General features: G+C 74.9%; 42 protein-coding genes (1 of these 42 only partly in view). 21 read left to right on the top strand and 21 right to left on the bottom strand.

Annotated features, from left to right (window positions below; genetic code table 11):
* Positions 1-512, top strand: partial view of an NAD(P)/FAD-dependent oxidoreductase gene (locus tag ACIGW4_RS07515; protein ID WP_399579000.1) — the 3' end only. It extends 883 nt beyond the left edge of the window; only the last 512 of its 1,395 coding nucleotides appear in the window; its start codon lies off the left edge, out of view; the stop codon is at positions 510-512.
* Between the two features lie 51 nt (positions 513-563).
* Here the strand turns inward: ACIGW4_RS07515 and ACIGW4_RS07510 are convergent, their stop codons facing one another.
* The 3 genes from ACIGW4_RS07510 to ACIGW4_RS07500 all read right to left on the bottom strand — a co-directional run bounded on the left by ACIGW4_RS07510 (position 564) and on the right by ACIGW4_RS07500 (position 5,292).
* Positions 564-2,162 carry an alpha/beta fold hydrolase gene (locus ACIGW4_RS07510; RefSeq protein WP_399578997.1) on the bottom strand — a complete coding sequence of 533 codons (1,599 nt, stop codon included), beginning with the start codon at positions 2,160-2,162 and terminating at the stop codon, positions 564-566.
* A 12-nt stretch (positions 2,163-2,174) separates the two neighbouring features.
* On the bottom strand, positions 2,175-3,800 hold the full coding sequence (locus tag ACIGW4_RS07505) for an alpha/beta fold hydrolase (RefSeq protein WP_398713305.1): 1,626 nt from the start codon (positions 3,798-3,800) through the stop codon (positions 2,175-2,177).
* A 151-nt stretch (positions 3,801-3,951) separates the two neighbouring features.
* Positions 3,952-5,292 carry a DUF2252 domain-containing protein gene (locus ACIGW4_RS07500; RefSeq protein ID WP_123458506.1) on the bottom strand — a complete coding sequence of 447 codons (1,341 nt, stop codon included), beginning with the start codon at positions 5,290-5,292 and terminating at the stop codon, positions 3,952-3,954.
* Between the two features lie 183 nt (positions 5,293-5,475).
* Here ACIGW4_RS07500 and ACIGW4_RS07495 point away from each other — a divergent pair, with 183 nt between their 5' ends.
* Positions 5,476-6,252, top strand: coding sequence for a GntR family transcriptional regulator (locus ACIGW4_RS07495; RefSeq protein ID WP_123458507.1), 777 nt, complete (start codon positions 5,476-5,478; stop codon positions 6,250-6,252).
* An 88-nt stretch (positions 6,253-6,340) separates the two neighbouring features.
* Here ACIGW4_RS07495 and ACIGW4_RS07490 read toward each other — a convergent pair whose 3' ends face one another.
* Positions 6,341-7,870 carry an amino acid permease gene (locus ACIGW4_RS07490; RefSeq protein ID WP_185094879.1) on the bottom strand — a complete coding sequence of 510 codons (1,530 nt, stop codon included), beginning with the start codon at positions 7,868-7,870 and terminating at the stop codon, positions 6,341-6,343.
* A 60-nt stretch (positions 7,871-7,930) separates the two neighbouring features.
* Positions 7,931-8,905 carry a hypothetical protein gene (locus ACIGW4_RS07485; protein ID WP_359590699.1) on the bottom strand — a complete coding sequence of 325 codons (975 nt, stop codon included), beginning with the start codon at positions 8,903-8,905 and terminating at the stop codon, positions 7,931-7,933.
* Between the two features lie 302 nt (positions 8,906-9,207).
* On the opposite strand from ACIGW4_RS07485, the gene ACIGW4_RS07480 reads away from it, so the two are divergent.
* The 5 genes from ACIGW4_RS07480 (at position 9,208) to ACIGW4_RS07460 (ending at position 14,252) form a co-directional block, all read left to right on the top strand.
* The gene (locus ACIGW4_RS07480) at positions 9,208-10,797 is read left to right on the top strand and encodes an FGGY family carbohydrate kinase (protein WP_399579114.1); all 1,590 of its coding nucleotides are present in this window, start codon (positions 9,208-9,210) and stop codon (positions 10,795-10,797) included.
* Positions 10,794-12,203: an FAD-dependent oxidoreductase gene (locus ACIGW4_RS07475; RefSeq protein ID WP_399578993.1), complete on the top strand. Its 1,410-nt coding sequence runs from the start codon at positions 10,794-10,796 to the stop codon at positions 12,201-12,203. Before ACIGW4_RS07480 ends, ACIGW4_RS07475 begins: the two co-directional genes overlap by 4 nt.
* Positions 12,200-13,411: an FAD-dependent oxidoreductase gene (locus ACIGW4_RS07470; protein WP_398713300.1), complete on the top strand. Its 1,212-nt coding sequence runs from the start codon at positions 12,200-12,202 to the stop codon at positions 13,409-13,411. The genes ACIGW4_RS07475 and ACIGW4_RS07470 overlap by 4 nt, the downstream gene beginning before the upstream one ends.
* Positions 13,412-13,467: 56 nt before the next feature.
* Positions 13,468-13,944, top strand: coding sequence for an NUDIX domain-containing protein (locus ACIGW4_RS07465; protein WP_359590704.1), 477 nt, complete (start codon positions 13,468-13,470; stop codon positions 13,942-13,944).
* Between the two features lie 62 nt (positions 13,945-14,006).
* Positions 14,007-14,252, top strand: a complete 246-nt coding sequence (locus tag ACIGW4_RS07460; RefSeq protein ID WP_123458512.1) for a hypothetical protein — start codon at positions 14,007-14,009, stop codon at positions 14,250-14,252.
* 81 nt (positions 14,253-14,333) lie between these two features.
* Here the strand turns inward: ACIGW4_RS07460 and ACIGW4_RS07455 are convergent, their stop codons facing one another.
* Complete coding sequence (locus ACIGW4_RS07455) at positions 14,334-15,560, bottom strand: cytochrome P450 (RefSeq protein ID WP_399578991.1); 1,227 nt, start codon at positions 15,558-15,560, stop codon at positions 14,334-14,336.
* Positions 15,561-16,415: 855 nt separating this feature from the next.
* Between ACIGW4_RS07455 and ACIGW4_RS07450 the strand changes: the two genes are divergently transcribed.
* Positions 16,416-17,657 carry a D-alanyl-D-alanine carboxypeptidase family protein gene (locus ACIGW4_RS07450; RefSeq protein WP_399578988.1) on the top strand — a complete coding sequence of 414 codons (1,242 nt, stop codon included), beginning with the start codon at positions 16,416-16,418 and terminating at the stop codon, positions 17,655-17,657.
* A gap of 278 nt (positions 17,658-17,935) precedes the next feature.
* Here the strand turns inward: ACIGW4_RS07450 and ACIGW4_RS07445 are convergent, their stop codons facing one another.
* Together ACIGW4_RS07445 and ACIGW4_RS07440 are read right to left on the bottom strand one after the other, a co-directional pair.
* Positions 17,936-20,323 (bottom strand): ATP-binding cassette domain-containing protein, encoded by a 2,388-nt coding sequence (locus ACIGW4_RS07445; protein WP_399579111.1) that lies wholly within the window; start codon positions 20,321-20,323, stop codon positions 17,936-17,938.
* 19 nt (positions 20,324-20,342) lie between these two features.
* The gene (locus tag ACIGW4_RS07440) at positions 20,343-20,582 is read right to left on the bottom strand and encodes a DUF5133 domain-containing protein (protein ID WP_093877469.1); all 240 of its coding nucleotides are present in this window, start codon (positions 20,580-20,582) and stop codon (positions 20,343-20,345) included.
* 143 nt (positions 20,583-20,725) lie between these two features.
* On the opposite strand from ACIGW4_RS07440, the gene ACIGW4_RS07435 reads away from it, so the two are divergent.
* Complete coding sequence (locus ACIGW4_RS07435; protein ID WP_398713293.1) at positions 20,726-21,763, top strand: NAD-dependent epimerase/dehydratase family protein; 1,038 nt, start codon at positions 20,726-20,728, stop codon at positions 21,761-21,763.
* 23 nt (positions 21,764-21,786) lie between these two features.
* Here ACIGW4_RS07435 and ACIGW4_RS07430 read toward each other — a convergent pair whose 3' ends face one another.
* The gene (locus ACIGW4_RS07430) at positions 21,787-22,650 is read right to left on the bottom strand and encodes a glutathione S-transferase C-terminal domain-containing protein (RefSeq protein WP_399578987.1); all 864 of its coding nucleotides are present in this window, start codon (positions 22,648-22,650) and stop codon (positions 21,787-21,789) included.
* 509 nt (positions 22,651-23,159) lie between these two features.
* On the opposite strand from ACIGW4_RS07430, the gene ACIGW4_RS07425 reads away from it, so the two are divergent.
* The 4 genes from ACIGW4_RS07425 (at position 23,160) to ACIGW4_RS07410 (ending at position 26,951) form a co-directional block, all read left to right on the top strand.
* Positions 23,160-23,615, top strand: coding sequence for an Rrf2 family transcriptional regulator (locus ACIGW4_RS07425; protein ID WP_123458518.1), 456 nt, complete (start codon positions 23,160-23,162; stop codon positions 23,613-23,615).
* 159 nt (positions 23,616-23,774) lie between these two features.
* Entirely contained in the window at positions 23,775-25,115 is a 1,341-nt protein-coding gene (locus ACIGW4_RS07420) for an acyl-CoA dehydrogenase (RefSeq protein ID WP_399578984.1), read from the top strand.
* A 139-nt stretch (positions 25,116-25,254) separates the two neighbouring features.
* Positions 25,255-26,127: a universal stress protein gene (locus ACIGW4_RS07415; protein ID WP_123458520.1), complete on the top strand. Its 873-nt coding sequence runs from the start codon at positions 25,255-25,257 to the stop codon at positions 26,125-26,127.
* Between the two features lie 137 nt (positions 26,128-26,264).
* Positions 26,265-26,951: a CAP domain-containing protein gene (locus ACIGW4_RS07410; protein ID WP_399578982.1), complete on the top strand. Its 687-nt coding sequence runs from the start codon at positions 26,265-26,267 to the stop codon at positions 26,949-26,951.
* Between the two features lie 104 nt (positions 26,952-27,055).
* Here ACIGW4_RS07410 and ACIGW4_RS07405 read toward each other — a convergent pair whose 3' ends face one another.
* The 6 genes from ACIGW4_RS07405 to ACIGW4_RS07380 form a co-directional block, all read right to left on the bottom strand.
* Positions 27,056-28,540 carry a sigma-70 family RNA polymerase sigma factor gene (locus tag ACIGW4_RS07405; protein WP_399578981.1) on the bottom strand — a complete coding sequence of 495 codons (1,485 nt, stop codon included), beginning with the start codon at positions 28,538-28,540 and terminating at the stop codon, positions 27,056-27,058.
* 86 nt (positions 28,541-28,626) lie between these two features.
* A complete protein-coding gene (locus ACIGW4_RS07400) occupies positions 28,627-28,917 on the bottom strand; it encodes a hypothetical protein (protein WP_123458523.1) in 291 nt (96 codons plus the stop codon).
* Positions 28,918-29,013: 96 nt separating this feature from the next.
* Positions 29,014-31,239: an NADP-dependent isocitrate dehydrogenase gene (locus tag ACIGW4_RS07395; RefSeq protein ID WP_123458524.1), complete on the bottom strand. Its 2,226-nt coding sequence runs from the start codon at positions 31,237-31,239 to the stop codon at positions 29,014-29,016.
* 43 nt (positions 31,240-31,282) lie between these two features.
* A complete protein-coding gene (locus ACIGW4_RS07390; RefSeq protein WP_399578977.1) occupies positions 31,283-32,356 on the bottom strand; it encodes a phosphatase PAP2 family protein in 1,074 nt (357 codons plus the stop codon).
* Positions 32,357-32,450: 94 nt separating this feature from the next.
* A complete protein-coding gene (locus tag ACIGW4_RS07385) occupies positions 32,451-32,744 on the bottom strand; it encodes a hypothetical protein (RefSeq protein ID WP_399578975.1) in 294 nt (97 codons plus the stop codon).
* 45 nt (positions 32,745-32,789) lie between these two features.
* Positions 32,790-34,637 (bottom strand): glycoside hydrolase family 15 protein, encoded by a 1,848-nt coding sequence (locus tag ACIGW4_RS07380; protein ID WP_359590716.1) that lies wholly within the window; start codon positions 34,635-34,637, stop codon positions 32,790-32,792.
* 219 nt (positions 34,638-34,856) lie between these two features.
* On the opposite strand from ACIGW4_RS07380, the gene ACIGW4_RS07375 reads away from it, so the two are divergent.
* From ACIGW4_RS07375 to ACIGW4_RS07360, 4 genes are all read left to right on the top strand, one after another.
* Positions 34,857-35,648 (top strand): glycosyltransferase family 2 protein, encoded by a 792-nt coding sequence (locus tag ACIGW4_RS07375; RefSeq protein WP_399578973.1) that lies wholly within the window; start codon positions 34,857-34,859, stop codon positions 35,646-35,648.
* 803 nt (positions 35,649-36,451) lie between these two features.
* The gene (locus ACIGW4_RS07370; protein WP_399578971.1) at positions 36,452-38,296 is read left to right on the top strand and encodes a glycosyltransferase; all 1,845 of its coding nucleotides are present in this window, start codon (positions 36,452-36,454) and stop codon (positions 38,294-38,296) included.
* Positions 38,278-39,150, top strand: coding sequence for a PIG-L deacetylase family protein (locus ACIGW4_RS07365; RefSeq protein WP_398713275.1), 873 nt, complete (start codon positions 38,278-38,280; stop codon positions 39,148-39,150). Before ACIGW4_RS07370 ends, ACIGW4_RS07365 begins: the two co-directional genes overlap by 19 nt.
* A gap of 48 nt (positions 39,151-39,198) precedes the next feature.
* Positions 39,199-40,290 carry a glycosyltransferase family 4 protein gene (locus tag ACIGW4_RS07360; RefSeq protein ID WP_123458531.1) on the top strand — a complete coding sequence of 364 codons (1,092 nt, stop codon included), beginning with the start codon at positions 39,199-39,201 and terminating at the stop codon, positions 40,288-40,290.
* Positions 40,291-40,346: 56 nt separating this feature from the next.
* Here the strand turns inward: ACIGW4_RS07360 and ACIGW4_RS07355 are convergent, their stop codons facing one another.
* From ACIGW4_RS07355 to ACIGW4_RS07335, 5 genes are all read right to left on the bottom strand, one after another.
* Positions 40,347-41,117 carry a class I SAM-dependent methyltransferase gene (locus ACIGW4_RS07355; RefSeq protein ID WP_399578969.1) on the bottom strand — a complete coding sequence of 257 codons (771 nt, stop codon included), beginning with the start codon at positions 41,115-41,117 and terminating at the stop codon, positions 40,347-40,349.
* A complete protein-coding gene (locus ACIGW4_RS07350) occupies positions 41,117-45,610 on the bottom strand; it encodes an aminotransferase class I/II-fold pyridoxal phosphate-dependent enzyme (protein ID WP_399578965.1) in 4,494 nt (1,497 codons plus the stop codon). Before ACIGW4_RS07350 ends, ACIGW4_RS07355 begins: the two co-directional genes overlap by 1 nt.
* Positions 45,611-45,857: 247 nt before the next feature.
* Positions 45,858-46,892: a LacI family DNA-binding transcriptional regulator gene (locus ACIGW4_RS07345; RefSeq protein ID WP_123458533.1), complete on the bottom strand. Its 1,035-nt coding sequence runs from the start codon at positions 46,890-46,892 to the stop codon at positions 45,858-45,860.
* Positions 46,893-46,998: 106 nt separating this feature from the next.
* The gene (locus ACIGW4_RS07340; protein ID WP_123458534.1) at positions 46,999-47,328 is read right to left on the bottom strand and encodes a putative quinol monooxygenase; all 330 of its coding nucleotides are present in this window, start codon (positions 47,326-47,328) and stop codon (positions 46,999-47,001) included.
* Between the two features lie 45 nt (positions 47,329-47,373).
* Positions 47,374-48,162, bottom strand: coding sequence for an IclR family transcriptional regulator (locus ACIGW4_RS07335; protein ID WP_398713270.1), 789 nt, complete (start codon positions 48,160-48,162; stop codon positions 47,374-47,376).
* 881 nt (positions 48,163-49,043) lie between these two features.
* Here ACIGW4_RS07335 and ACIGW4_RS07330 point away from each other — a divergent pair.
* The 3 genes from ACIGW4_RS07330 (at position 49,044) to ACIGW4_RS07320 (ending at position 52,697) form a co-directional block, all read left to right on the top strand.
* The gene (locus ACIGW4_RS07330; RefSeq protein ID WP_398713268.1) at positions 49,044-50,810 is read left to right on the top strand and encodes a VanW family protein; all 1,767 of its coding nucleotides are present in this window, start codon (positions 49,044-49,046) and stop codon (positions 50,808-50,810) included.
* Between the two features lie 107 nt (positions 50,811-50,917).
* Complete coding sequence (locus tag ACIGW4_RS07325) at positions 50,918-51,949, top strand: serine hydrolase (RefSeq protein ID WP_123458537.1); 1,032 nt, start codon at positions 50,918-50,920, stop codon at positions 51,947-51,949.
* Between the two features lie 106 nt (positions 51,950-52,055).
* Positions 52,056-52,697, top strand: coding sequence for a GNAT family N-acetyltransferase (locus ACIGW4_RS07320; protein ID WP_398713266.1), 642 nt, complete (start codon positions 52,056-52,058; stop codon positions 52,695-52,697).
* 56 nt (positions 52,698-52,753) lie between these two features.
* Here the strand turns inward: ACIGW4_RS07320 and ACIGW4_RS07315 are convergent, their stop codons facing one another.
* On the bottom strand, positions 52,754-55,954 hold the full coding sequence (locus tag ACIGW4_RS07315) for an AfsR/SARP family transcriptional regulator (protein WP_399578961.1): 3,201 nt from the start codon (positions 55,952-55,954) through the stop codon (positions 52,754-52,756).
* 138 nt (positions 55,955-56,092) lie between these two features.
* Here ACIGW4_RS07315 and ACIGW4_RS07310 point away from each other — a divergent pair, with 138 nt between their 5' ends.
* Entirely contained in the window at positions 56,093-57,538 is a 1,446-nt protein-coding gene (locus tag ACIGW4_RS07310) for a glyceraldehyde-3-phosphate dehydrogenase (protein WP_123458539.1), read from the top strand.
* Positions 57,539-57,671: the final 133 nt, after the last annotated feature.

Here is a 57,671-nt window from a genome sequence, read left to right as displayed (position 1 = left end):
CGGTGTACGGCTTCCGCAAGACCGCCAACATCCGGCGCCGGTACGACCGTCCGGGCCGCCGTCCGGCCGGTTTCCTCGCCACCGGCGACGCGCTCTGCGCCTTCAACCCGGTCTACGGACAGGGCATGGCGGTGGCGGCGATCTCCGCCGTCGCCCTGCGCCGGGCCCTCGCCGACCCGAAGCGCACCCCGACCACCCGGCGGGTGCAGCGCGCCCTCCTCGACGCCTCCCGGCAGGCGTGGGACGTCTCGACGGGCGCCGACAAGAAGATGCCCGGTGCCGTCGGCGGCGCGGACGCCCCCGGCGCGGTGGACAAGGCGGTCGGCTGGTACATGGGCCGGTTGCAGGAGCGGGCGGCGGGCGACCCGGTCGTCGGCGCGGCCTTCCGCAAGGCGATCACCCTCACCGCCCCGATGACGGTCCTGTTCGCCCCTGCCGTGGCACGGGCGGTGCTCTTCGGCCCGGTCCACGCGACGCCGGCCGAACCGCCGCTGCGCCGTACGGACGGCTGACGGCGCGGGGGGGGCGGCGGTGGCAGGACCACCGCCGCCCCTCGCCCCGGTTCACGTGCCGATCTCGAACACGGGCGGCCTGAGGCCCGCGAGACAGCCGGTGTCCGGCGCGGTCGGGCGGTCGAAGAAGGAGACGGTCATCGTCTGCGCGCACTTCGAGGCGGCGAAGACCACGTGGGCGACGTAGGGCACCGTGACGACGGTGGACCGGCTCAGCGTGCGGCCGACGTAGGCCCCGTTGCTCGGCGCGGTCTGGGCGTCGAAGCCGCCGGACAGGACGAGGGTCGGGATGTCGCTGTACGTCCTGTCCCTGACGGAGGGGTCCGCCGGGGGGACGTCCCAGGCACGGCAGTCGTCGTGGAGCCAGGCGAGCTGCGGGGCGTTGGCGAGGAGCGAGCGGGGGAACGAGGGGAACGCGCGCCGCCCTCCCCGGATGATGTCCTCCTGGCTCTCGTACGGGGTCCACTCCCTGCAGAAGACGCCGTAGACGAGCCCGTGGGAGGTCCGCCCCAGGGCCGCCGGGCTGTACTTGCCGCCCGCCAGCTGCTCGGCGATCCGCCGCGGGTTGCCGTGCGCCAGTTCGTCGATGGAGCGGGGCACGCCCTCCGCCAGGTGGGAGGCGGAGGTCAGCCAGTTCACGAGGGTCCCGCCGTCGATCACCACCTTCACCGGAGCCGGCCGGCCGGGCACCGGGACGGTGGTGGTGACCGGGCGGGCTTCGAGGGCGACGACGAGGCGCTCGAAGGTGGTCTTCAGGTGCGGATAGCGGGTGTTGCAGGCGGGCTGGTCCGCGCAGGCCTCGAAGATGCCGTCGAAGCCCTCGCGCGCGGCCTTCCAGGTCACGGCCCCGCCGGCCAGGGACGGCGGCAGGACGCCGTCGATGCCGACCGACCGGATGCCCTCCGGGTGCAGCCGCATGTACTGGAGGGCCAGATCGGTGCCGTACGAGATGCCGAACACGTTCCACTGCCGGATGCCGAGCGCCTTGCGCAGGTCCGCGAGGTCGGCGGCACTCTCCGTGTCGTCGTAGGCGCTGGGGTCGGCCCCGCGCGCCACCACCCGGTCGCGGCACTCCCGCGTCTCCCGGACGTGGAGGCGGCCGGTGGAGGGGGCGTCGGAGACCAGGCCGAGGGCGCGCGCGTTGAACCGGTCGACGTTGACGCAGGTGAGCTCCGGGGCGGCCGAGTAGGTGCCCCGCTGGGACATGAAGATCAGGTCCCGGTCGCGGTTCAGGCCGCCGTCGAGCGCCATCGGGATCTCGGAGACCGCGTCGTCGCCGGGTCCGCCGGCGAGCCAGACGATCGGGTCGCCGGGGTGCCTCTTCGTGGCCGCGGGGATGATCGCCACGGCGAGGGTGATCCTGCGGCCCCGGCCCTCGCCGTGCCCGTGGCGCTTCTCGGGGACGGTGAGCGTTCCGCAGTGGGCGTCCTTCAGGGCGGGGATCGGGTCCGCGGTCCTCGGGCAGGGTCCCGGCTCGAAGCGGGCGTGACCCGCCGTCCGGGCGAGCGTGCCGAGCGGCGCGGCCGGGTCGGACCCGGCGTGGGCGGGCGCCGCGGCGAGGCCTGCGGCGAGGACACCGGCGGTGACCCCGGCCAGCGCGGCCGGGAGCCGTCGCGCGGTGCGCCGGTGGGGTGGTCGAGGGGACGTCATGGGGTCTCCGTGTCAGGGGGTGAGGGTGAACGGCGGGGGCCGGAGTCCTGCCACGCAGCCGGTGTCGGGCGCGGTCGGACGGGCGAGGAAGGAGGCGAGGACGCTCGCCGCGCAGGGCGACTGGGGCACCACCCAGTGGCCGATGCCGGGGATCCGTACGGAGGTCGAGCCGGGCAGCGTGGCGGCCGCGACGTGGGCCCAGCTCGCGCCGGTCTTCGCGTCGAAGGTTCCGGAGAGGAGGAGCGTCGGGATCCTGCTGAAGGTGGCCACCCGTTGGATCGCGGTGCGGTCGGGGACGTTCCAGGTCCGGCACACGTCGTGCTCGAAGGGCAGCTGCGGCGGCTGCGCCAGGACCGGGTCCGGCCAGCCGGGGAAGTTCCGGCGCCCTGCCTCCAGCACGTCGTGCTCCGAGTGGCCGGGGGCCCATTCGGCGCAGGCCACCGACTGGGTGAGGCCGTGGGCGAACGCGCCGACGGCGGTCCCCACGTCGACGGCGCGGGCCCGTGCGAAGCGCTCGGGGTTTCCGTGGGCGAGTTCGTCGAGCGCGGCGGGGACGTCGACGGCCTTGACGGTGTTGGCGACGAGGATGTTGACCAGCGCGCCCCCGTCGAGGTCGACCTCGACCGGGGCCCCGCCCCCCGGCGGCTCGGCCATGAGCGTGAGGGGGTGCGCCTCCAGGCGGCGGACCTGCTGGTCGAGCGTGCGGCGGAGGTGCGGGTAGCGGCTCTTGCAGCGGGGCTGGGCCTCGCACGCCGCGAAGATCTCGCCGATCCCCTCGGCGGCGCTGTCCCAGGTCCAGGGCAGGTTCACCACCTTGGGGGGTGCGATCGAGTCGATCGCCACCGAGCGGATCCCCTGGGGGTGCAGACGCATGGAGGTGAGGGCGAGATCGGTGCCGTACGAGTACCCGTAGACGTTCCACCGGCCGATGCCCAGCGCCTTGCGCAGGTCGGCGAAGTCCGCCGCGTTCTCGGTGGTGTTGTAGGCACTCAGGTCGATTCCGGCGGCCGTCAGCCGCTGCCGGCACTCCTTCGCCGCCCGCACCAGCAGCCGGCCGGTCGAGGGGGCGTCGTAGCGCAGCCCCACGGCCTTCACGTTGAAGCGGTCGATCTCCGGGCAGGCGAGGTTCGGCTGCGAGTGCCGCGCGCCGCGCTGGGCCATGACGATCAGGTCGTTGTTCCGGTTCACCCCGGAGCCGATGAGGAAGGGGATGCTGTCGAAGGCGTCGCCGCCGGGCCCCCCTTCCATGAAGACGACCGGCTCGGCGGCCGGCCGGGGGGAGGTGGCCGGGATGATCGCGACGGCCAGCCGGACGGTCCGGCTCCGGCCGTGGCGGGAGCGGTTCTCGGGCACCTCCAGGAAGCCGCACCGGCCGGGAACCGGATCGGGCGTCTGCGGGCAGGCGGCGGGCACGAACCGCGCCGGGCCTCCGGGACGGGGCTCCTGGACGGGTGGTGACACCGGGCTGCCCGGTGTCGAACCGCGCCCCGTTCCGGGGGCGTTCGCCGCGGTCGGCCCGGCCGCGCCCAGAAGGGTGAGTCCGGCCGCCACGAGCGCGAGACCGGTGCGCGCGCCTCGGGAGCGCCGTCGGCCGTACGGGCGCCGGGCGCGCGCTCGTACGGTGTCCTGTTCCGTCATGTGATCGGGTCTTTCTGTGGACCACGGTCGCCCCGACCGGGGCGACACGGCGCGGCTCGGCCCGCCGCGGCGTGGTCCGGGCGGGCGCTGTGGTCCACAGCCTGCGGTCGGGGCGGGAGCCCCACCACTCGTGGACTCCACTCGGAGCAGTTCAGGCGCCCGGGGCCGCCGTCACCATGCCCGCGGCGATGGCCGCGCCGAGCGCCGCGTAGTCGTCGGCGTTCTGCCGGGCGTAGGAGAGCGCGAAGTCGGCCACGGCGCGGTCGAAGACGTCCGAGCTTCCCAGGTAGGCGGCGATGGCGATGCGGTCGCCCGAGCGGGCGTGGGCGCGGGCCAGGGCCCGGCCGCAGAGCCGCGCGTAGTCCCGCAGGGTGGCCGGGGACATGGTCTCCACCTCGGCGGAGCCCTTCATGTCGCGCAGTTGCCGCCAGTAGAAGTGGCGTTGCTCGGGTCCGGTCATCCAGCCGAGGAAGATGTCGCTCGCCGCCTGGGTCAGCCGTTGGCCGCAGACGACGCGGCGGCCCTGGTGGGGGTAGGCGGTGGGCGTCAGGTACGGCTCCAGGACGGAGCGGCCGGCCTCCTTGATCTGGAGGACGAGCGGGTCGCTGTCGTCGCGTCCTTCGAGGAGGAGGACGAAGCAGCGGGTGCCGACGCTGCCGACTCCGACGACCTTCCGGGCCGCGTCGAGGAAGTGGTAGCGGTCGAGGAGGACGCGGCGCTCCTCGGCGAGGGAGCTGCGGTAGTCGCTGAAGATCTTGCCGAGGGTGATCCGGTCGATGTCCGCGACGCGTTCGAGGAGCGGCGGGTCGTCGATGATGCGCCGGTTGCCCTCGGAGTCCTTCTCGGTGAGCTTTTCGAGGGCCTGGAGGCTGGTGCGCCGACGGGCGCCGGCGAGCCGTTTCGTGAGGCGGGCGCGGTCCTCGCCGCGCACCACGCGGAGGATGTCGTCGGCGGATATCCGCTCGTACCAGACGTCGAGCTCGCCGAGGCCGGCCAGGCGGCGCATCGTCGTGCGGTACGACTCCACGGCGACGAGCGCGGCGCGGTGGGCCTTGGGCTTGGCGCTGCCGTTCTGGAGGGCGGCGACGGTGACGCTGGCGGCGAGCCTCTTCACGTCCCACTCGAAGGGGCCGGGGAGGGTCTCGTCGAAGTCGTTCACGTCGAAGAGGAGCGTCCGTTCGGGTGAGGCGTAGACCCCGAAGTTGAGCAGGTGGGCGTCGCCGCACAGCTGGACGGTGAGCCCGGTGTGGCGGTCGGCGCCGAGGTCGGCGGCCATGACGGCGGCGGCTCCGCGCAGGAAGGCGAAGGGGGAGGCCGCCATCCTGCCGTAGCGGAGGGGGACGAGGTCGGGGAGCCGGTCCAGGGACTGGCGTTCCAGGACGTCGAGCGGGTCGGGACGCTGTGAGCTGGGTATCCAGCGGCCGTGTGAGGCGCGGGGGACGCGCTTGCGGGCCGCCTTGCCCCGAGCGGTCCGCTCCGACGGTGTCGTCATCCGGCCTCACCCGCCTTCTCCCGACGCCAGGTGACCGGCCTGTCACCTGGAACCTCATTACAAGGCGCCTCGCTCGTTTCGGCCACTCTGCCGGACCGCCCTGGCAAAATGGTTTAGACCAATGATAGGAATTGATCACCCACACGGCCCATGCCGTCACGCTGAGCAAAGAGAGGGTTGATCATGGTCGAGCCCCATTCCGAGGCGGTGGCGGAGACCTCCGGCGCAGCGGAGACGCCGCTCTATCTCCGGGTCGCCGCCGCCCTGCGCGAGGACCTCGCCCGGCGGCGCATCTCCCCCGGCAGCCGGCTCCCGTCGGAACGGACGCTGTCCCAGCGCCACCACGTCAACCGGCAGACCGTCCGCAGCGCGCTTCGACTCCTCAGGGACGAAGGGCTCGTGGTCACCGACCGGCGCGGCACCTTCGCCGCCGCCGACGGGGCCGGTCCCGAGCCGGCCTCCCCCGTCCTCGCGGCCCGCCGTCCGACGTTCCCCGGCGGACCGCGGGCGGCCGAGGCGCTCGTCCGGGCCTCGCTCGTCTGGGAGCCGCCGCCCGCCGCCCTGGCCTCACGGCTCCTGCTCACCCCCGGAGAACCGACCCTCGTCCACCGGCACACGGTCCTCGGACCGCACGGGGCGGCGCTCCAGCGGGCGGTGTCGTGGTTCTCCCGGCCGGCCCTCGCCGAGATCCCCCAGCTCTCCCGGTACCGCCGGGGCAGGGACTGCCGCCAACAGCCCGATCTGCGGCTCCTCTACCACTGGATGCACCAGGCGGGGCTGCGGATCACCCACCGCGAGTCGGTCGGCGTCCCGCCCGGTCCGGGCACGACGACGGCCGGCGGCGCGGCGCGGCTGCTCGTCCACCGGGTCGTCAGCGACCAGCACGGACACGCCCTGGAGATCACGGACATCGACTTCTCGGCCCGGTCGGCCGCCTGGACCTACGAGTTCAGCGCCTGACCCGGGGGCGCCCCGCCCCGTCCGGGGTGCGCGGACGGGGGCGCGCCCGATCGCATCGGACGCGCCCCCGGAGGGCCGGGCTCCGCCGTCAGACGATGCCCTCGGCGATCTCGGCCTCCTCGCGGGCTGTTCCGTACGCGGTCGGCGTGCCGTACGAACGGCGGGCGACGTACCACCAGACGCTGGCGAGGACCAGGACGACGACGAGCGCGATCGCGGCGTAGTTCATGGTGTCGACGTTCACCGGGGACTTCTGCGGCAGGCAGAAGAGGACGGTCACGAACGCCACCCAGACGACGGCGATCCAGCCGATGGGCCTGCTCCAGCGGCCGAGGCTCCACGGGCCGGGGACGAAGCGGTTCCCGGCGCGCAGCCGCAGGTAGATGGGGATGGCGTACGCGGGGGTGATGCCGATGACGTTGATCGCGGTGACGGCGCCGTAGGCCGTGGCCGAGTACAGCGAGGGGACGGCGAGCAGCGCGGCCACGACGACCGCGAGCCAGACGGCGGGGACGGGCGTCTGGGTGCTGCCGCTGACCTTGCGCCAGAGCGCCGAGCCGGGAAGGGCGTTGTCGCGGCTGAAGGCGAAGACCATGCGGCTGGCGGCGGCCACCTCGGCGTTGCCGCAGAAGAGCTGGGCGACGATCACGACGAGCAGCAGGGCGGCGGCGCCGCCGGAACCGAGCGCGTCCAGGAAGATCTGGGCGGGCGGGACGCCGGTGGCGCTGTTCTGGGTGGCCGCGTAGTCCTGGATCGCGAAGGTGAGTCCGGCGAGGAGCGCGAAGCCGGCGAGCCAGGAGACCCAGATGGCCCGGACGATGCCCTTGGCGGCGGTGACGGAGGCGTTGGAGGTCTCCTCGGACAGGTGGGCCGAGGCGTCGTAGCCGGAGAAGGTGTACTGGGCGAGGAGCAGGCCGATCGCGGCGACGTAGAACGGGTTGGCCCAGCCGGTGTCGTTGACGAACTCGGTGAAGACGAACTCGACGGACTGGTGCCGGTCGGGGACGAAGGCGAGGGCCCCGACGATGACCGCGACGCCGATCAGGTGCCACCAGACGCTGACCGAGTTGAGGACGCTGACGAGGCGGACGCCGAAGAGGTTGAGTCCGGCGTGGAGCAGCAGGATGGCGAGGAAGATGAGGAAGGTGGAGCCCGGGGTGGGCACGAAGCCCCACTGGAGGTTGAGGAAGGCCCCGGTGAAGAGGGCCGCGCCGTAGTCGATGCCGGCGATGGCGCCGAGCAGACCGAGCAGGTTCAGCCAGCCGGTGTACCAGCCCCAGCGGCGTCCGCCGAGCCGGTCGGCCATGTAGTAGAGGGCGCCGGAGGTGGGATAGGCGCTGGTGACCTCGGCGAGGGCGAGACCCACGCACAGGACGAAGAGGCCGACGCCGGCCCAGCCCCACAGCATGACGGAGGGGCCGCCGGTGCCCAGGCCGAAGCCGTAGAGGGTCATGCAGCCGGAGAGGACGGAGATGACGGAGAAGCTGATCGCGAAGTTGCCGAAGCCGTCCATGCGGCGGGCGAGGACGGGCTGGTAGCCGAGCTCTCTGAGTCTCGCCTCCTCGTCCTGGGCCGGTGGTGGCTTGCGTATCGCGTCGACGGGGGCGGTGCGGGACATGGGACCTCCGGGGGACGGGGGGAGCGGGGGCGGGGGTGGAAGCGGGGGCGCGGGGGCGCGTCAGTCGCTGAGACAGCGGGCGCGGGCGCGCAGGAAGACCTCCTCGGCGAGGGCCCGGTCGTCCGGGTGGGCGGTGCGATAGGCCCACGGGAGGGTCGTGTAGTACGGACCGAGGGCCTGGAAGACCCGGGCCGCGTCGGCGAAGCGGAGGGCGCCGAAGAGGGCGTGCGCCAGGTGGTTGAGGTCGAGCAGCGAGGCCTCCTCCGTGGCGCAGAAGAGGAACCAGGTGTCGAGGGCGCGCTGGGCGTCGCGGACGGCGTCCTCGGCGACCCAGTGGAGGTCGAGGGCGCGCTCGTGACCGCGCTCGCGCCGGTAGCGCTCGACGCGGACGTAGAGCGGGAGGGCGTGCAGGGCGGAGCCCACGGGTGCCGAACTCGCTGCCCAATAGGAGTAGTTGACGGCCTCGGAGAGGGGCCCCGCCTGTCGGGCGTAGACGAACTGCAGCATGCGGTGGTGGGCCTCGCGGTTGTGCGGGTCCCGCTTCTCCACCTCGGCGAGCAGGCCCCAGGGGCCGGGCGGCAGCATGGGCGCCGGCGGGGTCAGCCGGTGCTCGGCCATGCGCTGGCGGCCGTCGAGGACGGCGAGGGCGATCAGGCCGATCCAGGGCACGGGGTCGCCGGGCGAGCGGTCGGAGGCTTCGCGGCAGGCGGTCAGGGCCTCCTGCCAGAGCTCCCGGGTCCGGGGGTGGCCGGCCCGATGGGCGCGGACGGCGCGCTCGACGGCGACCCGGCTGTGCATCACGGCGGCGGCGAGGCTCTCGGGCTGCTCGGCGCGCCAGGCGGGGACGACGTCGCTGCCCGCGGCGACGGCGGCGAGGACCTGGGTGCGCCGGGTCCAGGCCTCCCAGTCGGAGGTCTCGTCGAGGAGACGGGCCATCGACACCCAGCGGCCGGTGCGCAGGTCCTGGACGGCGTTGCGCAGGGCGTGGTCGTGGCCGGCGGGGTGGTAGACGGGGCGGAATCCGTGTCCGGCCATCAGGGGGTGGGGGGTGGTGTGGATGACATGGGTCCTCGGTGGATGGAGGGGGTGGTCAGTCCCCCGGCGGGCGTCCCGGCCGTTGATCGGCGATCACTATAGAGGGCTCTGGACTCGACCGGTCCACTTTCTTTTGCGACAGTAATTATTCAGCCAGCGACCGAAATTGATTTTCTGTCAGGTACGGCGGGCGACCTGACGCGCTCGACCGCCGTCCCTTGACGAAGGGCGCCGACGACGGCACTCTGACCCCTTTCGGTGACCGGATGATCACCGAGCGGTTCGAGCGAGGGAGCAGCGGGATGACGGGCGGAGCGGTACTCGCCGTCGACCAGGGCACGTCGGGTACGAAGGCCCTCGTCCTCTGCCCCGAGCGCGGGGTCGTCGGCACCGGGACGGCACCCGTCCGGCCCCGCCACCTCCCCGGCGGCCTGGTCGAGGTCGACCCCCGTGAGCTGTACGACTCCGTGGTCGCCGCCGGGCGGGCGGCGCTCGCCGAGGCGGACGTCCCGGTCGTCGCCGTGGGCCTCGCCAACCAGGGCGAGACCGTGCTCGCCTGGGACCCCGCCACCGGGGAACCGCTCACCGACGCCCTCGTCTGGCAGGACCGCAGGGCCGCCTCGGTCTGCGCCGGTCTCGACGACCGTGCCGAGGAGCTGCGCCGCCTCACCGGCCTTCCGGTCGACCCCTATTTCGCCGCGCCCAAGATGGCCTGGATCCGCCGCCACGCCACCGGCGCCGGCGTGGTCACCACCAGCGACGCCTGGCTCGTCCACCGGCTCACGGGCGCCTTCGTCACGGACGCGGCGACCGCAGGACGGACCGGCCTCCTCGACCTCGACACGGTCGCCTGGTCGGAGACCGCCCTCGACCTGTACGGACTCGGCGGCGAGGCGCTCCCCCGGGTCGTGGACTGCGACACCCCCGTCGGCACCACGACCGCGTTCGGCCCCGCGCTGCCGCTCACCGGCCTCCTGGTGGACCAGCAGGCGGCGCTGCTCACCCAGAGCGCGGACGACCCCGCCGCCGCCAAGTGCACCTACGGCACCGGCGCCTTCCTCCTCGCCCGGACCGGCCCCGAACCCCGGCGCACCACCTCCGGACTGGTGTCCTGCGTGGCCTGGCGACTCGGCGGACGCGTCACGCACTGCCTCGACGGACAGGTGTACACGGTCGCCTCGGCCGTGCGCTGGCTCACGGACCTGGGCGTGATCTCCGGCGCCGCGGAGCTCGACGCGGTCGGCGGCGGCGTCCCGGACACCGGCGGCGTCACCTTCGTCCCGGCCTTCGCGGGGCTCGCCGCGCCCTGGTGGCGGGGGGACGTGCGCGGCTCGCTCACCGGCCTCGGCCTGGACACCGGGCCGGGCCATCTGGTGCGCGCCCTGTGCGAGGGCATCGCCGCCCAGGTCGTGGAGCTCGCCGCGGCCGCCGCCTCGGACCGGGGCGCGCCGCTGACCTCGCTGCGCGCCGACGGCGGTCTGACCCGGTCGGCGCTGCTCATGCAGACCCAGGCCGATCTGCTGCAACTCCCCGTCGAGGTCTCCTCGTTGCCCGACGCCACGGCGCTCGGGGTCGGCGCGGTCGCCCGGCTCGGACACCAGCCGGGGCTCACGCTCCGCGAGGCCGTGCCGGAATGGAAGCCCTCGGCCGTGTACGAGCCGCGGATCTCGGGCGACGAGGCGGAAGCGCGCCTCGCGCGCTTCCGCGCGGAGGTGGCGGCGCTGGTGGAGCGATCGGGGGGCGCGGGTTCCGCGGTCGACGGTGCGGGCGGGACGGGTTCCGCCATCGGCGGTGCCGGTGCCGGTGCTGGTGCTGGTGCTGGTCCTGGTGCTGGTGCTGGCATCGGTGGCACGGCCGGTGCGGGTGACGGCGTCGGCGGCGGAGCCGTATGAGCGTGACGCGGACCGGGCCGCTGCCCACCGGCGAGGCCGCGGAGTACGACGTGGTGGTCGTCGGCGCGGGCGTCGTCGGTTCCGCGATCGCCCGGACCCTGGCCCGCCATCCGCTGCGGATCGCCCTCGTGGAGGCCGCGAACGACGTCGGCGACGGCACCTCGAAGGCCAACACCGCCATTCTGCACACCGGTTTCGACGCGGCACCCGGCACCCTGGAGGCCCGGCTGGTGCGCGAAGGGCACCGCCTGCTCGGCGCGTACGCCCGGGAGGCGGGCATCCCGGTGGAGCCGCTGGGGGCGCTGCTCGTCGCCTGGGACGAGGAGCAGCGGGCGGCGCTCCCCCGGCTCGCGGAGAAGGCGCAGCGCAACGGCCACCGCACCACCCGGCTGCTCACGGCCGGTGAACTCGCCGCCCGGGAGCCGCATTTGGGGCCCGGCGCCCTGGGCGCCCTGGAAGTTCCGGGCGAGTCCGTGATCTGCCCGTGGACGACCACCCTCGCGTACGCCACGCAGGCCGTCCGCTCCGGGGTGGACCTGCATCTGAACTGCCGGGTGGAGAAGGTGCGTCCGGGCGATCCGTACCACCGGCTCGTCACCCGGCGCGGAGTGCTGCGGACCCGGCTCCTCGTGAACGCCTGCGGTCTCCACGCCGACGCGTTCGACGCGCTGGTCGGCCGGGAGGACTTCACCGTCACCCCGCGCCGGGGCCAGCTGCTCGTCTTCGACAAGTTCGCCCGCGACCTGGTCCGGCACATCCTGCTGCCGGTGCCCGGCCCGCTCGGCAAGGGCGTGCTCGTCTCGCCGACGGTGTACGGGAACGTCATGCTCGGGCCCACCGCCGAGGACCTGGACGACAAGACCGCCACGGGCACGACGGCGGAGGGCCTCGCCGGGCTGCGCGAGCAGGGCGGCCGGATCCTCCCCGCGCTCCTCGACGAGGAGGTCACCGCCGTCTACGCGGGGCTGCGGGCCGCCACCGGACAGGAGGACTACCGGATCGCCGCCCACCCCGGGCTGCGGTACGTGACGGTGGGCGGGATCCGTTCCACCGGGCTCACCGCCTCCCTGGCCATCGCCGAGCACGTGCTCGGCCTCCTCGCGGACTGCGGCCTCGATCCGGGGCCGGCCCGTCCGCTCGCCCCGGTCCGGATGCCGAACCTCGGCGAGGCCTTCCCCCGCCCGTACCGGGACGCCGGACTCATCGCCCGGGACCCGGAGTTCGGGACGGTCGTCTGCCACTGCGAGCGGGTCACCCGGGGCGAGATCCGGGCCGCGCTCGCCTCGACGATCCCACCCGGCGGCCTCGACGGACTGCGCCGCAGGACCCGCGCCCGGGGCGGCCGCTGCCAGGGCCACCACTGCGGCGCGGAGGTGCGGGCGCTGTTCGAGGAGGGGGCGTCGTGACCCGTACGCGTACGGTCGACGTTCTCGTCGTGGGCGCGGGGCCCGCCGGGCTGGCCGCCGCCGCGCGGCTCGCGGCGGCGGGCGCGGGTCGCGTCGAGGTCCTGGAGCGGGAGGCCACGGCCGGCGGGGCGCCGCGCCACTGCTCCCGGCCGGGGTTCGGCGCGGACGCCCGGGGGCGCGCCCTGGACGGCCCGGCGTACGCGCGGCGCGCGGTGCGGGAGGCGCTGCGGGCGGGGGCGACGGTCCGCACCGGCGTCTCGGCCACCGGCTGGGCCGGGCCCCTCGCCCTGGACGTCACCGCCCCGACCGGCCTCGAACGCGTCCGGGCGGGCGCGGTGGTCCTCGCCACCGGGGCCCGCGAACGGCCCCGCAGCGCCCGGCTCGTCCCGGGCACGCGGCCCGCGGGGGTGCTGACCACGGGCGAGCTCCAGCGGACGGTCGCGCGGTTCGGGCCGCGCCCGGAGCACATCGGGCGCCGGGCCGTCGTCGTCGGCGGCGACCCGGTGGCCCGGGGCGCGGCGCGCACGCTGCGCGCGGCCGGGGTGGAGGTGGCGGCCGTCGTCGCCGAACACCCGTGCCCCGCCGTCGCGTTCGCGGGAGTGCCGGTCCTCGTCGGCGCGGTCGTGACGGAGCTCCTCGGACGCGGCCGGCTGACGGGGGTCGCGGTGCGGGGCGGGGACGGACGGGCCACCGTGCTGCGGTGCGACACGGTGGTCTTCACCGGCGACTGGATCCCGGACCACGAACTCGTCCGCGCCCGCGGGCTGCCGCTCGCGCCCGGCACCCGGGGCCCCGTGACCGACCAGGGCTTCCGCACCGCCGAGCCCGGCGTCTTCGCCGTCGGCAACCTCCTGCGCGGGGTGGAGCCGGCGCTCGTGGCCGCCGCCGAGGGGCGCGCGGTGGCCGGGGCGGTGCTCGAACGGCTCGGCGGCCGCCCCTGGCCCGCCGCCGGGGTGCCCGTGACGGCGGCGGGCCCGCTGCGCTGGGTGACGCCCGGCCTGCTGGGCCCGGCGGCCGCCCCCCTGCTCGTGCGGCCGGAGCGGCGGCTCGCCCGCCCGGTCCTGACCGTCGCCCAGGACGGCGTCCCGCTGCGGCGGGAGCGACTGGGCGGAACGCTCGTGCCGTGGCGTTCGGTGCGGCTCGGGCCCCGGTGGACGAGCGGCGTGGACCTCGCGGGCGGCCCGGTGACGGTCGGCGCGGAGGAGTAGGGACGGGACCGCGCGGGGGGCTGCGGCGGCCGGGTCCTTCGGCCACACTGGGGCGCATGCCGGACAAGCGCAGCGCGGGTCTCCTGGTCTACCGCCGTACGGCGGGCGGGGGCGTCGAGGTCCTCATCGGTCACATGGGCGGGCCCTTCTGGTCGTCCCGCGAGGAGTCGGCCTGGTCGATCCCCAAGGGGGAGTACGAGCCCGACGAGACGCCCGAGGCGGCGGCCCGCCGCGAGTTCCAGGAGGAGCTGGGGCTCCCGGCCCCCGACGGCGAGTGGTTCGCCCTCGGCGAGGCCCGCCAGCGGAACGGGAAGCTCGTCACCGTATGGGCCGTCGAGGGAGACCTCGACCCGGCCGAGGTGGTGCCGGGGACCTTCGTCATGGAGTGGCCGCCCCGGTCGGGGATCCGGGAGGCGTTCCCGGAGATCGACCGGGTGGGCTGGTTCGCGCCGGAGGCCGCCGCTCCGCTGCTCGTCTCCGGGCAGCGGGTGTTCCTGGAGCGGCTGGCGGCACACCTCGGCGGACGGGCCTGAGGCCGATTGTCAGACCCGTGCGAGAGGGTGGTGAGCGCCGAACTGTCGAGAGGGAGCCCGACATGACCACGATCACCCCCAGCGAGCGCGCGGCCGCCCAGGCGTACCTGCGGCTGCTCGAGTCCACGCAGGCCGTGCTGACCGATCCGCAGCTCGCTCCGTACGCGGGAGTGATGCTCACCCACCCGATGGCGGAGGCCGACGAGGCGCTCCGCGCCGCCGGTCTCGCCGGGAACGAGGACCGGCTGCTGCGCCTCGTCTCCTCCCTGCGGGCCTCCCCCACGAACGCCTGGGGGCGGACCGGCTGAGGGCGGACCGGTGGTTGAGGACGGGGGTGGCCGAGAACGGGGGTGGCTGCTGAGGGCGGGGGCGGCCGAGGACCGGGGCGGTCAGGCGCCGGGGCGGACGGGGAGGGTCCGGACGCTGTTGCCGACGAAGCCGGAGTGGCGGGTCAGCTCGGCCTCCGGGACCGCCAGGTCCAGGTCGGGGAAGCGGGTGAAGAGCACCTCCAGGGCGATCGCCGCCTCCATCCGGGCCAGCGGGGCGCCCAGGCAGTAGTGGGGGCCGTGGCCGAGCGAGAGGTGCTTCACCGTCCCGGCGCGGGTGATGTCGAAGCGGTCGGCGTCCGGGCCGTGCACCTTCGTGTCGCGGCCCGCCGCCGAGTATCCGGCGAGGACGGGGGTGCCCCGCGGGATGAGGGTGCCGTCCACGGTGAGGTCACGGGTGGGGTAGCGGAACGGGAAGTAGCTGACCGGGCTGTCCCAGCGGAGGGTCTCCTCCACCACGTCGGCCCAGTCGGCGCGGCCGTCGAGCACGAGGGCGAGCTGCTCGCGGTGGGCGCAGAGCGCGCGGACCGCGTTGGTGACGAGGTTCAGGGTGGTCTCGTGGCCCGCGATGATCATCAGGAGCAGCGTGCCGATGAGCTCGGGCTGACTGAGCCGGTCGCCGTCCTCGTCCCGGGCGGCGATGAGGGCGCTGGTGAGGTCGTCGCCGGGCGCGGCGGCCTTGGCGGCGGCGATGGCGCCCAGGAGCTCGACGAGTTCGCGGTTGGCGGCGACGGCCCGCGCGGGCTCGGTGTCGGTGGCGACGACCAGGCTGGAGAGGTGGTGCAGGCGGTCCTGGTGGGCCGGGTCGACGCCGAGGAGTTCGCAGATGACGCCGAGCGGCAGGGGCAGCGCGTAGTGGCGGCGCAGATCGGCGACGCCGTCGCCGGCGCGGGCGGCCTCCGCCAGCCCGTCGAGGAGTCCGGCGGTGACGGTCTCGACGCGGGGGCGGAGCTCCTCGACCCGGCGGGCGGTGAAGGCGCTGCTGACGAGGGTGCGCAGCCGGCGGTGGTCGGCTCCGTCTGCGGTGGTCATGCCGGGCACGGTGGCGAAGGTCCGCAGCGGCCAGCCGTCGGGTATGCGGCCCTCGGTGAGGGCGGTGAAGTGCTGGGGCCCCTTGGCGACGTCGGGGTGGGAGAGGAAGTCACGCAGCGCGTCGTGGCCGAGCACCACCATGCCCTCGATCTCGCCAGGAAGCACGACGGGGGCGACGGCGCCTGCGGCGAGCAGCCGGGCGTTCGGCGCGTGCGGGCAGCCGCCGGTGGGGTCCGGGCGGTACGGCGGGGTGTTCAAGGGAGGAACTCCTGACTGCGGGGCCGACTCGGCACGTGCGGGGTCAGATCCTACGGTCAACCCCACGCTTTCCGTACGGACTTGTCCACCGCTCCCCACCGACGCGACGCCCCTTTCGCGGGCCCCCGCCGGTGCGGCACCCCTCACGCCCCGTCGCGGGCGCGCCCGCCGGTGCGGCACCCACCCCCGTGGCGGGCGCCCGCCCGCTGAACGGCGCCCACCGCGCCCCCGTCGCGGGCTGCGCCCGCTGGACCGGTGCCCCGCCGCCCCCCGTTGTGGGCAGTCGTTCCGCAGGGCGGAACGGGTGGGCACAACGGACCCGCGCCCTGCCGGCGCCCGAGGCTCATGAGCCTGGACCCGCACCCCGTGCACAGCGCACCGGTGGTGCGGGTCCAGGCGCGGAACGCGGAGGCGCCGCTGAAGGGCGCCGTCCCGTGTGCCCACCCGTCCCGCCCCAGCGGGACGACTGCCCACACGGGCGGGTGGGAGCCGCCCCGGCAGGCGCGGGCCCCGCACGGGGGTGCGGGAGGGGCGCCCCCCAGCGGACGCGGGCCCGCGCGGGTGGGCCCCGCCGGGTGCGGGCCCCACACGGTGGGTGGGCGGGGCACCGCTCCGGCAGGTGCGGCCCGCACGGGCGGGGGTGCCGGCACGCAGGGCGCGGGTCCGCGCGGCGGGCGGGCAGGGGCTTCGGCGCGGCGGGCGCGGGTTTCGCGGGCGGGAGGGGGCCCGCCAAGCGCGGGCCCCGTGGTAGGGGCACTCGGGTGGGTGCACGCCGCGCCGCCGTACGCCACGCCCGCTCCCCCGGTCGGCGCACTCCGATCTGCGCGCTCCGCCCCTCCTCCCTACGGTGGCTGAATGATCGTCACGTCAGCTGTCCGTCACGCCGCCGCCGGTTCCGCGGCGCTGCTGTTCGTGCTGCCCGTTCCCGTGGCCGCCGCCTCTCCCGCCGCCCTCGCCCCCTCCGTCGTCGGGGAGCCCACGCCGCCCGCGCGCCAGTACGTCGACCCGGCGCGTCTCGACCGGCGGGGCACGCAGGTGCAGCGGCTGCCGGGAGCCCCTTCCGTGCCGTCGGTCTCCGCGCTGTCGTGGGTCGTGGCGGACGCCTCCTCGGGCGAGGTCCTCGCCGCGCGGAACGCGCACCGGAAGCTGCCTCCGGCCAGTACCCTCAAGGCGCTGTTCGCGCTCACCGCGCTCCCCCGCCACGCGCCGTCCGAGCGGCACACCGTGGTGGATGCCGAGCTGAACGGGATCGGGTCCGGCAGCAGCCTGGTGGGGGTGAAGGAGGGGTACACGTACAAGGTCTCGGACCTGTGGAACGGCGTCTTCCTCAGCTCGGGGAACGACGCCGTGCACGTGCTGGCGGCGATGAACGGCGGCTGGGAGTCGACGACCCGGCAGATGCAGGAGAAGGCCCGTTCCCTGGGCGCCCGGGACACCCACGTGGTCTCCCCCGACGGGTATGACGCCCCCGGCCAGGTGTCCTCCGCGTACGACCTGGCGGTGTTCGGCCGGGCCGGGCTCCAGGACCCCGACTTCGCCCGGTACTGCTCGACGGCGTACGCGGAGTTCCCGGCCGGCTCCTGGTCGTACGGCATCGCCAACACCAACCGGCTCCTGACCGGCGAGAACGGTGTGGAGCGCTACCCGGGGCTCCTCGGGATCAAGAACGGCTACACGAGCAACGCGGGCAACACCCTGATCTCGGCGGCCCGTCGCGGCGACCGGACGCTCGTCGTCTCGGTGATGAACCCTCAGGAGGGCGGCGGGTTCGCCGTGTACGAGGAGGCCCGGGAACTGCTCGACTGGGGCTTCGAGGCCGCCGGCCGGGTGCGGCCGGTGGGTTCGCTCGCACCGGTACGGGCGAAGGCCGCCGCCGACCCGGGCACGCGGACCGTGTCGGTGGCCCGGGAGCGACGCGGCGCGGAGGCGGCGGCGCCCCGGCCCGGGGCCGAGACGGCGGCCGCGCCGGTGAGGGCGGCCCGGGAGGCGGAGCCCTCGGGCCCGTCGGCCGGCCTTCCGCTGACCCTGGTGGGCTCGGCCTGCGCCGCCGCGCTCACCCTGTGGATGTGGCGGCGCAGGACGGCCCGTCGGGTCTGACGCCCCGCCCGCCTCATGGACCGCCGGTCGTGCGGCGCCACTGGAGACACCGGACCCGGGTCGTGCCGGCGACGGTTCGGTGGGCGCCGCACGGTCCGGCCCACAAGGGCCACCGTTCGACTTCCGGCTCCTCCGGCTCGCGAGAACCGCCGTTCGACTTCCGGCCCCTCCGGCCCACGAGAACCGCCGTTCGGGGCCGGCTCGTGCGTCTTCCGCCGCGCACGGGGCCGGGCGGCGACCCGGTGGGCGGAAGTCCCGGGTCGCCGCCGTCGGCGGGGTCAGACGCCGACGTACTCCGCGAGGTGCTCGCCGGTGAGGGTCGAGCGGGCCGCGACGAGGTCGGCGGGCGTGCCCTCGAAGACGATCTTGCCGCCGTCGTGGCCCGCGCCGGGGCCCAGGTCGATGATCCAGTCGGCGTGCGCCATGACGGCCTGGTGGTGCTCGACGACGATGACCGACTTGCCGGAGTCCACGAGTCGGTCGAGCAGGCCGAGGAGCTGCTCGACGTCGGCGAGGTGGAGGCCGGTGGTCGGCTCGTCGAGGACGTAGACGCCGCCCTTGTCGGCCATGTGCGTGGCCAGCTTGAGGCGCTGCCGCTCGCCGCCGGAGAGCGTGGTGAGCGGCTGGCCGAGGCTCAGGTAGCCGAGCCCGACGTCGACGAGCCGGGCCAGGATCCGCTGGGCGGCCGGCGTCCGCGCCTCTCCTGAGCCGAAGAACTCCTCGGCCTCGGTCACGGACATGGCGAGCACCTCGCTGATGTCCCGGCCGCCGAGGAGGTATTCGAGCACCGAGGGCTGGAACCGCTTGCCCTCGCAGTCCTCGCAGGTGGAGGAGACGCCGGCCATCATCCCCAGGTCGGTGTAGATGACGCCCGCGCCGTTGCAGGTGGGGCAGGCGCCCTCGGAGTTGGCGCTGAACAGCGCCGGCTTCACACCGTTGGCCTTGGCGAAGGCCTTGCGGATCGGGTCGAGCAGCCCGGTGTACGTGGCGGGGTTGCTGCGCCGGGAGCCGCGGATCGCGCCCTGGTCGACGGAGATCACCTCCTCGCCGGCGGGGATCGAGCCGTGCACGAGCGAGCTCTTGCCGGAGCCGGCGACGCCGGTCACGACGGTGAGCACGCCGAGCGGGATGTCGACGTCGACGTCGCGCAGGTTGTGCGTCGACGCGCCCCGGATCTTCAGGGCCCCGGTGGGCCTGCGGACCGATTCCTTGACGGCGGCCCGGTCGTCGAGGTGGCGGCCGGTGACGGTGCCGGAGGCCCGCAGGCCGTCCACGGTGCCCTCGAAGCAGACGGTGCCGCCGGCCGTGCCCGCGCCGGGGCCGAGGTCGACGACGTGGTCGGCGATCGCGATGGCCTCCGGCTTGTGCTCCACGACGAGGACCGTGTTGCCCTTGTCGCGCAGCTGGAGCAGCAGGTCGTTCATCCGCCGGATGTCGTGCGGGTGCAGGCCGATGGTGGGCTCGTCGAAGACGTACGTGACGTCGGTGAGCGAGGAGCCGAGGTGGCGGATCATCTTGACGCGCTGTGCCTCGCCGCCCGACAGGGTGCCCGAGGGACGGTCGAGGGAGAGGTAGCCGAGGCCGATCTCCACGAAGGAGTCCAGGGTCAGCTGGAGCGCGGTGAGCAGCGGCGCCACCGAGGGCTCGTCGAGGTCCCGGACCCAGGCGGCGAGGTCGCTGATCTGCATCGCGCAGGCGTCGGCGATGCTGATCCGCCCGATCTTCGACGCCCTGGCTCCCTCGCTGAGCCGGGTGCCGTCGCAGTCGGGGCAGGTGGTGAAGGTGACGGCCCGCTCGACGAAGGCCCGGATGTGGGGCTGCATGCCCTCCTTGTCCTTGGCCAGGAAGGACTTCTGGATGCGCGGGATCAGGCCCTCGTAGGTCATGTTGATCCCGGCGATCTTCATCCGTACCGGCTCGTGGTGGAGGAAGTCCCGCAGTTCCCTCTCGGTGTACTCGCGGATCGGCTTGTCCGCGTCGACGAAGCCCGATTCGCTGTAGAGCCGGTAGTTCCAGCCGCCCGGGGTGTAGCCGGGGACGGTGAGCGCGCCCTCGGCGAGCGACTTGGAGTCGTCGTAGAGCCGACCGCGGTCGATATCGGAGACCGTGCCCCGGCCCTCGCAGCCCGGACACATGCCGCCGGTCCGCTCGAAGGTCGCCTTCTCGGTCTTCTTGTCGCCGCGCTCGACGGTGATCGCGCCGCTGGCCCGGACCGAGGGGACGTTGAAGGCGTAGGCGCTGGGCGGGCCGATGTGCGGCTCGCCGAGGCGGCTGAAGAGGATCCGCAGCATCGCGTTGACGTCGGTGGCGGTGCCGACGGTGGAGCGGGGGTCCGCGCCGAGGCGCTGCTGGTCGACGATGATCGCGGTCGTCAGGCCTTCGAGGACGTCGACCTCGGGCCGGGCGAGCGTCGGCATGAAGCCCTGGACGAAGGCGCTGTACGTCTCGTTGATCAGCCGCTGCGACTCGGCGGCGATCGTGTCGAACACGAGGGAGCTCTTGCCCGATCCGGAGACGCCGGTGAAGACCGTGAGCCGGCGCTTCGGGATCTCGATGCTCACGTCCTTGAGGTTGTTCTCCCGCGCGCCGTGCACGCGGATCAGGTCGTGCCGGTCGGCGGCGTGGGGTGCGGACGCCTGCCCGTCCGCGCCCGGGGCTTCGTTCATCGTGTTCATGGCAGTCACGCTAGTGGCGGCACGGGGGACGTGCTTCTCGATTCCTGATCTCTGCGGTCGTCACGTAGCGCTCCGCGGCGAGGACGGCCTCGCGGGCGGTGCGCACTCCCATCAGGACGCACAGGGTGTACGCCGTGTCCTCGAAGCGCCGGCGGGCCGACAGGTCGCACGGCCTGTCCTGCACGGTCCGCTCCTGGGCGCGGAAGTGCCGGAGCAGCCGGTCGACGGTGTTCCTGTCGGGCAGCAGCATGGCCGTTCTCCTGTCTCCTGAGTCGCTTCATATTCCCGGGCGTCGGCCGTGTCCGCGACCCATACGGACACGCTGGGTGACGGTGAGGGCCATGGGCGGCTGCCGGAATGCGCTTCCGCCGTCCATGGCGGAGGGTCGGAGACATGAATCCGAGCACGATTTCGCGCGTCGTCGTCACGGGCGCCACCGGCAACGTCGGCACGAGCCTCGTCCGGCTCCTGGCAGGCGAGCCGGGCGTCGGCTCCGTCCTCGGTCTCGCCCGCCGCCGGCCCGGCTTCGACCTTCCCGGGGTGGAGTGGGCCGAGCTGGACCTCTCCCGGGACGGGGACGAGCCCCGGCTCGCGCAGTACGTGGCGGACGCGGACGCGGTGGTGCACCTGGCCTGGCGGTTCGGGCCGACCCATGACCCGGTGGAGACCTGGCGGACCAATGTCCTGGGCTCGGTCCGCGTCTTCGACGCGGTGGCGGCGGCCCGGGTGCCGGTCCTGGTGCACGCCTCCTCGGTGGGCGCGTACTCCCCCGGGCCCGAGGGCGGCTCCCCGGTGTCCGAGGCGTGGCCGACGCACGGCTGGCCGGGCGCCGCGTACACCCGGGAGAAGGCCTATCTGGAGCGGGTCCTCGACACGTTCGAGCGGGACCATCCGCTGACCCGGGTGGTCCGGATGCGTCCGGCCTTCCTCTTCAAGGAGGAGTCGGCGAGCGAGCAGCGGCGGATCTTCGCGGGGCGGTTCTTCCCGGGGCAGCTGATGCGGCCCGAACTGCTGCCGCTGCTCCCGGAGTTCGAGGGGCTCCGGTTCCAGGTCCTGCACACCGAGGACGCGGCGGACGCCTACCGCAGGGCGCTGCTGCGGGACGTCCGGGGTCCGTTCAACCTCGCCGCGGAGCCGGTGATCGACGGGGCGACGCTGGGCGAGATGCTGAACGCCCGGCCGGTGAAGGTGCCCGCCGGGGCGGTACGGGGCGCCCTGTCGGCGGCCTGGCGGCTGCGGCTGGTCCCCGCCTCCCCGGGCCTCTTCGACGCGCTGCGGCACCTGCCGCTGCTCGCCACCGAGCGGGCCCGGCAGGAGCTGGGCTGGGAGCCGGCGGCGAGCTCGCTGGAGGCCCTGGGGGCGTTCCTGCGCGGGGTCCGCGGGGGCACGGGCGACGACACGGCCCCGCTGACGGGACGCCGCATCGGCTGACGACGCCCGCCGGAGCGGGCGCGTCAGCGTCCGGCGGACCAGTCGACGAGGCGTATCGCCGCGCCGGCGGCCTCGCGGCCGCGGCAGTGGGCGCGGTGGCGGCGCAGGAGGGCGTCGATGTCGAGGTGGCGGGCGAACTCGGGGCGGGCGGCCAGGCGCTGGGCGTAGGCCCACAGCGCGGGGTGTGCGGCGACGCGGTCCATGGCGGCGGCGTCGAGGTGCCAGCGGTGCACGGTGTCGAGCTGGACGAGGGTGACCCAGACGTGCACGTCGGCGAGGGTCGGGGCGTCGCCGAGGACGTACGGCCGGTGGGTGAGGCGGCGTTCCAGGGAGCCGAGCGCGGCGAAGAGGACGGTGAGCGGGTCGCGGTGGGCGGACGCGTCGTCGAGGCCGAGCTCGCCGGCGCGCTGGGCGGCCCGGTTGACGCTCCGCGCGCACAGGTCGGCGATCGCGTCGACGGCGTCGCGGTGCGCTTCGGGCAGCAGGTCGGGGCCGTCGCCGCGGAAGCGCAGGGCGAGGTCCCGGAGGATGTCGGGGACGTGGGTGCTGACGATCCGTCCGGTCCAGCCGTCGCTGAGGACGGGGGCCGCGGCCGGGCCGGAGTAGAGGTGGGCGCTCGCCTCGTACAACGGGCGGAGCGCGGCGTACCCGCCGTCGGGCGTGTCGGGGGTGCCGGGGAGCACGGTGAGCGGGAGCGTGGCGTCGAGTCCGAGCAGGCCGTGGGTGAGGGCGATGCTCAGACACCGGGGGTCGGACGGGTCGACGTGGAGGCGGTAGCGGTGCGGGACGGCGTAGTGGCCGCTGTTCGCGTCCCGGCCGATCCGGCCGCGGAAGACGGGCACGGCGACGGAGGCGGGCAGGAGCCGGGACGGTACGACGACGGACATGGTTCTCCCTCGGGGGTGCTCGGTGCCGGCCCGGGCGGCGCGCGGCGGCACGGCGCGACGCGGCGGCGGCCGTGCGGGGCCCAGGGCGGCAGAAGTACGGGAAGAGGAGACGGACGGACCGCGGCGGGCGTCTCAGCGGAGGGGGAGGACGCCTGCGCGGGGGCGGTGACCCGCCGCGCTGCAGACCCGCAGCAGATCGATGTGCCGGCGGGACGTCAGGGGCAGCGGGCGCGGGAGGGACGGGACGGGCGAGGTGTTCCTCCGGCCGGTGCGTCCCATGGTTCCCTACCTGTTCGCTCGGTTTCCCGTCCATGAGTGTCCGGCGGGCCGTGGGCGCCGTCAAGGGCGCGGTACGGGCCGTCTCACGGTGCAGTACGAGTCGCCTCACGGTGCGATACGGGTCGCCGCGCGGGTCCGGTACGAGTCGCCGCGCGAGCGGTCGGGCCGGCTCGCGGGCGCGCGGAACCGGCTGCGCGGATCCGACCGCACCCGTGCGGAATAATGCGCGCATGCGCATTTCAGCCAGGGCCGACTACGCGGTGCGGGCCGCCCTCCAGCTCGCCGCGGCCCAGGACGCGGGACCGCTGAAGGCGGAGGCCATCGCGGTGGACCAGGACATCTCCCACAAGTTCCTGGAGGGCATCCTCGGCGACATGCGCAAGGGCGGCCTGGTGCAGAGCCAGCGCGGCGGCAACGGCGGGTACTGGCTGGCCCGTCCGGCCGAGACGATCTCGGTCGCGGACGTCATCCGCTGCGTGGACGGCCCGCTGGTCTCCGTACGGGGAGAGCGACCGCCGGACCTGTCCTACTCGGGGCCGGCCGAGTCGCTGCTGACGCTGTGGATCGCGCTGCGGGCCAGCGTCCGGGGGGTGTTGGGAGTGTCCCTCGCGGAGCTCGCGGCGGCGGAGCTGCCGGCCGGGATCGTGGCGCTCGCGGACGACCCGGAGGCCTGGACCAACCCCTGACCGGGGCGGGCCGCCCTCCCCTCACCTGCGCCGGCTCGGCGCCGTCTCGCTCATCGATACGACCTTGTCCAGCCCATGGACGCCCCTTGGGGCCGGGCGGCCCCCTCTGTCAGTATCCCTACTATTCCAGTGGGGATACTAGGGATCGGGTGAGGTGACGTGAGTACGCCGAGGAGATCGCCGAGGAGAACAGCGATACGGACCGCCTCCGCATCGCCCGGCCGGCCCGTCGACCGGCCGGGCGACGACGAGATCTGGCCCCGTGTCACCCGCGAGCTCGCCGACGACCTCGCCGTCGACGCCCTCGCCCGGGACCGGGCCGGCAAGGCCCCCTTCGACGAGGTCGCGCGCCTCCAGGAGGCGGGGCTGCCCGGCCTCCTCACCGCGCCGGGACCGACCCGGCGGGGCGCGGACTGGCGGGCCGCCTGCGCGGTCGTGCGGGAGATCTCCGCCGCCGACAGCTCGGTGGGCGAGCTCCTCGCCCACCACTACGCGCTGTCCTGGAGCAGCCGCTTCTTCGGCCCCGCGCCCGACGCCGACGGCACGGACTCCCCCGCGCTCGCCCTCGACGTGTGCACGGCCGAGGAGCGCTGGCTGCTCGCCGGCGGCATCGAACCGCCGCACGTCGAACCCGCCCCCGGCCTCACGCTCACGCCCGCCGACGGCCCCGGCGGCGGCTGGATCCTCGACGGGCGCCGCGCCTTCGCCTCCGGCGTCACGGTCGCCGACCGGCTCGTCGTCGGCGCACGGCCCGGCGGCACCGGCGACCTCCTCGTCGTCCTCGTGGACCCGGCCCAGGAAGGGGTGTTCACGGAGGCCGCCACGGACCGGGTCGGCCAGCGCCTGGCCGGGGCCGGCACCGTCACGTTCAACCGCGTCCCGGTGGAGGCCCGGCACGTCCTCGGGTCCCTCCCGCACGACGAGCACGCCGTCGCGCCCTTCACCACCCTCGCACCGCTCGCCCTGCGGCTGCTCCTCGTCCAGGTCGGGCTCGGCATCGCCGAGGGGGCGCTCGCGGAGGCCCGGGACATCAGCCGCGCCGGACAGGCGGGCCCCGTCCCCGTCGACCGGGCGGGAGGCCCGACGGGCGCGGACGGCACCGTCGGCGCCGGGGACGATCCGTACCTCCTGCTCGCCTACGGGGAGCTGGCGACGGCCGCGCACGCCGCCGCCGCGGTGGCGGAGCGGGCGACGCACGCCCTCGCCGGGGGGCTGCTCGCCGAGTGGTCGCTCGGCCTGGAGGAACGCGCCGACATCGCCGTCCTCGTGGCGGCGGCCGAGACGGTCACCGGCCGGGCGGCCGTCCACATCACCACGCGCATCCTCGAACTCGTCGACGGCACGGCGGGAGCCGACGCCCACGACGGCGGGCCGGGCTTCGACCGCTTCTGGCGCAACGCCCGCGCGCTCACCGCCCCCACCCAGGCGGCCCACCGGCTGCGCGACATCGGGGACCACTACCTCCACGGCACCCACGCCCGACTCACGCTGCTGGCCTGAACGGAAAGGCTCCGGAGGGACGGACGGACCGGCATGTCGGGACGTCCGGCCCTCTCCTCGCACCGCCGATGGGCCCAAGCTGGGGGGAGGAGGGCCGGCCGCCCGGCGGGCCCGTCACCGCACCGACGGAGGCAGCCTGATGAGTCGTGAGATCGTCGCAGGAGTGGACGGCTCCCCCGAGAGCCTCGCCGCGGCCGACTGGGCCGCCCGGGAGGCCCTGCACCGGGGCCTCCCGCTGCGGCTCGCGCACGCGTGGCGCTGGGAACCGCTCGACCTGCCCCTCGTCCAGGACCCCGACGCCCAGCAGCGCGCCGCCCACGCCGTCCTGCGCGAGGCCGAGGCCACGATCGCGGCCCGCCACCCGGAGCTCGCGCTCACGGCCGAACTGCTCCCCGACCCACCGGTCCCCGCGCTGCTCGGCACCGAGGACCGGGCCGAGATGCTCGTCATCGGCTCGCGCGGCCACGGAGCCGTCGCCGGATTCCTGCTCGGCTCGTACGGGCAGCAGATCATCGCCGCCTCCGCCCGCCCGGTCGTCGCCGTCCGGTCCCGCGACGGCGAGCAGGCCGAACCGCCGTCGGGACACGTGCTCGTCGGTCAGCTCGGCAGCCCCGAGGACAGCGCGGCCGTGCTCGGCTTCGCCTTCGGGACCGCCGCCGCGCGCGGGGCGGCCGTGCGGGCCGTGCGCGCGTGGAGCCTGCCGCCGCTGTACGCGTACAGCCCGGCCTCGATGCGGCTCGCGGACGAGGCCGGCGGACTCGTCCCGTACGAGGAGAAGGCGCTGCGCGAGGCGCTCGCCCCCTGGCGCGAGCGGTACCCCGACGTGCCGGTCTCCGAGCACGTCGAACTGGGCAGCGCGGGGCAGGTGCTGCTCTCCGTCTCGGGCGGCGCCCAGCTGCTCGTGGTCGGCCGGCGGGCCCGGCGCGGGGCCGTCGGGCCGCGGATCGGCTCCGTCGCGCACGCGGCGCTCCACCTCGCGCCCTGCCCGGTGGCGGTCGTCCCGCAGGGCTGAGAGGCTCGGACACGGGTTGACGCGCCGTGTTGACGAGGGGTGTCGGGGCCGTGGGGGCCGGAAAGCCTTACCGCCGTCGCCCCGGTGGCCCTCCCGGCACCGGCCGTCCGGCGATCTCGGCGAGAGAACGGAGCTCCATGCGGCACCACGACCGTCCCGGCCACTCCGAAGCCCCTGAGCACCCGGCGCACCCCGGCCGTCCCGACGGTCTCCGGCCCCGCGCCGGGGGCCGGCACCGCAGACCCGGCGGGGCGCGGCGACGCGGGCCGCGCCGCCCGTCGTTCCGTACCGCCGTCGTCCTCGCCGGTTCCGCGGCGGTGGTCCTCACGGTGGTGGCCGGGACGTACGTGGCCACCCCGGCCACCGGCACGCCGGCCGCCGACGCACCCGTCGCGGCTCCGCGCGAGGCGGCGGCCCCGGAGCGGGCCACCGGGAAGGCCGCGCGGTTCGTGCGGGACGTCGTCGCGCTCGTCAACGCCGAGCGCGAGAGGGCCGGTTGCGGCCCGCTGCGCTCGGAGGGGCATCTGCGCGACGCGGCCCAGGGCCACGCCGACGACATGGCCGCCCGCGGCTACTACGAGCACCACAGCCCGGAGGGCCGGGACGCGGGCGACCGGATGAGCGGCGCCGGATACGAGTGGTCGGCCTGGGGCGAGAACATCCACCGCGGGCCGAAGACCCCGGCCCGGGCCATGGAGGACTGGATGGACAGCCCCCGGCACCGGGCGAACATCCTCAACTGCTCCTTCAAGGACATCGGCGTCGGGGTGACCCTCGCGGCCAACGGCCCCTGGTGGGTGCAGGACTTCGGCGCCAGACGCTGAGGGACCCGTTTCGGGGGCGCGACCACTTCGGCGCCGGACGCCGAGGAGCCCGTCTCGGGGGCGCGACCACTTCGGCGCCGGACACCGAGGGGCCCGTCCGCCGTTCAGGAGGCGGGCGTGGCCAGTTGCTGCACCCAGATCCTGCCGCCGGGGCCGGGCACCGACGCCACGCCGGTGTCCCGGTACCGGCAGTCGAGCATGTTCTCCTCGTGCATGGCCCCGTCCCGCCAGTCCTCGACGACGCTCTCCGGGTCGGCCGCGCCACGGGCCAGGTTCTCCGCCCAGGCCGACCACTCGTATCCGGCCGCGGTGATCCGTACGCCCGAGAAGTCGCCCTCGGGGCTGCTGTGCCCGTAGTAGCCGCGCGCGACCATGTCGCGGGCGAAGCCGCGGGCCGCCGCGACCAGCCGGGGGTCGGTCCGCAGCGGGGCGCAACCGGCCGAGGCCCGGAGCCGGTTGACGAGCGCGGTGACCCGCTCCCCCGGGTCGGCGGCCGGTCTCGGACGCGGGGTGCGGCGGGGTGCGGGCGCGGTGGTCGTGGGCGGGGGCGCGGGGGTGGCGACGGTGGCCGACGGGCTCGGGGCGGCCGGGGCCGGGACGGTCGTGGGCGCGGCGACGGGCCGGTCGGGCCGGACGTGCGCCTCCGGCCGCGGCGGTACGAGGAGGGCGGCTGCCCCGAGGACGGCGACGGCCGCGACCCCGGCGGCGAGGGCGCGCCGCGGCGGGGTCCACCGTCCGGCGGCGCCGGTGGCGTCGGGCAGCTCGGTCGTGTGGGCGGTGAGCTCCGTCGCCGGTGCGTCCGTGAGCGTGGCGGCGGCCGTCAGGGGCGGGACGAGGCCGATGCCGACGAGCAGTCCCTCGACGGGGGCGAGGCCGCTGCGGCCCGCCACTCGGGAGGTGCAGGCGGCGCAGGTGCGCAGGTGGCGGGCTATCCGCTTGCGCCAGAGCGGGGAGGGGCGGCCGTCCCAGGCCGTGAGGGTCTCCGTGAGCTCCGGGCACGGCGGCAGCGCGTCCAGGGCGCGGACCACGGCGCGGCCGGTCTCCAGGCGTTCCTTCATCCGCTGGACGCGGACGGCGGCGTGCTGCGGGGTGACGCCGAGGCCCTCGGCGAGCTCGGCGCGGGTGAGCTCGCCGGCGGCTTCCAGCCACCACAGGGCGAGGAGCTCGGCGTCGTCCTCGTCGAGCCAGCGGGTCGCGCGGGCCACGTCGCGGCGCTGCCCGGAGAGGCCGAGGCGCAGGATGGTGAGCTCGGTGAAGTCGCCGGCCGGGTCGGCGAGGTCCGTGGCCCGGTCGAGGCCGGGTTCGGGCGCCCGCCGGCGTTCGTGCCAGCGGCGGCGTATCCCGTTCATGGCGATGGCGACGAGCCAGGACCGGAAGCGGGACGGGTCCCGGAGGCCGGTCAGGCCGTCGAGGGCGCGGACCATCGTCTCCTGGACGATGTCGTCCGTGTCGGCGTGGCCGTCGAGGGCCCGGCCGACGATGTCGTGGACGAGCGGCAGATGGGCGCGGACCAGCGCGTCCCTGGCGTCCGCGTCACCCGCCCTGGCCGCCTCCACGAGGGCGGTGGTGCGTCGCTCGTCGCTGTGCATGGGTGTGCTCCCTCATCCCTGGTACGAGTCCCCCGTCATGGGAGATCCGCGGGTACGGGAGGGATAACACTTCTGCGGGACGGCTGCTATCTCGGGGGTACGGGCAGGTTCGGGACCGTGGCCCCGTTCCCCTCCCGGACGGCTGCCACGACGGCGTCGTGGAGCTCGCGGCTCTCCTCCTCCGTTCCGCACGGGACGGGACTGCCCGACATGGTGAACCAGTCGGATGCGCCGCTGTACTGCACGGCCACGCGTGCCTCGCGGTCGGCGAACGTCGTGTGCACGGTCAGATCGCCCGTGACGACGCCCACCTCCTCGGTCAGCACCCCACCTCGCCCGGTGTAGACACCGGCGGTCGTCCAAGATGCCCAGCTCATGCCCTCCAGGGTCACACCGGGGGGTGAGATGCGCCACCGACGGGACCGCCCCGGCCGGAGGAGTTCCGGCCGGGGCGGTGCGGGTCCCGCGCCGGATCAGGCGAGGGACGCGACGGCCTCGTTGAACGTGGCGGACGGGCGCATCACGGCCGCGGCCTTGGCCGGGTCGGGCTGGTAGTAGCCGCCGATCTCGGCCGGGGAGCCCTGGACGGCGACGAGCTCGTCGACGATCTTCTGCTCGTTCGAGGTGAGGGTCTCGGCGAGCGGGGCGAAGACCTTGGCCAGCTCCGCGTCCTCGGTCTGGGCGGCCAGCTCCTGGGCCCAGTAGAGGGCCAGGTAGAAGTGGCTGCCGCGGTTGTCGATACCACCGAGGCGGCGGGTCGGCGACTTGTCCTCGTTGAGGAAGGTGCCGGTGGCGCGGTCGAGGGTGTCGGCGAGGACCTGGGCGCGGGTGTTGCCCGTGGTGGTCGCGAGGTGCTCGAAGGAGGCGGCCAGGGCGAAGAACTCGCCGAGGCTGTCCCAGCGGAGGTAGTTCTCCTTGACGAGCTGCTGGACGTGCTTCGGGGCGGAGCCGCCGGCGCCGGTCTCGAAGAGGCCGCCGCCCGCCATCAGCGGGACGACCGACAGCATCTTGGCGCTGGTGCCCAGCTCCAGGATCGGGAAGAGGTCGGTCAGGTAGTCGCGCAGGACGTTGCCGGTGACCGAGATGGTGTCCTCGCCGCGGCGGATGCGCTCCAGGGAGAACTTCGTGGCCTCGACCGGGGACAGGATCTTGATGTCCAGGCCCTCGGTGTCGTGCTCCGGCAGGTACTGCTTCACCTTGGCGATGAGCTGCGCGTCGTGGGCGCGGTTCTCGTCCAGCCAGAAGACGGCCGGGGCGCCGGTGGCGCGGGCGCGGGTGACGGCCAGCTTGACCCAGTCCTGGATGGGCAGGTCCTTGGTCTGGCAGGCGCGGAAGATGTCGCCCTCGGCGACCTCCTGCTCCAGGACGACGTTGCCCTCGGAGTCGACGAGGCGGACGGTGCCGGCCTGCGCGATCTCGAAGGTCTTGTCGTGGGAGCCGTACTCCTCGGCCTTCTGCGCCATGAGGCCGACGTTCGGGACGGAGCCCATGGTCGACGGGTCGAAGGCGCCGTGGGCGCGGCAGTCCTCGATGACGGCCTGGTAGACGCCGGAGTAGCTGTGGTCCGGGAGGACCGCGAGGGTGTCGGCCTCCTGGCCGTCCGGGCCCCACATGTGGCCGGAGGTGCGGATCATGGCCGGCATCGAGGCGTCGACGATGACGTCGGACGGCACGTGCAGGTTGGTGATGCCCTTGTCGGAGTCGACCATCGCCAGGGCGGGGCCCTCGGCGAGCTCGGCCTCGAAGGAGGCCTTGATCTCGGCGCCGAGGCCGTGCGGGATGGCGTCCAGGCCGCCCAGGACGGTGCCGAGGCCGTCGTTCGGGGACAGGCCGGCGGCGGTGAGCACCTCGCCGTACTTGGCGAAGGTGTTCGGGAAGAAGGCGCGCACGACGTGGCCGAAGACGATCGGGTCGGAGACCTTCATCATCGTGGCCTTGAGGTGCACGGAGAAGAGCACGCCCTCGGCCTTGGCGCGGGCGACCTGCTCGCTGAGGAAGGTGCGCAGGGCGGCGGCGCGCATGACGGCGGCGTCGACGACCTCGCCGGCGATGACCTTCAGCGGCTCGCGGAGCTCGCTGACGGTGCCGTCGGCGGCGGTGAACTCGAAGCGGAGGGTGTCGTCCTTCTCGATGACGACGGACTTCTCCGTGGAGGCGAAGTCGTTCTCGCTCATCGTGGCGACGTTCGTCTTGGACTCGGGGGTCCAGGCGCCCATGCGGTGCGGGTGGGTCTTGGCGTAGTTCTTGACCGAGCCGGGCGCGCGGCGGTCGGAGTTGCCCTCGCGCAGGACCGGGTTGACGGCCGAGCCCTTGATCTTGTCGTAACGGGCGCGGACGTCCTTGTCCTGGTCCGTCCGCGGGTCGTCCGGGTAGTCCGGGAGGGCGTAGCCCTGCGCCTGGAGCTCGGCGATCGCGGCCTTGAGCTGCGGGATGGACGCCGAGACGTTCGGCAGCTTGATGATGTTGGCGGCGGGCGTCTTGGCCAGGTCGCCGAGCTCGGAGAGGGCGTCGGGGATGCGCTGGCCCTCCTCCAGGAACTCGGGGAAGGCGGCGATGATGCGGCCCGCGAGGGAGATGTCACGCGTCTCGACCGTGACGCCGGCCTGCGAGGCATACGCCTGGATCACGGGCAGGAACGAGTACGTCGCCAGGGCGGGCGCCTCGTCAGTGTGGGTGTAGATGATGGTCGAGTCAGTCACCAGGTGCTCCGCTCCACGTCTGCGTATGCGAGATTGCTCGACATCAAGATATCTCGTGATCGCCGTCCTCGGTAAAGGGCCCCATGAGCTCTCCGTCACCTGGGACGCCCGCGGCCTCGACGAAGGGGCCGTCGAGCCGGTACGGGGCGGCGGCGCCGTCCAGGTCGACGCGGCGGAGCAGGAGGAGCGGGATCAGGCCGGCGGCGGCGACCACGCCCGCGGCGAGGGCCTGGCCGCAGCGGTGCGCGAGCCGGAGTTCCGCCGGGTCGTACGGGGCGGTGGCGGGCAGCGCGAGGGTGTCGCCGAGCAGCCACAGCCCGGCGCCCAGGCCGGCCGCGGCGAGGAGGGCGAGCGGGACGGTGGCGAGGAGGCCGGGCAGGGGGATGCCGCGACGCGGGGCGGGGCTGACCTTGCCCTTGCGGGCGATGACGGCGAGGAGGCCGGAGACCACGGCGAGGACGACGAGGGCGGCGGCGATGACGTCGCCGGGCCGGTGCTGCCCCGACGCGATGGTGTACGTGCCGACGGCGGCGGCCCAGAGCGTGGCGAGGCCGACGGCGAGGGCGCGCTGCCGGTGGGGGACGACGAGGACCAGACCGAGGGCGACGCCGAGGGCGAGCGTGGTCTGGACGCTGGGGAATCCGCTGGGGACGAGGGCGCCGGCGGTGTCGACGAGCCGGGGCCGGGGCGCGTACCGCTGGAGGAGTCCGGTGACGGCGAGTGCGGTGACGACCGCACCGGCGGCGGCGCCGGTGAGGGCGTACCGCTTGCGTATGAGTCCGACGGCGAGGAGGAGGACGCAGCCGAGGACGAGGGAGACGGTGGTGAGCCCGGCGAGGGAGGGGTGGTCGCGGATCACCGTGACGGCCGCGGAGTCGGCGCGCCGGCCGGTCACGGCGGCGTCGCCCCAGCGGCGGCCGGTGGTGGTGAGCACGAGTCCCGCGTAGACGACCGTGAGGACGAGGACGGCCCCGAGGCAGGCGCGCCGGGTCCGGGTGCGGGCCCGGGCCCTGAACGAGCCGGCGGCCTCACCGGCCACGGCGGCGTACCACCAGGTGTCACCGGTCTTCAGCGGCCTCGGGGAGCCGCCGGCGCGGGGCCTGTCGTAGGAAGCCATGCCCCGATTCGAACCCACGCGCGCCCGTGCCGCCCGCTGGACGCACCCGAACGACACGCCGGGGCGAACCGGTCGGCCGGCCTCCGGGAGCGGCTCAGCGCTTCGAGGCCGGCCGCTGGGACACGGTCAGGAGGGCCAGTCCCGCGAAGAGGCAGCCCAGGCCGATCAGCCGGACCGTGGAGTCCGCTCCGCGGTCGTGGAGGAGCGCCGTGGACGCCTGGAGCGCGAGGGCGCTCCCCATCGCCACCTCGGCCCAGCCGAAGAGCCGGATCCGGTGGACGTGGCCCCGCTGCCAGGGCGCCACCCAGCCGCTGCGGAGCGCGGCCGCCCCGCCGAGGAGCAGCAGCAGCGCGAACAGGGCGCTCGGAAGCGCGAGGTACCAGGACACGGTCCACCCCCTGAGCCGCCGGCGCCGCGCCGGAAATCGACGCGATCATGCCACAGCGAGACGGCCCCGGTCGCGGTCGTGGCGGCGGGTGCCGTAGAGGGTGAACGCCGTGTTCACCAGGGCGACGTGACTGAGCGCCTGGGGCATGTTGCCGAGCTGGCGGCCGGCCACGGGGTCCCATTCCTCGGCGAGGAGCCCGACGTCGTTGCGGACGTCGAGGAGCCGCTCGAAGACGGCCCGCGCCTCGTCGGCGCGGCCCGTCACGGCGAGCGCGTCGGCGTACCAGAACGTGCAGGCGACGAAGGCCCCCTCGGTGCCGCCGAGGTCGTCGAGGTCGTGCGTGCCGCCGTCCCGGACGTCGCCGTACCGGCGCAGGAAGCCGTGGTCGTCGAGCCGCTCCATCGCCCGGACGGTGTCGAGGACGCGGGGGTCGCCGGCGGGCAGGAAGCCGAGCCGGGGGATCAGCAGGGCGGTGGCGTCGACCTGCCGGCTTCCGTAGCACTGGATGAAGGAGCGCTGTTCCTCGCTCCAGCCGCGGGCGCAGATCTCCGCGTGCAGTTCGGCGCGGAGCGCCTGCCAGTGCCCGAGGGAGCCGCGCAGTCCGGCGACGCGGGCGAGGCGGACGGCCCGGTCGGCGGCGACCCAGGCCATGACCTTGGAGTGGACGAAGTGGCGGCGCGGGCCCCGGACTTCCCAGATGCCCTCGTCGGGTTCCCGCCAGCGCTTGCCGAGGTACTCCAGGAGCGAGGCGACCAGGGCCCAGGCCGCGGGGTCGAGGACGACGCCCGCGCGGACGGCCGAGTAGACGGTGCTGAGCACCTCGCCGTAGATGTCGAGCTGGAACTGGCCGACGGCCGCGTTGCCGAATCTGACCGGCTGTGAGTTCTCGTACCCCGGCAGCCAGTCGGCGTGCGTCTCGGGGAGCCGTCGCTGGCCCTCGACCCCGTACAGCGGCTGGAGGTCGGCGGGATCGCCCGCGACGGCGCGCAGCAGCCAGTCGGTCCAGGCCAGCGCCTCCCTGCGGTAGCCGCTGCGGAGCAGGCAGGAGAGGGTGAAGGTGGAGTCCCGCAGCCAGCAGAAGCGGTAGTCCCAGTTGCGGCCGCCGCCGATGGACTCCGGGAGGGAGGCGGTGGCGGCGGCGACGATGCCGCCGGTGGGCGCGTAGGTGAGGGCCTTGAGGGTGAGCAGGGAGCGGAGCACGGCCTCGCGCGCGGGGCCTTCGTAGCGGAGGGTGGCGGCCCAGTCGTTCCAGAAGTCGAGGGTGCGGGTGAGCGCGTCGGCGACGTCGGCGGGCGAGGCGGGCGGCGGCGCGGGGGCGTGCGAGGGGCTCCAGCCGAGGACGAAGGCGACCCGCAGGCCGGCCGTGACGGTGAATTCGCAGCTCGTGCGCTCGGGGGTGACGTCGAGTTCGACTCCGGGCCCGCAGGAGAGGCGGGCGGAGTCGGGGCCGGCGACGGAGACGACGGTGCGCCGGTCCGTCGCGCGGGTCCAGGGGACGATGCTGCCGTGGTGGAAACGGAGCCTCAACTCCCCGCGCACGGCCACCCGTCCCGCGATTCCCTCGACGACGCGGATGATCCTCGGGCCGCCGTCGGCCGGGAGGCCCAGCGAGCGCGGCGGCATGAAGTCGGTGACCCTGACCGTGCCGGAGAGGGTCTCCCAGAAGGTGTCGAGGACCAGGGTGTCGCCCCGGTAACTCCTGCGCGTGCAGCGGCTGTTGCCGACCGGGGCGAGGATCCAGCTGCCGTGGTCCGGATCACCGAGGAGGCCGGCGAGACAGGCGGGCGAGTCGAAGCGGGGCGCGCACCACCAGTCGACGGACCCGTCGGTCCCGATGAGCGCGGCGGTCTCCAGGTCACCGACGAGGGCGTAGTCCTCAATTCGCCCTGCCATGACGGGATTGTATTCCTCTCGGAGAACACGTGCAGAAATGACCGCATGACAGGACGGTGATTACCGCCTGACCGGGCCGTTCATTCCTTCGCGGCGCGCCGCATATTCTTCCGTTTTCCTTGACGGCGTCGCCCCGGCCGCAGGATTCTGAGAAACGCGGTCCGGTCACCGGAAGGCCGAACCGACGAGCCAGGGCATACCGATGAGTAGCGGTTCCCGATGAGCAGCGATTCGCATCCCCTGCGCCGGTCGACCGACCGGACGCCCCGTTCCGGCACCCGGACGGTGAGCCTCGTCCTCACGGTCCGCCCCGGCGGCGGGAGCCCGGGGGCGGCGCTCGACCGGCTCCTCGACCAGGTGCCGTCGAGCGTGCGGGAGGTCGTCCTGGTCGGCGGGACCGCAGGCGACGGCGTCGCGCGCGAGGGGCTCCGCGTGCTCCGGCTCGGCGCCTGGGACTTCACCCGGGGCGACATCCCGCACGCGGCCCTGCTCGCGGCGACCGGCGACCTGGTCGTCCTGATGAACGCCGACGGCACCATGTCCCCGCACGAGATCCCGCATTACCTGCACTATCTGGAAAGCGGTTACGACTTCGTGAAGGGCTCGCGTTTCATCGCGGGCGGCGACTACGCCGACTATCCGCTGTCGCGGCGCCTCGGGCACCGCGCGCTGCTGCGGATCGCCCGCCGGCTGTACGGCCAGCACCTCACGGATCTCTGGTACGGATTCTGTGCGTTCCGGCGCCCTTTCGTCGATCTCCTGGACCTGCGCGAGGACGGCGTGGAGCTCGGGGCCGAACTCGTCACGCACGCGCTGCACTACGGGCTGCGCGTCGCCGAGGTGCCGAGCCTCGAACTGCCGCGCCGTCACGGTCCGTCGCACCCCCGCACGATCCGCGACGGCGCCCGGATCCTCGGCGCCCTCCTCGCCGAGCGGCCGCACACCGCCCTCCCGCGCCTGGCGCTCGGGCCTTTCCGCGGCTCCCACGGCGCCGCCGACGGCTCCGGTTGACGAACCATATCGAACAGTGCTATCGCTGAAGAAAGCAACATTTCAGGACAGACCAGGCCCTGAGCGCACACCCTCGGCAGGGTCGGTTGACGGAAGGGGCTCGCCGTGACCTCCAGCCCCCTCAGCCGAACGCCGGTGGCACCCGTTCCGCACCCGCTGCGACGTGTGACCGACTGGCCCCTCGCCGATGCCCGGCACCGCCCGCCCTGCCGCTCCCCGCACGCCGCCACCGCGCACCCGGCCCGCCGGGCCTCCGACCGGATCGGCCCCGTCGTCCCTCCGCCCCGGAGCCGGGTGTGCCGGCCACGGGGCGCCGGGCGTCGGCGGCGCGCCCGTACGGCCCACACCCGCGCCGCACGCCGCGGCAGCGGCTCAGGCCCATCGGCCTGCCCGCCCGGACCGGCCGAGACCCCCCGGCGCCCCGCCTCCCCGGCCCCTCCTCGGCATGCCCGCGGACTCATCCGCGCATCGCTCCCCCCGCGCGACCACGGTCCTGCCCACGCTCCGGCCCCCCTGCGTGACCTCGGCCTCGCCCACGTCCCGCACTCCCGGCCTGCCCGCGGCCCTGCCCGTGCCCTGATCCCCCCGCGCGACCGCGGCCCCGCCCACGCCCCGCTCCCCCCGCGCCTCGTGCCCGAGCCCCTCGTGCCCGAGCCCCACGTGCCCGAGCCCCGCGTGCCCGAACCCCGCGTGCCCGAGCCCCGACGGGCCCGGCGCGTCGTCCGTGACGCGTCCCCGTGCGCTTCCCGGCTTCTCCCCCGGCTTCCCTCGGCCACGGCCGAGGGGCGGCGGAGGCGGGCGTCATGACCGCCTCCCGACGACCCCTGCTCGTCGCGGTGTCGGGGCCCGACACCGCGGGCACCGCCTCGCTGGTGCGCCGGCTCGCGGCGCTGCTGCGCGAGCGCGGGGTCACCGTCGTCGTCCTCCCCTGCCACGGCTGCCTCCTGTGCCGCCGGCTCCCGGCCCCGCCTCATGTGAGGAAGACGGCGGAGCCGGGCCGGAGCGCGTGGGCACGGCGCGCCACGGATCCCGAGCGCCGGGGACCCTGGCCCCGCCGTGTCCACGCCTCCCTCGACGCCGCCGAGCTCGCGGCGCGGATCGCCGTGGCGCGACTGCTGGCACGGTCGCGGGCGCGCGGCGGGCGGGCCGTGGTCCTGACGGACCGCGGGCCGCTGGACGAACTGGTGAGGTTCGGCCTCCCCGCCGTCGCCGGCGGCGCGGCCGGCTTCCGCCGGGTCGCCCGCGGCTACGGTCTCACCCTCCTCGTGGAGTCCGGTCCCGAGACGCCGGGGAGCCTCGGCCCGGAGGGCGCCGCGGGCTCGCCGGCCGCCTGGTGGGACCGCTGCCGCGGCTGGTCGCGGCGGCTGCCGGGAATCGTGTGGCTCGACGGCGACGAGGCCCCGTCCCTGGTGGCCGAAACGGCCCTGGAGCGGATCCTCGACGTGATGCGGGAACGGGAACGGGCCGTGGCCGTACCGAAGCGCGGCACGACCGGAGAACGGCGGCACGTGGTGGTGTCGGTCTACGACGGCGCGGACGCCCCCGCCTGCTGGAGCGGCGCGGCGCTGGTGGCCGGCAAGGTGGCCCGGCGGCTCGCCGAGGACTTCCGGGTGACCGTCGTGACGGCGGGCCGGCACGGTGGCGCCGAGGACCGGGACGGCATCCGTTACGTCCGGCTCCCGGTGGGCCGGGCGGGCCCGCGCGCCGGGCGGCTGCTGTTCCTCGCGCTGCTGCCGCTCGCGGCCCGCCGGATCCGCCACGACCTGTGGCTGGAGAGCTTCACCCCCCCGTTCTCGACGAGCTTCCTGCCCCTGACGACCGGCGCCCCCGTGATCGGCATCGACCAGGGCCGCCGCACGGAGACCCCGTGGCGGCGGTACCGCCTCCCGTCCCTCCTGGTCGAGCGCCTCGGCCTGCGCTGCTACCGGCACCTCGTGGCACCGAACAACGCGGACGGATCGGCGCTCCGCCGGCTCAGCCCCAGGGCCGACGTGCAGGTCATCCCCAGCGGGGTCGACCGGCACCGCATCGACGAGGCCCTGCTGGGGTCCGGACAGTTCATCCTCTTCCTGGGCCGGATCGACACCTGGGTCAAGGGCCTCGACCTGCTGCTCCTCGCCTACGACCGGGCCCGGCCCCCGCTCGACCTGCTGCTCGCGGGCAGCGGCACCCCCGCCGAGGAACGCCGCCTCGCCTCGCTCGTCGCCGCGCACTCCCCCGGCCCGCGGCCCCGGATCCACTGGGTGGGGTGCGCGGGAGAGGAACGCAAGCGCCAACTGCTCCGCGACAGCGCCTTCCTGGTGCTGCCGTCACGCCACGAGACCTTCGGCCTGGTGGCCCTGGAGGGCATGTCGTACGGCAAACCCGTGCTGCACTTCGACCTGCCCGCGCTGCGCTGGATGCGGGACAACGGCGACGTGGCCGTGCCGCCGTTCGACGTGGCGGCGTTCGGCGCGCGGATGACCGAGCTGGCCACGGACGCCGCGCTGCGCCGCCGCCTCGGCCACCGCGCCGGGATCGCGGCGCAGCACTACGCGTGGGACGAGACGACGGGCCGCTATCTGGCGCTGGCCCACCGGCTTCTGGACTCACCCGCCGCCGCGCGGCGGCCGAGGAAGAGGGGTGCGTCATGGCAGACGACCCGCTGACCGCCTTCGTCCGGACCGTCCTCGGCTCCGGCGTCCCGATGATCGTGCTCTCGCCGCACCTGGACGACGCCGTGCTGTCCTGCGGCGCCCTGCTCGGCTGGGCGGGGCGGCGGGCCCCGGTGACGGTCGCCACGCTGTTCACGGAGGCCGCGCCCCCGCCGTACACCCTCTCCGCCCGCCAGTACCTGAGGCAGACCCGGACCGGTGACGCGGAGGAGCTGTTCGCCGACCGGCGCGAGGAGGACCGGCGGGTCCTGGAGCTGCTCGACGTGGACTGGCGCCACGTCGGCCTGGTCGACGGGCTGTTCCGGCGGCTGCCGCGGTCCCGCCCGGGCGTCGGACGGCTGGACCGGCTGCTGCCCGAGCTGGCGCACGTGTACCCGACGTACCGGCTGCACCTGTCCCGGGGCCGCGTCTCCGAGCACGACGCCGAGACCCTGCGCGTGGCCGGGGAGACCATCGACGCGCTGCTGCCCGCCCGCTCCGGCGGCCTGGTGCTCGCGCCGCTCGGCGTGGGCGGGCACGCCGACCACGTCCTGGCCCGCACCGCCGCCGAGCGCAGCGGCCGCCGGGTCGTGTACTACAGCGACTTCCCCTACAACCAGACGGCCGCCGCCGACGCGGAGTTCACCGGCCGGCACCGTCTGACGGCCCGCGCCTGGGAGCGGGACCTCGACCGGAAGGCCGAGCTGATCCGGGGCTACCGGACGCAGGCCGACGCCCTGTTCCCCGAGGGCCGCATTCCGCGCGCCCCCGAGGTGTACCTGCTGCCGACAGCCGGGGACACGGCCGTCTCCCGGGGCCCCGCCCGGCTGCGCGGCACGAGGGCCCGGACCGCCGGCGGTGTGCCGTGACCGGGCCGCCCGCCCGGGCCTCCGCGCCGGCCGCCGCGGAGGTGCCCGATGCGCCGCGGTGAGCGGCCCCGGGTCCTGCTCCTGACCGGCGGCCCGCTGAACGGGGCGGAGGGCGGTGCCCTGCGGCTGGCCTCGGACGTCCTCGGGTCGCTGCCGGACGTGGACTTCGTGTGGTTCTCCCAGGGGCCGGGAGGGCATCGGCCCGCTCCGGAGCACGGGCGGCCGGTCCGCGTCCTCCCCTCGGGCGACGTGCCGCACGCCCCCGCACGGATGCAGTCCGCGCTCGCCGGGACCCTGTTCGCCCGCCGGGTCGACCTCGTGCACGCCTTCCTGACCATCGGCCGCACCTTCCCGGCCCTCTCCCGGCTGCGCCCGCTGCTGTTCGGCGGGCGGCCGGTCGTGCACACCGTGCCCGGTGTGACGGACAACCGCTTCCTCGGCACCTCCCGGCCCCTGGGGACGACGGTCGCCCTGTCCGAGTCGATGGCCCGTCTGCTGCGGGCCGCCGACTTCGGCGACGTCCGGGTCGTCCCGCCGATGATCGCCCTCGACGAGTGGCCGTACCTGCCGCGGCCGGAGGGGTTCCCGGCGGTCCTCTTCTCCGGGCGCCACGAGCCGCACGGCGGGGCGGAGACGGCCATCGAGGCGGCGGCGGAGGCCCATCGGGAAGGGGCCAGGTTCCGGCTGGTGCTCGCGGTGCGGGGACGGCCGGGGCAGGACAGCACGGCCCTCGACGAGGCTCTGCGGGAGCGGGCCGGGGCGGCCGGACTGCCCGACGTCGAGGTGCTGGGGTACGTCGACGACATGCACGCCCTGCTGGCCTCCGTCCAGGTGCTGCTGTATCCGCCGGTCGCGCTCGGCGGTGCTCCGGACATCCCGTTCACCGTGCTCCAGGCGCTGGCCACGGGCCGTCCCTCGATCCTCAGCGACCTCCCCCAGTTCGCCGACTTCGGCCACGCCGTGCTGCGGGCCCCGGCGGGCGACGGGCGCCGCACCGGGCAGCAGCTGGCGTGGCTGCTCGACCAGCCGCGCTCGTGGGACATGCTCGCGGAGCGGGGACGGGCCCTCGTCGAGGACCGCTTCGGTCCCGAGCGCTTCGCCTCCCGGTACGGGGCGCTCTACCGGGAGCTGCTGTCCTGACGGGGGCGTGGCGGACGGGGACGGGGACGGGTCCGCGCCGGGGCGGCGGGAGGCCGTCAGGCGGCGGGCCGTTCGGCGGTGAGCAGCAGGACGCCGGTGTCTCCGTACTCGGGCAGGGTGCGGTCCTTCGCGAGCCCGACGATCCGCAGCCCGGTGGTACGGGGGGTGAACACGGCTCGCAGGGCGGCTTCGTCGACCGGGCAGGCCGGCCAGACCGGGCCGGTCCCGATGCGGTAGCTCGGCATGCGTTCCATGAAGGCGGCGAGGAGCGTGCCGCCGGGGCGCACGGCGTGGACGAAGGCGTCGCAGAGGGCGGTGAACTCGCCGAAGTCCTCGGTGACGCTCTCGGCGACGAAGTTCATCGAGGCGAGGTCGTAGGTGCCGGGGACCAAGTCGTCGGCGGTGCCCCGGACGACCCGGACCCGGCGGAGCGCCTCCGCGGAGTCGGCCGGGAGGCCGGGGGCGAGGGAGCGGCACAGGGCGTAGAAGGGCCGCCAGCTGTCGTCGACGCCGTGGGCGAGCTGTCCGCACAGGTAGCGGACGCTGGCGGCGCTCGGTTCGAGGGCGTCGACGCCGCGGCTCGCGGCGGCCGCCAGCATCAGTGGGTACAGGTTGGGGCCGGCGCCGAGTTCCACGGTGCGGGACAGGGCTCCCGGGGCGAAGCGCCGGTAGACGGCGGCGTGGTGGTGGATGACGCCGACGTCGCAGGGGTGGAGCCTGCGGTAGTTCTCGGCGAGGTAGTCGGCGACGGGCCAGTCGTTCCAGTCGGCGTCCCGGTTGTGGCGTACCCGGCCCGTCTCCGGGGGGCCCGGCGGGATCCGGCCCATCACTCCTCCGCGGACCGGCCGGCCGCGACGGGGCGGACGGCCGCGTCGGACTGCAGGGCGAACCGCGCGGCGAGCTCCGTGAGGGCCGCGCACAGCTGGTCGATCTCCTCGTCGGTGTTGGCGGCCGTGACCTGGATGCGGAAGCCGACCCGGTCGCGCGGGACGAGCGGGTACGAGGCGAGCGTCACGTAGATGCCGCGCTCCCAGAGGAACGTGGCGACGGCGTCGAGGTCTCCGGCGTCGCCGAGGGGGATCTCGATGATCGGCAGTCCGTCGGTGTTGGGGGTGGCGATGCCCAGGCCCCGCACGTGGGCGAGGACGCGGGTCGTCCTGCGGTAGAGGCGGGCCCTGATCTCGTCCCCGCGCTCGTCGTTGAGGTCGAGTCCGGCGAGGGCGGTGGCGAGCGAGGCGGTCGGCGAGGGTCCCGAGTACAGGTACGGGGCCGCCGCCACCTTGAGGTGGTCCTTGAGCCACTTCGGTACGGCGAGGAAGGCGAGCAGCGAGGAGAAGGCCTTGGAGAAGCCGCCGACCAGGACCAGGTTGTCGTACGTCTCGCCGAGGTGGCGGACGATGCTGTTGCCGCGCGAGCCGTACGGGCTGCTCTCGTCGGCGCGGCGCTCCCCTATGACGCCGAAGCCGTGGGCGTCGTCGACGTACAGCAGGGCGCCGTTCTCCCGGCAGATCCGGGCGAGGGCGGGCAGGTCGGGGTAGTTGCCGGTCATGCTGTTGACGCCGTCCATGCAGACGAGCCGACCGGCGTCGGCGGGCGCGCCGCGCAGCAGGCCCGCCAGCTCCTCCGGCCGGTCGGCGCGGAAGCGGTGGATCTCGGCGCCCTGCCCCCGCGCGCCGACGCAGCCGTCGTACACGGTGCGGTGGGCCTGTGCCTCCACGAAGACCTGACCGGTGCCGGCGAGGAGCGGGATGACGGACTGGTGGATGAGGGTGATGGTGGGCAGCAGCAGGGTGTCGGGGGCGCCGAGGAGTTCGGTGAGCCGCTCCTCGATGCGGGGGTAGAGCCGGGGGCTGCCGATGAGCCGGGACCAGCTGGGGTGGGTGCCCCACTTCCGGACCTCGGGCTCGATGGCCTCGATGACGGAGGGTTCGAGGTCGAAGCCGAGGTAGTTGCAGGAGGCGAAGTCGACGAGCCAGTCGTCGCCGACCCGGATGCGACGGCCGTCCACCTCGTCGATGACGGCGTCGCACATGAGGCTGGTCCGCTGGAGGTGTTCCAGGTCCCGCCAGCGGGACTCGCGCGGCGTCCGGGAGGTGCTGCGGACGGCCGGGGCGGGGCCCGCGAGCCGGACGGTCTGACGGGCGGCGGGCCGAGCCCCGGGCCGGGCGCCCGCGGGCGGGGCGCGGTGCAGATAGGACTCGGCCTGGTGGGCGGTCATGGGGCGGGCGAAGAGGTAGCCCTGCCCGTAGCGGCAGCCCATCTCGGCGAGCAGCGCCCGCTGTTCCTCGTGCTCGATGCCCTCGGCGACGACCTGGAGGCCGAGGACGTCGGCGATGCGCACGATGCCCTCCATGAGCGCCACCTGCTGCGGGTCGGTGGTGATGTCGTCGATGAACGACTTGTCGACCTTGAGGACGTCGATGGGGAACTCGCGGAGGTAGCTGAGCGAGGAGAAGCCGGTGCCGAAGTCGTCGATGGCGATGCCGACTCCCAGCTCCTTCAGGGCGGACATGGTGGTCCCGATCTGGGCGTCCCCGCGCATGAGGACGGTCTCGGTGAGCTCCAGGACGAGCGAGCCGGGCGCGAGTCCGGAGGAGTGGAGGGCACGCCGTACCTCTTCGAGGAACCCGGGGTCGCGGAACTGCCGGGCGGAGACGTTCACGTTCGCCCGCAGCGGGGCGCGGCCGGGGTCGGCGCGCTGCCAGCGGGCGATGTCGAGTGCCGCGTGCTCCAGGACCCAGGCGCCCAGCGGCATGATGTGGCCGCTCTCCTCGGCCAGGGTGATGAACTGGTCGGGCGGCACCATGCCGCGGCGGGCGTGCGGCCAGCGGATGAGCGCTTCGAGGCCGGCCGGGGCACCGTCGTCCACCTCGACGATCGGCTGGTAGCGCAGGGCGAAGGCGTGGTCGGCGATGGCCCGGTCCATGCCCGCCTGGAGCTCGTGGCGGGCGACGAGCCGGGAGTGCAGTTCGGGGTGGAAGAGCCGCCACCGCTTCTTGCCGGCGGCCTTGGCCGCGTACAGGGCGAGGTCGGCGTGGCCGAGGAGCTCCTCGGCGTGGGCGCTGTCGAGCACGGTCGCGATGCCGACGCTGGTCGACACGGACACGGCGCCGTCGGTCAGGGGGAACGGCTGGCCGAGGGTGTGCACGATCTCGGCCGCGAGGGCCTCGGCGTCGCGGGGCTCGCGCGCCCCCTCGATGAGGACGGCGAACTCGTCGCCGCCGAGCCGGGCCGCGGTGTCGGTGAGCCGCAGGACCGAGGTGAGGCGGCGGGCGACGGCGACGAGCAGTTCGTCGCCGACGGAGTGCCCCATGGTGTCGTTGACGACCTTGAAGTCGTCGATGTCGACGAAGAGCATGCAGGTCAGGGTGGACTCGCGGCGGCCGCGGAGCAGGGCCCGCTCGATGCGTTCGAGGAGCAGGACCCGGTTGGGGAGGCCGGTGAGCGAGTCGTGGAACGCCCGGTGGGTCAGTTCCCGCTCCAGTTTCCGCTGCTCGGTGACGTCGCGGAGGGTGAGGACGAGGCCGTGGACGGTGCGCTCGTCGCGCAGGTTGCTGCACCGGACCTCGGCCTCCAGCTCCCCGGAGCCGCCGTGCACCAGCTTCCAGTCGTCCCGGGCGTCGACGGCGCCGTGGGCGCGCGCGTCGGCGACGAGGCGCAGGGCGCTCGCCGTGTCGGCGGGGGCGAGGAGTTCGGTGAGCGGCGTGCCGGGCAGCAGGGAGCGGCCGAACATGGACTCGGCCGAGGGGCTGGCGTACCGGATGGTGTCGTCGTCGTCCAGGATCAGGATGACGTCCGAGGTGTTGTGCACGAGGGTGCGGAAGTAGGCCTCGCTGGTGCGGCGGTTGACCTCCTCGCTGAGCCCGAAGCGTTCGAGGGCCAGGGCCGTCTGGGAGGCGAGGGACTGGGCGGGGGCGGAGATCTCCGCGAGCTTCTTCTCGGGCCCCGCGAAGAGCAGCACGCCGAGCAGCGGCTCGCCGCCGGAGGGGGCCTGGAGTTCCAGGGGGCAGAGCAGGACGTGGGTCTCGGGCGTGATCTCGGCGGCGACGGACGGGTCGAGCCGGGTCAGCGGGAGCAGCCGGGCGCCTTCGGCGACCAGCTCGTGCCAGGGGGTGCCGCGGGGCCGGATCAGTTCGTCGGTGCGGCAGCTCCAGGGGTGTTCGGCGGTGGCCACGGCGGTGAGGCCGCCGCGGCGGTCCCGGACGAGGAGGAGGACCTGGTGGGAGGTGCCGGCGCCGAAGAGGGTCGCGGAGGCCGTCTCGACCGCCCCGGCGACCTCGCGGGGGCTGAGGGCGGCGACGAGGGAGGCCGCGGCGAGCCGGAGGCCGCGCTCGTGGGCCTCGGCCTTGCCGTGGTCGCTCATCATGCCCCAGAGCCGGGCGAGGACCAGCAGGAACATCAGGGCCGAGAAGATCGCGATGACGGCGATGTCCTTGCTCTGCGCGTGGCGCAGCGACTGGAGGAGCAGCAGGCCGGGGGCGACGAGGGAGGCCCCGGCGAGCAGCGCGAGCCGCCGCTCGGCGACGTGCGGGGCCGGTTCGGGGGCGCGCTCGGTGAGACCGGTCATGGAGGGGTGGAGGGCGGCGAGGCCCCAGGCCGTGAAGAAGACGACCCAGCCGAGGTCCCAGGGGGTGCCGACCTGCCAGGTGCCGTCGAGCTGTTTGATGCCGTAGATGACGTCGGAGGCGAGGATGCCGCAGGTGCCGAGGGTGAGGAGCTGCACGGCCCGGGAGCGCAGCCCGCCGGGGACGAGGAGCCGGGCGAGCATCGCGAGCATCAGCACGTCGCCGAGGGGATACGCGATGGAGATGGCCTTCTCGATCCAGGTCATGCCCTCGCTCCTGGCGAGCGGGGTGATGAGGTTGACCCAGCAGAGCAGCGCGAGCCCCGAGGTGAGGATCAGGGCGTCGAGGAGGACGCCGAGGTCGCGGCCGACGGCCCGGTAGCGGATGAATCCGTACAGGCCGATCGCGAACAGCGGGTAGGTGACCAGGTAGAGGGCGTCCGCGACGGACGGGAAGGGTCTGGTCTGGCCGAAGAAGGCCTCCAGGGCGTTGTAGGCGGTGTCGCCGCTCACGAAGGTGAGGTTGGCGGCGGCGAGCACCAGCCAGGGCCAGCGCCGGGACGGTCGGTTCCGGCGGACGCCGACGAGGATGGCGACGACGCCGCTGAGCCCGATGAGCGCCCACAGGATGGTGTGCCGGGCGGGGACCTCCAGGTACGCGATGGTCAGCACGGTGACGACCAGGAGGTACACCAGGATCAGGTTGCGCAGCGCGCCGGGCGCCTCGGGCGACCGGTTCGGCCTGCGCAGCGACATCGTCCACCGCCCCCTTGCCGGGTCGGACGCCGTCGGGAGCGCCCTGTTCGCGGATACGGGCCCCGTAGATGTCCATTCTCCGAGGCCCCCGGGGCGGCTGCATCTCGGCACCGGGGGGGGCGCGGGCGGGCCGGGGGCGACCGGCGGCGTCGGCTTGTCGGCGGCGGCTTGTCTGCGTAGACCCGTTGACGTCGGCCCGTTGACGTCGGCCCGTCGGCATCGGCCGGGCGGCGTCGGCCCGTCGGCGTCAGGAGGAGGCGCGGACGACGAGTTCGGTCGGCAGCACCCTGCGCGGCTGGTCGTCCGGGGCGCCGGGCGAGGCGATCTCCTCCAGGAGCAGGCGCGCCATGGCGCGGCCCATCTCCTCGATGGGCTGCCGCACGCTCGTCAGCGGCGGGTCCATGAGCCGGGCGACCGCCGAGTCGTCGACGCCGACGAGGGCCACGTCCTCCGGCACCCGGCGGCCCGCCTCCCGCAGGACGCTCCGCGCGCCGGCCGCCATCACGTCGGAGGCGGCGAAGACGGCGTCCAGGTCGGGCCGGCGGTCCAGGAGCTCCCGCATGGCCCGCCGGCCGCCCTCCTCGGTGAAGTCGCCGTGGGCGACGAGCGTCTCGTCGGGTGCGAGTCCGGCCTCCGTGAGGCCCTCGCGGTAGCCGTCGAGGCGGCAGCGGGCCACGTACATGTCGAGCGGGCCGGTGACGGTGGCGATCCGCTGCCTGCCGCGGGCGGCGAGGTGGGCGACGGCGGTCCGGCCGGCGCCGGTGTTGTCGGAGTCGACGAAGGCGACGCGCTCGGCCTCGGTGCGGCGGCCGTTGAGGACGGCGGGCAGGCCGAGGGCGCGGACCTGGTCGGGCAGCGGGTCGTCGCCGTGCACGGAGACGAGGAGGACGCCGTCGACGCGCTGCGCGGCGAGGTACTGCTCGAAGCGCTGCCGCTCCTGTTCGCTGCGGATGAGGGTCAGCAGCAACTGCTTGTCGGCGGCGGCGAGTTCGGCGCTGACCCCGCGGATGATGTCGAGGAAGTACGGCTCGGCGAAGAGTCGCGCCTCGGTCTCGGGGATGACGAGCGCGATCGCGTCGGTGCGGCTGCCGGCGAGGGCGCGGGCGGCCCGGTTGGGGACGTAGCCGAGTTCGGCGACGGCCCGTTCGACGGCGGCCTTGGCCTGTTCGCTCACCTTCGGGGAGCCGTTGATGACCCGGGAGACCGTGCCCCGGCCGACTCCGGCCCGGGCCGCGACCTCCTCGAGGGTGGGCCTGCCGGTCTGTCGCCCGCTCACCGCCATGTGCCGCTTCTCCCCTCGGGGCGCCGCCCCCACCTGCGTCCCACGTGACGTTCCACGCGAACCTATCAGGCGGGGCGGGGCGCGCCGGGGTGGTCGGCGGGGTGCCTCAGTCGCCGGTCGGGGCGAGCTCGGCCATCGCGCCCCAGCCCTGCTGCGGGACCTCGACGTTGATGATCTCGGGGGTGGTGGCGATGGCGTCGGCCATGGCGGAGAGCCCGGCCGTGAAGTGGTCGGAGGCGACGTGGGCGGCGCCCGCCTCCGCGTCGGCGAAGGCCTCCAGGAGGACGAAGACGTTCGGGTCGTCGACGCTGCGGGACCAGTCGAAGAAGAGGTTGCCGGGCTCCGCGCGGGTGGCGCGCGTGAACTCGTCGACGAGGTCGAGCCAGCGGTCGGCGCGGTCGGGGCGGACGGTGAAACGTACGGCGATGAAGATCATGGGTCCATCCTGCGGCGGCCGGGTGCGGCGGGCGAGCGGGACGGCTCAGGATTCCGGCAGGGTCGGAAAGTCGGGCACGGCACGGGCCAGGGCGGCCCGGATCTCGCCCTGGCGGCGCCCGAACTCGGCGGTGGGCAGGGAGACGGAGAGGGCGTGCACGATGCCGGCGCCGCGGCCGTCGCCCTTGCCGTCACCTCGGCCGGCGCCGGGGCCGGGCAGGGCGACGGCGAGGCAGGTGTACGCGAGGTCGGCCTCCCCCACGGACACGGCGAAGCCCTGACCGCGCACCCGGTCCATCTCGGCCTCGAAGCGCTCCGCGCCGGTGATCGTCCGCTCGGTGAAACGGGCCATGCCGTGCTCCGCCAGATAGCGGCGGCGCAGCGGGCGCGGCAGCGCGGCCAGCAGCGCCTTGCCGTGGGCGGTCGCGTGGGCGCGGGGTTCGGGGCCCGGGGCGAAGGGGTGGCCGGCGTCCGTGACGGGGGCGGTGGTGTCGAGGACGGTGATCAGGCCATCGCGGTAGGCGGTGTGGTACGCCTCGGCGCCCGTGGCCCGCCGCAGCCGGCCCAGGAGTTCACCGGTGCCGGCGCCGAGCCCGTGGTGCCGCTGGTGGGAGCGGTACAGGGCCGGGACGCGGGGGCCGGGCGCGTATCCCTCGGCGGTGCGGACGAGGTAGCCGCGGGCGAGGAGGGGAGCGGTCAGGTGGTAGACGGTCGAGAGGGCGCAGCCGAGCTCCCGGGCCAGCGCCTTCGCCCCCACGGGCCGGTCCGCGTCGGCGACGACGTCGAGCACGACGAGGGCGCGTGCTACGGACTGGGGGCCGGGGGTGGGGGGCATCGCCCCAGCTTAGACGGGCGGCGCCCGTCCGCCGTCGCGGGCAGCCGCCCCGCCCACCTCCTTACGGGCACGCGCCCGCCGGGGCCGCCCCTACCCGCCCTCGCCGCGGGCGCCCACCGGGCGGTGCCCCCGCCGTCGTGGGCCCGCCGCCCGGGGCGGTGCCCACCCCTGCGCCCCCGTCGCGGGCGCCCGCCTCCCGCTCCCCGTCGCGGGCTGCGCCCGCCCCTCCCGCTTCCGTTGCGGGCTGCACCCGCCGGTGCCCTCGCCCACCCCGTTGTGGGCAGTCGTTCCGCTGGGGCGGAACGGGTGGGCACAACGGACCCGCGCCCTGCCGGCGCCCGAGGCTCCCGCGCCCTGACCCGCACCCCTAGGTGCACCGAGCCCGTGGTGCGGGTTCAGGCGCGGGACGCGGAGGCGCCGCTGATGGGCGCCGTCCCGTGTGCCCACCCGTCCCGCCCCAGCGGGACGATTGCCCACACGGAGGTGGGCGGGGGCAACGCCCAGCCGGGCGCGGGCCCCACACGCGGCGGCACCGCCCCGCAGGGCGCGGCCCCCACGGAGGTGCGGGAGGGGCGCCGCCCCGCCGGGCGCGGGCCCCACGCGGGCGGGGGTGCCGCCCCGCAGGGCGTGGCCCGGGCCGGCGGAGGCGGGGGCCCGTAGGCGCGTCCGTGCCGGCGGAAACGGGGCCCGGGGTCGGGGGCGTCGCGCGGGTGGGTTTTCGGGGCTCGGGGCGTCCGTCCACGCCCGTTCGGGCGCACGTTTCGTGATCGATTCGGCGCACTCCGTATCACCGCAGGTCAAACCATCCTTATGTGCATAAGACACTCTTTCGGCGTACCGTCGTGTGGTTGCCCCGATTCCTCGACGCCCCGGGAGAGCGTGTGCCCCGCTCCACGACCGACCTTGCCCCGACGCCCCGCGAGGGGCGCCGTCCGCGTCTTCGGACGGCGGCGATCGCGACAGGTGTGGTGGCCGTCGCCGCGGGGGGCCTGTACGTGGCGGGACTGGTCGCCACCGGGGACGACATATCCGCCGGCACCCGGGTCGACGGCGTGGACATCGGCGGCATGAGCCGCGCCGAGGCCCGGGCCAAGCTGACGGCCGCGGCCCCGGCCTCCTGGAAGGCGCCGATACCCGTGCGGGTCGGCGACCGCGCCGCCACCGTGGACCCGGCCGCCGCCGGTCTGACCGTGGACGTCGCGAAGACCGCCGATCTGGCGGCCGACCCCTCCCGCGACCCCGTCACCGTGATCAAGCGGCTGTTCTCCTCCGACGCGCGCGAGATCCGGCCGGTGCTCGCGTACGACGAGGCCAAGACCCGGGCCGCCGTGGCCGGTCTGGCCGAGGAGAACGACCGGGCGGTCCGCGAGGGCTCCGTCGCCTTCCGCGACGGCAAGGCCGTCGCGACCCGGCCCGTCACGGGCAGCAAGCTGGACACGGACCGCGCCGCCGAGTCCCTGCGCGCGGCCTACCCGGCCGCCACGGGAGCCTCCGCCGTGACGCTCCCCGTCTCGGTGACCGAGCCGAAGCTGCCCGCCGCCGAGGTGTCCCGCTTCCTCGACACGTACGCGAAGCCCGCCGTCTCCGGCCCCGTGACGCTCACGGCGGCCGGCCAGCGGCTGCGGATCTCCCCCGACACGCTCGCCGACCACCTCACCGTCAGGAACGACGGCGGCCGTCTCACCGCTGCCCTCGACGAGCAGGCGCTGCGCCGCGACCCGGACGTGGCGCGGCCCCTCGCCGCGCTGACGAACGCGCCGGTGGAGGGCTCCCTCGGGGTGCGGGACGGCAGGGTGGTCGTGGAGTCGGAGGGCCGGCCGGGCCACGAGGTGACCGCGAAGGCCCTGGGCGACGCCGTGCGCCCGCTGCTCACCAGGACGGGCGACGCGGCCCGTACGGCTCCGGTGGCCACCACGGTCACCGAGCCCGGGCTGACCTCCGCCTCCCTGGCCCGTCTGGGCATCAAGGAGCAGATGTCGACGTTCACGGTGAACTTCCCCACCGCGCCGTACCGGACCACGAACATCGGCCGGGCCGCCGAGCTCATCAACGGCTCGCTGGTGCAGCCGGGCGAGGTGTGGAGCTTCAACAAGACGGTCGGCGAGCGGACCCCGGACAACGGCTTCGTCGACGGCACGATGATCCTCGACGGCTCGTACCGCTCCGCGCCCGGCGGCGGCGTGTCGGCCATGGCCACCACCGTCTACAACGCCATGTTCTTCGCGGGGGTGCAGCCCGTCGAGCACGGCGCCCACTCCTTCTACATCGAGCGCTACCCGGCCGGCCGGGAGGCGACCGTGGCCTGGGGCTCGCTCGACCTGAAGTTCCGCAACGACACGGGCAAGCCGATCTACATCAAGGCGAGCGCCACGGACTCCTCGGTCACCGTGAGCTTCCTCGGCACGAAGAAGTACGACTCCGTCGAGGCGGTCGCCGGTCCGCGCACGAACATCACGCAGCCCACGAAGCGCGAGGGCACCGGCAAGGCCTGTGTGCCGCAGACGCCCCTGGAGGGCTTCGACATCGCGGTGGACCGCGTCTTCAAGAACGACGGCGTCGAGGTCAAGCGGGAGACCTACAAGACCCACTACACCCCGCGCGACGAGGTGACCTGCGTGCCGACCGCCCCGGAGGGCGACGGGCACTGACGGAAGGGTGTCTTCCGGTATGCCCGGGGCATGACTTCGGAGCGCGGTCCGTCGGCCTCCCGGCCGGGACCGCGCTCCGAACCTCCCCGGACCGTCGGAGGCACGCCTTGGCAGAGCGCAGCGACCCCTTCGAGCGGCTCCTCGACGAGGCGGCGCGGGCGGGCACGTACCCGGGCGCCGCATGGGCCGTGGGCGACGCCCGGACGACCCTCTCGTCCGGGGCGGTCGGACTGCTCGACCCGGCGCACCCCGGCGCACCGACCCGCCCGGACACCCTCTTCGACGTCGCGAGCCTCACCAAGGTCCTCGCGGTCTGGGCGGTCGTCGGCACGCTCGTCGACGCCGGGAAGCTCGACCTGTCCGCCCCGCTCGGCTCGTACTGGCCCGAGGTCGCGGACCGGCCGCTCGCCGGGGCGACGGCGCACCACCTCCTCACCCACACCGCGGGCCTCCCGCTCCGCGCCAACCTCCGGCACCTGTACGGCTCCGATCCGCAGGACGTCCGCGACGGCGTCCTCGCCGAGCCCCTGCGGCACCGGCCCGGCGAGGCCGTCGCGTACACCGACCGGGCGGCCCTGGTCCTCGGCTACCTCGCCGAGCACCTCACCCGGCAGCCGCTTCCCCGGCTCGCCCGGGACCGGGTCTGGACGCCCCTCGCCATGACGGAGACCCGGTACGGGCCGCTGCCCGCCGAGGCCCGGGAGCGGTGCGCGCCCACCGAGTACGACGAGGAGAGCGGCGCCCCGCTCCGGGGCACCGTCCACGACTTCTCGGCCCGGCTCCTCGGCGGCGCCTGCGGGATCGCGGGGGTCTTCACCACCGCCGCCGACATCGGCCGCTTCCTGCGCCACCTCCTCGTCCCGGTGCCCGGCACCTTCTCCGCCGAGTGGACCGCGGCGTCCCTGCGCGTCCGCACCGGGCGGCTCGTCCCGCCGCGCGGGCTGTTCTGGCATCCGGCGCCGGGCACGGCACCGGCGGAGGACGTCTGGGCTCACTTCGGCTTCACCGGCACGGCCCTGTGGGTGTCGCCCGCACGCGGCCGCTGGGCCGTCCTGCTCACCAACCGGCTCCGCCTCACCCGGGACCCCGGCCCGCTGGCCCGGGTCAGGGACGGCTTCCGGGCCCTCGCCTTCGTCTGACCGCCGGGCGAAACCGAGGTGCCGCCGGGCCGTCGGTCTGCGACCCTGCACCCTGATCGAACGATCGACGATCGTGGACGGCTCGACGCGTACGGGGTGCGGACTGATGGGTTTCATGGAGGAAGGGCCGGTTCTGGAGGGCGCGTTCGTCCGCCTGGAGCCGTTGGGACGTCACCACGCCGCCGGCCTCGCGGAGGCGGCGGAGGAGAACCGGGACGCGTACGGCTTCACCTGGGTGCCGCGCCGGGAGGAGGCCGGGGCCTACGTCGACGCGCAGCTCGGCCGCGCCGCCGACGGCAGGGTCGTCCCGTACGTCCAGGTCGACCCGGCGACCGGCCGGGTGGTCGGCGCCACCGCCTTCCTGGACCCGCGCCCGTGGCCCTCCGGGGAGGGCCTGTGCGCGGTCGAGATCGGCTACACCTGGCTCGCCTCCTCCGCCCAGGGCACCGGGGTGAACACCGAGGCCAAGTACCTGCTCTTCCGGCACGCCTTCGAGAGCTGGGACGTGGCCCGGGTCGACCTCAAGACCGACGCCCGCAACGCCCGCTCGCGGGCCGCGATCGCGGGCGTCGGCGCGAGCTTCGAGGGCGTCCTGCGCAACTGGGCCGCCTCCTGGGCCCCGGGCGAGGAGGGGCGCCTCCGGGACTCCGCCGTCTTCTCGATCGTCGCCGAGGAGTGGCCCGAGCGCCGCGCGGCGCTCGAGGAGCGCCTCGCCGCCGTCCGGGAGCGCCGCGCGCCGGCCCGGTGACGGACCGCTGCCGGCCCGAGAACGCTCCCCCGGAGGACGTCCCCTGGGGGCGCCTCCTAGGGAAGGCCCCCGTCCTGCCGGGCCGGGGGCGTCCCGGGCCGGGGCGCCGGGGCCTCTGAGACGAGGGGCTGGGGGGCGAGGGCCTCGGAGGCGAGGGCCTTCAGGCCCTCCAGGCAGTCGTCGATCCGCTTGGCGATGTCGTACCGGCGGGAGAGCTCCAGGCACCACTCCCAGGTCTCGCGGGCCGCGTCCCGCTCCCCGAAGTGGTGGTGGGCCCGGGCCGTGAAGACGAGGCAGTCCGCCGTGCCCCCGTGGTCGTCCATCCGCAGCCGGATGGCGAGCGCCTCTGCCAGGACCTCGAAGGCCTCGTCGCGCTCGCCGAGGAGGCGCAGCACGTCGCCGTAGTTGGTGAGGGCGGTGGCGAGGAACACCCCGTGCCCGGTCCCCCTGATCAGCTCGATGACCCGCCGGTAGTCCGCGGCCGCCAGGTCCGGCTCGCCGCGCATCTTGTGGACGTCCGCGATCCGGCTGAGGAGGAGCGCCTCGCCGCGGGTGTTCCGGGTCGCGCGGTAGAGGTCGCGGGAGCGCTCGGCGTGGACGAGCGCCCGCTCGGAGTCCCCGATCTGCAGGTACACCGCCGACATGTTGCCGAGGATCGACGCCTGGGCCGTGAGGTCCGCGCGCTCGGTGAAGAGCTCCAGGGCGATCCCGAGGTGCTCCAGGCAGGCCTCGTTCCGGAAGGCCATGCCGTGGGCGACGGCCGTGCGCCGGTGCAGCCAGGCCTGCCCCAGCCGGTCGTCGTGCCTCCGGGCGATGTCCATGGCCTGCTCCAGACAGGCGTCCCACTCCCCCGTCCACCAGTGCGTGCTCGCGTGGCCGAAGAGGCCCACCGCGATCCGCCAGGCGATGTCGGAGCGGCCGAGTCTCCCGGCGCGGGTGAGGGCGTCCCGGACGGCCGGCAGCTCCCTCGCGGTCCACCGGATCGCCTCGTCGTCGTCCGCGAACTCGGGCAGCGACAGGCCCTTCACGGCCTCTCCGCCGAGCGGTGGCGGGGACTGCGTCTCGCGGGTGGCGGCCACCGTCGCCGCCGCGAGGGCCGCGGCGTACCAGGAGAGCAGCCGGATCAGGGCCGCGGTGCGCTCCTGCTCGGTGTCCTCCTCGTCCCGCTGCGCCGCGTACTCGCCGAGCAGGTCGTGCAGCAGGTACCGGTCGGGCTCGGGGTTGAGGACGAGGTGGGCGTCGGCGAGGACGTCGAGGACGGCGGCGGCCCGGGCCTCCGTGACGTCGAGGAGCGCCGCGGCGGACTGCGGGGTGACCGCGTGGCCCGGCCACACCCGGCCCAGGAGCCTGAAGGCGCGGGCCGCCTCGCGCTCCAACGGCTGTTCGCCGTCCCGCATGGCCACGTAGCTCATGGCGAAGGTGCGGCGGACGTCGAACTCCCCCATGGCGAGGGTGTCCAGCCGGCCCCGGTGGGGGGTGAGCCGTTTCGCCAGGAGCGCGAGGGGCCAGGAGGGCCGGGAGGCCAGCCGGCCGCCGACGATGTGCAGGGCGAGCGGGAGGCCTCCGCAGGCGGCCATGATGGCGGCCAGGGCCTCGGGCTCGCTCCGCACCCGCTCGGCGCCGGCGAGCTTGGCGAGGAGTGCGTACTGGTCGGGCTCGGGCAGCGGGGACAGCGGGACCCTGGCGGAGCGCGGCAGGTCGGCGAGGAGCTGGCGGCTGGTGATCAGGGCGGCGCTGTGCCCGCCGGCGGGCAGCAGGGGGGCGACGTGGGCGGCGTTGCGCGCGTTGTCGAGGACCAGGAGGACGCGGCGCTCGGCGAGCGCCGACCGGAAGAGGAGGGCGCGGTCGTCGGTGTCCTCGGGCAGGGCGTCCTGGCGGACGCCCAGGTCGGACAGGAAGCGGGCGAGCAGTTCGTGGGCGGTGCGCGCGCCGCCGGCGCCGTAGCCGCGCAGGTCGGCGTAGAGGGCGCCGTCCGGGAAGTCCTCGCGCACCTGGTGCGCCACGTGCATCGCGAGGGCGGTCTTGCCGACACCGCCCATGCCGGAGATCACGACGGCCCGGGCCCGGACGGTCCCGCTCCGGCCCCCGCCGTCCGCGCCCACGCCCGTGCGTCCGCCGCCGCCTCCGCCCGCAGGACCTGCGCCGTCCGGGCCGCCACCCGCGCCCGCACGGCCGGCTCCGCCGACGCCCGTCCCCCTGCGGAGACCGGTGCCCCCACCCGTACCACCGGCTCCGCCAGGGCCGTCGCCCGCGCCCGCACGGGCGACACCGGCCGTGCCCGCGCCCCCGTCGTCGGCCGGGCCGGTGCCGGCGTCCTGGGCCGGGGCCTCGTGCGCCCCGGGCGGTCCCGGCTCGGGGACGTCGCGCTCCGGTCGTACGCCCAGCAGTGCCCGTACGGTCGCCGCCTCGGTCTCCCGGCCCGTGAAGGCCTCGCCCTCGCAGGGCAGCTGGAAGGGCGGGCGGGCCGTGGCGGCGCGGGGGGCGGGGGCGGGCGCGGGTTCGCCCGCGAGCAGCTCCGCGTGGGCCTCCTGGACGGCGGCGCCGGGTTCCGTGCCGAGCTCGTCGACCAGGTTCCGGCGCAGCCGGTGGAAGACGGAGAAGGCCTCGGCCTGCCGGCCTGAGCGGTGGAGGGCGAGCATGAGGCGCCAGTGGAAGCCCTCGCGCAGCGGGTGCTCCCCCGCCAGGGTGGCGAGCGGGGCGACGGCCTCGTGGTGGCGGCCGAGGGACAGCTCGGCGTCGAAGCTCCATTCGAGGGCCTGGAGGCGCGCCTCCACGAGCTGGTCGACGCGGAGCGCGGGCCCCTCGGTGTCGGAGAAGGGGGCGAGGTCCGCGAGGGGGGTGCCGCGCCACAGGGGCATGGCGAGGGCGGCCTCCCGGCGGACCGCCTCCCAGTCCTCCCGCTGGTGCGCCCGGCGCACGGCCCGGACCCGGGCCTCGAAGACGTCGGCGTCGAGTTCGTCCTCGTGGACGATCAGCTGGTAGCCGGGGGCGACGGTGCGCAGCCGCTCGTCGGTGCCGCCGTCGGCGGCGGCGAGGACGCGGCGGAGCCTGGTGAGGTGGTTGGCGAGGGCCGCGTCGGCGCTGGCGGGGATCGAGTCGCCCCAGAGGGCTTCCTTGAGGGCGTCCCGGGAGACCGGGCGGTTGGCCTGGAGCAGCAGGGCGGCGAGGAGGACGCGGACCTTGGGGCCGGACACCGGCCGTGGCTCCGTCCCGTCGTGGACGACGAGTGATCCGAGCAGCCCGAACTTCACCACCATGCCCCCGCATCCTGGTAGGTGGGTCCGCCCGACCGCGGCGGTTCCCGACGTGACCCATCGTACGGTTCGGCACCCCTTGATTGATCAAACCGACCGGGGGTTACCATATGAGCGCCGCCTAGCTCGAAAGATAATCTTGTGACTGTCAATGACGACTCGTTCACCAGCTGGAAGAACCGCGAGGAGATCGCGGAGTCGATGATCCCGATCATCGGGAAGCTGCACCGGGAGCAGGACGTCACCGTCCTGGTCCACAGCCGCTCCCTGGTGAACAAGTCGGTGGTCAGCATCCTCAAGACCCACCGCTTCGCCCGGCAGATCGACGGCGAGGAGCTCTCGGTCACCGAGACGCTGCCGTTCCTCGAGACGCTCACGACGCTCGACCTGGGCCCGTGCCAGATCGACATCGGCGTGCTGGCCGCCGACTACAAGACCGACGACCGCGGTCTCTCGGTGGCGGAGTTCACCGCCGAGGCCGTCGCGGGCGCCATCGGCGAGAACAAGATCGAGCGCCGTGACGGACGCGACGTCGTCCTCTACGGCTTCGGCCGCATCGGCCGCCTCGTCGCCCGTCTCCTCATCGAGAAGGCCGGCTCGGGCAACGGTCTGCGCCTGCGCGCGATCGTCGTCCGCGGCGGCGGCGACCAGGACCTCGTGAAGCGCGCCTCGCTGCTGCGCCGCGACTCCATCCACGGCCAGTTCCAGGGCACGATCACGGTCGACGAGGCGAACGGCACCATCGTCGCCAACGGCAACACGATCAAGGTGATCTACGCCAACGACCCCTCCGAGGTCGACTACACGGCGTACGGCATCGAGAACGCCATCCTCATCGACAACACCGGCAAGTGGCGGGACCGCGAGGGCCTCTCCAAGCACCTGCGCCCCGGCATCGACAAGGTCGTCCTGACCGCGCCCGGCAAGGGCGACGTGCCGAACATCGTGCACGGCGTCAACCACGACACGGTGAAGCCGGACGAGCAGATCCTGTCCTGCGCCTCCTGCACCACCAACGCCATCGTCCCGCCGCTGAAGGCCATGGACGACGAGTACGGCGTGCTGCGCGGCCACGTGGAGACGGTCCACTCGTTCACGAACGACCAGAACCTCCTGGACAACTACCACAAGGCCGACCGCCGCGGCCGCTCCGCGCCGCTCAACATGGTCATCACGGAGACGGGTGCCGCCTCCGCCGTGGCCAAGGCACTGCCCGACCTGAAGGCGCCGATCACCGGCAGCTCGATCCGCGTCCCCGTCCCGGACGTCTCGATCGCCATCCTGAGCCTGCGCCTGGGCCGCGAGACCACCCGCGAGGAGGTCCTGGAGTACCTCCGCGACGTCTCGCTGCACTCGCCGCTGAAGCGCCAGATCGACTTCACCACGGCCCCCGACGCCGTCTCGATGGACTTCGTCGGCTCGCGCCACGCGTCCATCGTCGACGCCGGCGCGACCAAGGTCGACGGCGACAACGCGATCCTGTACCTGTGGTACGACAACGAGTTCGGCTACTCGTGCCAGGTCATCCGGGTCGTCCAGCACGTCTCCGGCGTGGAGTACCCGACCTTCCCGTCCCCGGCGGTCTGATCTCCCTCCGCACGGCACTGCGGCGCGGCGCCCCCCCCCCCCCGGGGGGGGGGGCGCCCCCCCGGGGGGGGGGGGGGGGCGGGCCCGCCCCCGGCCAGGCCGGATGTAAACAGTAAAAAAACGGGGTGGGCCG

It is taken from the genome of Streptomyces sp. NPDC053513 (assembly GCF_044544765.1).
Taxonomy (GTDB): Bacteria; Actinomycetota; Actinomycetes; order Streptomycetales; family Streptomycetaceae; genus Streptomyces; species Streptomyces litmocidini.
Note: the sequence above shows the minus strand (reverse complement) of the source record. Positions and strands in the feature narration are given on the sequence as shown.

Coding starts and splice junctions, on each gene's coding strand:
- ACIGW4_RS07510 (WP_399578997.1), bottom strand. CDS start 2,162: ATGACGTCCCCTCGACCACCCCACCGGCGCACCGCGCGACGGCTCCCG.
- ACIGW4_RS07505 (WP_398713305.1), bottom strand. CDS start 3,800: ATGACGGAACAGGACACCGTACGAGCGCGCGCCCGGCGCCCGTACGGC.
- ACIGW4_RS07500 (WP_123458506.1), bottom strand. CDS start 5,292: ATGACGACACCGTCGGAGCGGACCGCTCGGGGCAAGGCGGCCCGCAAG.
- ACIGW4_RS07495 (WP_123458507.1), top strand. CDS start 5,476: ATGGTCGAGCCCCATTCCGAGGCGGTGGCGGAGACCTCCGGCGCAGCG.
- ACIGW4_RS07490 (WP_185094879.1), bottom strand. CDS start 7,870: ATGTCCCGCACCGCCCCCGTCGACGCGATACGCAAGCCACCACCGGCC.
- ACIGW4_RS07485 (WP_359590699.1), bottom strand. CDS start 8,905: ATGGCCGGACACGGATTCCGCCCCGTCTACCACCCCGCCGGCCACGAC.
- ACIGW4_RS07480 (WP_399579114.1), top strand. CDS start 9,208: ATGACGGGCGGAGCGGTACTCGCCGTCGACCAGGGCACGTCGGGTACG.
- ACIGW4_RS07475 (WP_399578993.1), top strand. CDS start 10,794: ATGAGCGTGACGCGGACCGGGCCGCTGCCCACCGGCGAGGCCGCGGAG.
- ACIGW4_RS07465 (WP_359590704.1), top strand. CDS start 13,468: ATGCCGGACAAGCGCAGCGCGGGTCTCCTGGTCTACCGCCGTACGGCG.
- ACIGW4_RS07460 (WP_123458512.1), top strand. CDS start 14,007: ATGACCACGATCACCCCCAGCGAGCGCGCGGCCGCCCAGGCGTACCTG.
- ACIGW4_RS07450 (WP_399578988.1), top strand. CDS start 16,416: ATGATCGTCACGTCAGCTGTCCGTCACGCCGCCGCCGGTTCCGCGGCG.
- ACIGW4_RS07445 (WP_399579111.1), bottom strand. CDS start 20,323: ATGAACGAAGCCCCGGGCGCGGACGGGCAGGCGTCCGCACCCCACGCC.
- ACIGW4_RS07440 (WP_093877469.1), bottom strand. CDS start 20,582: ATGCTGCTGCCCGACAGGAACACCGTCGACCGGCTGCTCCGGCACTTC.
- ACIGW4_RS07435 (WP_398713293.1), top strand. CDS start 20,726: ATGAATCCGAGCACGATTTCGCGCGTCGTCGTCACGGGCGCCACCGGC.
- ACIGW4_RS07430 (WP_399578987.1), bottom strand. CDS start 22,650: ATGTCCGTCGTCGTACCGTCCCGGCTCCTGCCCGCCTCCGTCGCCGTG.
- ACIGW4_RS07425 (WP_123458518.1), top strand. CDS start 23,160: ATGCGCATTTCAGCCAGGGCCGACTACGCGGTGCGGGCCGCCCTCCAG.
- ACIGW4_RS07415 (WP_123458520.1), top strand. CDS start 25,255: ATGAGTCGTGAGATCGTCGCAGGAGTGGACGGCTCCCCCGAGAGCCTC.
- ACIGW4_RS07410 (WP_399578982.1), top strand. CDS start 26,265: ATGCGGCACCACGACCGTCCCGGCCACTCCGAAGCCCCTGAGCACCCG.
- ACIGW4_RS07405 (WP_399578981.1), bottom strand. CDS start 28,540: ATGCACAGCGACGAGCGACGCACCACCGCCCTCGTGGAGGCGGCCAGG.
- ACIGW4_RS07400 (WP_123458523.1), bottom strand. CDS start 28,917: ATGAGCTGGGCATCTTGGACGACCGCCGGTGTCTACACCGGGCGAGGT.
- ACIGW4_RS07390 (WP_399578977.1), bottom strand. CDS start 32,356: ATGGCTTCCTACGACAGGCCCCGCGCCGGCGGCTCCCCGAGGCCGCTG.
- ACIGW4_RS07380 (WP_359590716.1), bottom strand. CDS start 34,637: ATGGCAGGGCGAATTGAGGACTACGCCCTCGTCGGTGACCTGGAGACC.
- ACIGW4_RS07375 (WP_399578973.1), top strand. CDS start 34,857: ATGAGCAGCGATTCGCATCCCCTGCGCCGGTCGACCGACCGGACGCCC.
- ACIGW4_RS07370 (WP_399578971.1), top strand. CDS start 36,452: ATGACCGCCTCCCGACGACCCCTGCTCGTCGCGGTGTCGGGGCCCGAC.
- ACIGW4_RS07365 (WP_398713275.1), top strand. CDS start 38,278: ATGGCAGACGACCCGCTGACCGCCTTCGTCCGGACCGTCCTCGGCTCC.
- ACIGW4_RS07360 (WP_123458531.1), top strand. CDS start 39,199: ATGCGCCGCGGTGAGCGGCCCCGGGTCCTGCTCCTGACCGGCGGCCCG.
- ACIGW4_RS07355 (WP_399578969.1), bottom strand. CDS start 41,117: ATGGGCCGGATCCCGCCGGGCCCCCCGGAGACGGGCCGGGTACGCCAC.
- ACIGW4_RS07350 (WP_399578965.1), bottom strand. CDS start 45,610: ATGTCGCTGCGCAGGCCGAACCGGTCGCCCGAGGCGCCCGGCGCGCTG.
- ACIGW4_RS07345 (WP_123458533.1), bottom strand. CDS start 46,892: ATGGCGGTGAGCGGGCGACAGACCGGCAGGCCCACCCTCGAGGAGGTC.
- ACIGW4_RS07340 (WP_123458534.1), bottom strand. CDS start 47,328: ATGATCTTCATCGCCGTACGTTTCACCGTCCGCCCCGACCGCGCCGAC.
- ACIGW4_RS07335 (WP_398713270.1), bottom strand. CDS start 48,162: ATGCCCCCCACCCCCGGCCCCCAGTCCGTAGCACGCGCCCTCGTCGTG.
- ACIGW4_RS07320 (WP_398713266.1), top strand. CDS start 52,056: ATGGGTTTCATGGAGGAAGGGCCGGTTCTGGAGGGCGCGTTCGTCCGC.
- ACIGW4_RS07315 (WP_399578961.1), bottom strand. CDS start 55,954: ATGGTGGTGAAGTTCGGGCTGCTCGGATCACTCGTCGTCCACGACGGG.